A 55,578-nucleotide genomic window follows, 5' to 3' on the forward strand; every position below is an offset into this window, starting at 1 on the left:
AAGGGCGACGGCACCATCACGCGCGAGATGGCCGATGCCGCGCTGGCCATGCTCGACGTCGACCGCGTCGGCTTCGACCTGATGGACCGCAAATTGCTGGAAGCGGTGCTGCACAAGTTCGGCGGGGGCCCGGTGGGCGTGGACAACCTGGCCGCGGCCATCGGCGAGGAGCGCGACACCATCGAGGACGTGCTCGAGCCCTACCTGATCCAGCAGGGCTACCTGCAGCGCACGCCACGCGGGCGCGTGGCCACGGCGGCAGCCTACCGGCATTTCGGGCTGGCGTCGCCGCAGCCTGGCGGCGGCGAGTTGTTCGACGGGCAGTAAGGCGCGGCGACGGGGCGTCGGCATCAGCCAATTAAACGTTTTAATCTCGCGCCCCAAATTTTTTCGAAGTGGATTGCTGGCCCATGGCCCATTGTCCACAATGGCTTCATCGGCACCTGCCGGTGCCCGCCGATGACCGTCCAGTAGGCAGCCCAAGGTTGCCCCGCGGTTGCGGCGCCATTGTGAACCGGTTTCCGAACCTGCAAGGAATGCCATGAGCCGTCGCCTGCGCCGCTCCGCCTCGTCCCTTCTCGCCGCCACCCTGGCCAGTGCCGCATTGGCGCTGCTGGCTGCCGGGAACGCCAACGCCCAGCGTGCGCAGGGTCCCGTCGGCGTCGCCGAAGAAGCCGTGATCAGCGGCAAGATCATTGATATCGATCCCAACTCCAAGGCGGTGCTGGTGCAAGGCCCGCGCGGCAATGTGGTCGAACTGGTCGCGGGCGACGAAGCGAAGAACTTCGGCCAGGTGCGCAAGGGCGACATCGTCACCGTGACCCGGGGCGCGGCCCTGGTGGCATCGCTGGAGCCGCTCGACAGCAAGACCACGGCCATGGCCGAGCAGGTTGACCGCACCACGCGCGCCGCCGAAGGCGGCAAGCCCGGCATCGCGCGCGAGATCACCACCACGGTCACCGCCGAGATCACCAAGGTCGATCCGGCCAAGCGCCTGGTCACGTTCCGTGGACCGCGCGAGACGCTGCGCACCGTCAAGGTCGAGGATCCCGCCATCGACCTGAACCAGATCAAGCGCGGACAGATGGCCAAGCTCGTCTATCGTGAAGTGGTGGCCATCACGGTCAAGGCACCGGCGGCGGCCGCAGCCAACTAAACACCGTGCCGGGCGCGGTACTTTTCCCCACCAGGAGGTTACCTATGAATCGTCGCCACTTTGTTACCCGGGTTGCCGGCTCGGGCCTGCTCGTTGCCACCGCAATGGCGGCAGGCTGCACCACCACCGGCACCAGCGCCTCGAAAGACCCGGTCGCCAAGAAGCAGGAAATCGATGCCGGGGTGGACGGGGCGTTGAACCGGCTGTTCGCGGCCAACGCCGGCGCACGCGACCTGGCGCAGCGTGCGCAGGGGGTCCTGGTGTTCCCGCGTGTCATCTCGGCCGGCCTGGTGGTAGGCGGCGAATACGGCGAGGGTGCGCTGCGATCGAAGGGTGCGACGGTCGGCTACTACAGCACCACGCAGGCCTCGGTCGGGCTGACCGCCGGCGGGCAGTCCAAGGCCGTCATCATCATGTTCATGACCCCGGAGGCCTACAACAAGTTTGTTGCCAGCAAGGGCTGGACCGCCGGCGCCGATGCCAACGTGGCGGTGGCCAAGGTCGGGGCGGACGGCAGGCTCGACACGCTGACCAGCCAGCAGCCGGTGATTGCCTTCGTGCAGACCAATGCCGGCCTGATGTTCGACGTCTCGGTGAACGGCTCCAAGATCAGCAAGCTGGAGATCTGACGCGGCCACCCGGCTGCGCCGCTGCATCCGAAATTCCCGGCTTCGGCCGGGAATCTTCATTTCAGGCGGCCGCAGCAACGCTTGGACCGGTCCGCGGCAGGCACGACGGAATCCGCGGCCCGCTGGCATAATCGCGCCCAAAATACCGCGCCAGCGCGTCCGACCGGGAGCCCCCATGTCCGCCGTCCCCGCCAGCACGACCCAACCGGGCCGCGTCTACCGCTACTATGACTTCGTCATGGTGGCGTTCGTCACCGTGCTGCTGTGTTCGAACCTGATCGGCGCGGCCAAGGCGGCGCAGGTGACGCTGCCCGTGATCGGCACGGTGACCTTCGGCGCCGGCGTGCTGTTCTTTCCGATTTCGTACATCTTTGGCGACGTGCTGACCGAGGTCTACGGCTATGGCCGTGACCGGCGCGTGGTCTGGGCCGGCTTTGCCGCGCTGGCGTTCGCCACCTTCATGAGCCTGGTGGTGCTAAACATGCCGGTCGCGCCATTCATGGCGGACTATCAGAAGAGCTTGCAGGATGTGTTTGGCAACACCTGGCGTATCGCGCTTGGGTCGCTGATCGCATTCTGCTGCGGCAGTTTCACCAACAGCTATGTGCTGGCCAAGATGAAGCTGTGGACAGGGGGGCGGTGGCTGTGGACGCGCACGATCGGCTCGACCCTGGCGGGCGAACTGGTGGATTCGTCGCTGTTTTACGTGATCGCCTTCTATGGCATCTGGCCGCTGGAAAAGGTAGTCCAGGTCGCCGTGGCGCAGTATGTGCTGAAGACCGGCTGGGAAGTCGTGATGACGCCGGTGACGTACAAGGTGGTTGGGTTCCTGAAGCGGGCGGAGAACGAGGACTACTTCGACCGGCATACCGACTTCACGCCGTTCCGCGTGAGGGTCTGAAGCCCTCTCCCGCCGGGCGGGAGAAGGAACATCCAAAGCTTCAAGGCACTCGCCGGTCCACCTCGTCCAGCGCCAGGTTTTCCAGGTGGCTCACGTCCCCCCACGCCGCCAGCGTCAGGTGCGAGCTGTCACTGCGCAGCCGGTTGACACTGGCATTGAGCAACTCATGCTGGCGCGGCGCTTCCAGCGTCATGCCGGTGGCCTCGCGGTACAGGCAGTCGAGCACGCCGCCGTGCGCGACCAGCGCGATGCGCTCGCCGGGATGGCGGCGCGACAGCGCCAGCACGGCGTCGACGGTGCGCTCGTGGAAACCGAGCAGCGATTCGCCCTGCGGCGGCGCGTAGTCCGGCACGCGCGCCTGCCAGCGGGCAAAGTCTTCGGGCAGGTCCTCGGCCACTTCGGCGTAGGTCTTGCCCTGCAGGGTGCCGTAGCTGCGTTCGCGCAGGCGCGCGTCGGGGCGGATCTGCAGCCCGAGCGCTTCGGCGAGCGGCGCAGCGGTTTCCATGGCCCGCGACAGGTCGCTGGAATACACCGCATCGATCGGCTCGCCGGCCAGCGCGGCAGCCAGCGCGCGCGCCTGGGCGCGGCCGGTCTCGTTCAGCGGAATATCGAGCTGGCCTTGCAGCCGGCGCTCCCGGTTCCAGGCCGTTTCGCCATGGCGGATTACGATCAGGTGGGTAAAGGCCAGCGATTGCAGCCCGGAGCTTAGCGACATGCCGATTCCTTCGGTTTCCTTGAAGCCGCTTACTGCGCCAGCTTGGGATTGAGCGTGTAGGTGCCGGTCAGGCTGGCCTGCGCCAGCACGTGGCCCTGGATCGCATCGCGCACCTGCGCGCCTGTGAAGGTGCCATCCAGCGGCACGCGGTCGATGTCCAGCGCATACAGCGTGAACACGTAGTGGTGCAGCAGCGTGTCGTTCCACGGCGGGCACGGGCCGTCATAGCCGAAATAGTCGCCCTTCATGTCGGCATCGCCGGCGAACCAGCCGGTGTAGTCGTTGATGCCGTGGCGCAGGCCACCCGCGGTGGCGGTGCCGCCGGTGGCCTCGGGACCCGGCTTGCCGCGCGCGATCACGCCATCGCTGTGCGAGGCGGCCGCGATCGAGCTCAGGCCCGGCGGAATGTCGACCAGCACCCAGTGGAAAAAGTCCACGCGCGGCAGCGAGGCCGGCACTTCGCGGCCTTCCTGGTTGACGTCGTCGCCCTTGCTGGGCACGTCGCGGTCATGGCAGATAAGTACGAACGAGCGCGTCTCGACCGGCGCGTCTTCCCAGTGCAGGTCGGGATTGCGGTTGGCCGACAAGGCCACGTGGCTGGCGGCATCGGGCACGCAGAAAGCAAACTCGCCAGGGATCGGCGCGTTGTCGTTGAAGGACTTGCTCCAGAGTTTCATTTGTCTCTCCTGTCTTGATGACGCGCCGGGGCGCGGCAGCTTGGGATCTGTCTTGCGATCTGCGGTCTGGCGCTCGGCATCAGGCCGGCGGCACCCGCAGCCAGAACGTGACCGGCCCGTCGTTGACCAGGCTGACCTGCATCATCGCGCCGAACTCGCCGGTCTGCACCTGCGGATGCGCCGCGCGCGCCTTCGCCACGAAATGTTCGTACAACCGCTTGCCTTCTTCCGGCGAGGCCGCCGGCGTGAAGCTGGGCCGCGTGCCGCTGTTGGTGTCGGCCGCGAGTGTGAACTGCGACACCACCAGCAGGCCGCCGGCATTGCCGTTGCCGTCCATGTCCTGCACCGGCAGGTTCATCTTGCCGGCGGCATCCGAAAACACCCGGTACGACAGCATCTTGGCAAGCAGGCGCTCGGCCTGCGCCTCGGTGTCGCCGCGCTCGGCGCAGACCAGTGCCAGCAGGCCGGCGCCGATCTCGCCGGTGGTGCGGCCCTCGACGGTCACGCGGGCCTGCGCGACACGCTGGATCAGCGCAATCATGCCCGCCGCCTCAGGACAGCGTCACGCGCGCGAAGCGGCGCTTGCCGACCTGCACGACGTAGGTGCCGGCGGCGACCCTGGTGGCCTTATCGCTGACCGTGGCACCGTCGATCTTGACACCGCCCTGCTCGATATTGCGGTTGGCCTCGGACGTGGACGGTACCAGGTTGGCCTGCTTGAGCAGCTGCGCGATGCCCAGCGGGGCACCTTCCAGGCTGACCGCGGGGATATCGTCGGGCACGCCGCCGCGGGCGCGGTGGTTGAAGTCTTCCAGCGCCTTCTCGGCATCGGCCTGGCTGTGGAAGCGCGCCACGATCTCCTGCGCCAACAGCACCTTGCAGTCGCGCGGGTTGCGGCCCGCGGCGATTTCCTGCTTCATCAGGTCGATCTCGGCAAGCGGGCGGAACGACAGCAACGTGTAGTACTGCCACATCAGGTCGTCCGAGATGCTCATCAGCTTGCCGAACATGTCGTTGGGCGCCTCGGTCACGCCGACGTAGTTGCCCTTGGACTTGGACATCTTCTCGACGCCGTCCAGGCCCACCAGCAGCGGCATGGTCAGGATGCACTGCGGCTCCTGGCCATATTCCTTCTGCAGCTCGCGGCCGACCAGCAGGTTGAACTTCTGGTCGGTGCCGCCGAGCTCCAGGTCGGACTTGAGCGCGACCGAGTCATAGCCCTGCATCAGCGGGTAGAGGAACTCATGCACCGAGATCGGAATCCCGGAGCGGAACCGCTTGGTGAAGTCGTCGCGCTCCATCATCCGGGCCACGGTGTACTTGGCGGCCAGCTGGATCATGCCGCGCGCGCCCAGCGGGTCGCACCACTCGCTGTTGTAGCGGATCTCGGTGCGGGCCGGGTCCAGCACCAGGCTGGCCTGGCGGTAGTAGGTCTGCGCGTTGGCCTCGATCTGCTCGCGCGTCAGCGGCGGGCGCGTGCTGTTGCGGCCCGACGGATCGCCGATGGTCGAGGTGAAATCGCCGATCAGGAAGATCACCTGGTGGCCGAGATCCTGCAGCTGGCGCAGCTTGTTCAGCACCACGGTGTGGCCGATATGGATGTCTGGCGCGGTCGGGTCCAGGCCCAGCTTGATGCGCAGCGGCACGCCGGTGGCCTCGCTGCGCGCCAGCTTCTGCGCCCACTCGGATTCGATCAGAAGTTCGTCGCAGCCGCGCTTGGAGACCTCCAGGGCGTGCATCACCGACGGCGTCAAGGGGTATTTGGCCGCGGGGCCCGTGGAAACTTCAGTCATGACGTAAGTCTTTGAAATACATGAAATTTTAGGAAAGATTCCGACAGCCGCGAGCAGCGGTTTTTGGTATAATCCCGCCTTTCCCGGCGCCAGCAGGAGCCTATCCTGTGCGCCAATCGTCACCTGTCGCAGCCTTCGATACGAATCGATGCCGCGATCCGATGCAGGTGACCCGATAAAGTGAACAGCACGCGCCGCACCTCGGGGGAGGAAGGCAGACGAGACACATCGTTGCAGCAGCGGTGCTCAGACCAAGGTTGAATTTTACGTGATGTGGTCAAGACTCCGCGAAGTTTTCGCGCGCGAGCTGGTGGTTCTTGTTGACCCAACCAACCCCCAGCATGCGCGCCGGCGCAAGCAACTCACTGCCTCGGTGGGTGCAATCTTTACGCTCGGCATGGCCGCGGCGATGGGCGTGGCACCGCGCAGCGCCTTCGACGATCCTCTCGCCCCGCGCACCGAGCAGCCCCTGCGCATGCCCGACGTGCGCGAGCAGCTCGACCTGCTGACCGACAGCCAGGCCGTGTACGTGCGCGAAGAGCGCATGCAGCGCGGCGACACCATCGGCAGCCTGCTGCGCCGTCTCGGCGTGGACGATCCCGATGCGCAAGCCTTTATCGTCAAGAACCCCACCGCGCGCGGGCTGTTCAGCCTGAACCCCGGCCAGGCGGTGCAAGCGGAGATCGACGAAAGCAACATGCTGGTGTCGCTGCAGGCCAACCTCGGCGGCGACGCCGCGGCCTCGCGGGAGCTGGTGATCGAGCGCGTGCGCGCGGCCACCGGCAACGGCACCGCCGCCTACAAGGCCAAGGTCCAGCGCGTCGACAACGACGTGCACTACGAGATGGCGTCGGGCGCGATTTCCGGCGCCGGCTTCTTCAAGGCCATGGACGCGGCCAACGTGCCCGACGAGGTCGTGCAGCAGATGCTGTCGATCTTCTCCGGCGTGATCGACTTCCACCACGATATCGCCAGCGGCGACCGCTTCCGCATCATCTATGAAGCCGGCTTCCGCGACGGCACCTTCGTGCGCAACGGCCGCGTGATCGCGATCGAACTGATCAACCGTAACCAGCTGCACCAGGCGCTGTGGTTCTCGCCCGAAGATGGCAAGGATGGCGCCGGCGCCTATTACACGTTCGACGGGCGCAGCATGAAGCGGCCGTTCCTGCGTTCGCCGGTGGAGTTCTCGCGCGTGTCGTCGGGCTTCGGCGGCCGCGAGCATCCGCTGCACCACGACTGGGCCCAGCACAAGGGCGTGGACTTCGCCGCCCCGACCGGCACCAAGGTGCTGGCCACCGGCGATGGCGTGGTCGAATTCGTCGGCCAGCAGAACGGCTACGGCAACATCGTCATCCTGAGCCATGCCAACGGCTACTCGACCTACTACGCGCACCTGTCCGGCTTTGCCGGCATGCGCCAGGGCCAGCCGGTGCGGCAAGGCCAGCTGATCGGCTATGTCGGCTCGACCGGCTGGGCTACCGGGCCGCACCTGCACTATGAGTTCCGCTTCAACGACGTGCCGCAGAACCCGCTGACCATCACGCTGATGGAATCCCCGCCGCTGAGCGGCAAGTCGCGCCAGGAATTCCAGACCTACACCAGCGGGCTGCTCAGCCGCATCAATGCGCTGCGTGCCTACAACGTGCTGACCGCTTCCAACTGACGCGCCGACCGTGACCCCGCCCGAGCCAGGCAGCGAACGCTATATCGGCATCATGTCCGGCACCAGCATGGACGGTGCCGATGCGGTGCTGGTCGATTTCAGCGGCGCGCGGCCGGAAGTACTGGCCGCCGCCAGCGAACCTTTCCCCGAGGCGCTGCGCGCCGCATACGGCGCCCTGCAGCAGCCGGGCGAGAACGAGATCCACCGCGAGGCACTGGCGGCCAATGCGCTGGCCGAGGTCTACGCCGCCTGCGTGGCCACGCTGCTGCGCGAGGCCGGCGTGCCGGCCTCCGCGGTCGCCGCCATCGGCGCGCATGGCCAGACCATCCGGCACCGGCCCGGCCTGTACGACGGCATCGGCTACACGCGCCAGAGCCAGCATCCGGCCCGGTTGGCCGAACTCACCGGCATCGATGTGGTGGCGGACTTCCGCAGCCGCGACGTCGCCGCCGGCGGCCAGGGCGCACCGCTGGTGCCGGCGCTGCATCATGCGCTGTTCGGCAGCGACGTCGAGACTCGTGTCGCCTGCAATATCGGCGGCATTTCCAATATCAGCATCCTGCCTGCCACCGGCGCCGTCAGCGGTTTCGACTGCGGCCCGGGCAATGCGCTGCTCGACTACTGGATCCATCGCCACCGCGAGCTGCCGTTCGACAGCAATGGCGACTGGGCGGCCAGCGGGCGCGTCGACGATGCGCTGCTGGCGCGGTGCCTGGCGGATCCTTACTTCAGCGCGCCGCCGCCCAAGAGCACCGGCCGCGACCTGTTCCATCCCGGCTGGCTCGATATCCAGCTGCAGGCTTTCGGGCACCTCGCGCCTGATGACGTGCAGGCGACGCTGGCGGCGCTGACCGCCGAAGCCATCGCGCGCGACATCCGTACCCATGCGCGTGACGCAAGGCGCCTCGTGGTCTGCGGCGGCGGCGCCCGTAACGCCTTCGTGATGACGCGGCTGGCGCAGGCGCTGCCTGGCGTGGCCATCGAAACCTCGGAACACTACGGCGTGCCGGTCTCTCAGGTGGAAGCCATCGCCTTTGCCTGGCTGGCGCGCCAGTGCACGCTGCGCCTGCCTGGCAACGTGCCAACCGTGACCGGCGCTGCCGGCCAGCGCGTGCTGGGCGCGATCTATCCGCGCTGAACCGCTTCCGCGCCGGCGCCGCCCTCCTCCACATACGTCATGAATGCCTGCGCCAGCGGCGACGGCCGCATGGCCGGCGAGCGCGCCAGCACCACGCGCTGCGGCGTCACCGGCTCGCGTAGCGGCAGGCAGGCGATCGACATGCCGTCGTAGCTGTGGTCCCCCGCCGGCCGGGTGCAAGACAGCGCCACGCCGTAGCCGTGCGCGACCAGTCCGCGCTGCATCTCGAAGGTCTGCGTGTACTGGTGCAGTGCCGGGTGCAAACCATCCGCCCAGAACAGCGACAGGAAGTACTCGCGAGTCTGCGGGATGTCCTCCAGGATCAGACGCTCGCGGGCAAGGTCGGCCAGGCTCACATCTGCGCTGTGCGCCAGCGCGTGTCCAGCGGGCAGCAGCGCGTAGGGGGGCAGTTGCGCAAGTGTGCAGCGCTCGGTGCGGGCATCCAGCCCGAGGTCGTAGGTCAGCGCCAGTTCCGCCTTGCCGGCCTGCAGCGCGCGGTGCACGGTGGCGAGGTCAGCCTCGAACAGCGTCACCGAGACCCGGGGGTGCCGCTCGCGGAAGCCGGCCAGCAGGCGCGGCACGAAATACGGCCCCAGGTCCTGGAAACACGTCAGCGACAACTGGCCGCTCAGGCCGCGCTCGCCCGCTTCGTCGGTAGTCAGGCCCGCCGCCAGCGCCAATATGTCGCGCGCACGGCCAAGCAGGCGCTGGCCGGCCGGCGTCAGCGCCAGGCCGCGGCTGACCTGGCGCCGGAACAGCGGCTCTCCCAGCGTGTCTTCCAGCTGTGCGATCGCGGTCGATACAGACGGCTGCGACACATGGCGGGCGCGCGCCGCCGCGCTGATGCTGCCGTGCTCGGCGGCGGCGACGAAGTACTCGAGCTGGCGGAAAGAGAAAGGGATCATATTTTCCTATATCACACCATAGGAAATATATGCTTTTCCTATCCATGACGGATGCCGATACTGCGAGCATCGTCAAACGGAGCCCCCGCCATGGAAATTACCCAGGAACAGATCGATACCTACCAGCGCGACGGCGTGCTGGTGCTGCGCGGCGCGTTCGCGGAGTGGATCGAGACCCTGCGCGAAGGCTTCGCGCAGAACCTGGCCGAGCCTGGCCCTTTCGCCATCGAGAACGTACGGCCCGGCGAAGGCGGGCGCTTTTTCGAGGACTACTGCAATTGGCAGCGCATCGCGCCGTTCGATGCTTTTATCCGCCAGTCCGCGGCGGGGTCCATCGCCGGCCGCATCATGCAATCGCAGGCCGTGCAGGTGTTCCACGAACACATCCTGGTGAAGGAGCCTGGCACGGCCAAGCCCACGCCGTGGCACCAGGACCTGCCCTACTACTGCGTCGACGGCACCCAGACCGCGAGCTACTGGATCCCGCTGGATCCCGTCACGCAGGCCAATACGCTGCGCGTGGTGGCCGGCTCGCATCGCTGGCCGCGGCTGGTACGGCCCAGGCGCTGGGCCAGCAACGAAAGCTTCTATGGCGGCCAGGGCAACGATGACAGTGCATTCATGGACATGCCGGATGTCGAGGACGGCAGCCACACGCTGCTTGCGCCCGAACTGGAACCGGGCGATGCGGTGGTATTCGACTTCCGCACCGTGCACGGCGCCGCGGGCAATACCGGCACCGGCCGCCGGCGCGCGTTCTCGGCGCGTTTCCTTGGGGACGACGTGCGCTTCATGCAACGGCCGGGACGTACCTCGCCCCCGTTTCCCGGCATCGGCCAGCAGACCGGCGAGCGCTTGCGCGAGGACTGGTTTCCGGTGGTCTGGCGCGCCGGCCAGTAGTCACGATCCCGAAACAAAAAAACGCACCCGAAGGTGCGTTTTTTTGGGGGCGGAACCGCTCAGACCGAGAACGACGAGCCGCAACCGCAGGTGGTCGAGGCATTCGGGTTCTTGATCACAAACTGGGCGCCGTTGATGTCTTCCTTGTAGTCGATCTCGGCGCCGACCAGGTACTGGTAGCTCATCGAGTCGATCAGCAGGGTGACGCCGTTCTTGACCATGGTGGTGTCGTCTTCGTTGACTTCCTCGTCGAAGGTAAAGCCGTACTGGAAGCCCGAGCAGCCGCCGCCCTGCACGAACACGCGCAGTTTCAGCTCGGCATTGCCCTCTTCCTCGATCAACTGCTTGACCTTGTCGGCGGCGCTGTCGGTAAAGACGAACGGTGCCGGCACGTCCTCGGTAACGGGTGCCTCTGCGACTGCGTTCATGGGGTGTTCTCCTGTTTAGATACGCCTGTATTCTAAGCGCTACTGGAAGATCGTGCCGAACCCCTTTGTTTTCAAGGGTTTCCGGACGTGCGGCAGGCCGCTCAGGCGGCCTTTTCGGTGGGACTGGCTGCGTCTGGCGGAGTTTCGTCGTCCGCAGCATCTGTTTCAGCCGTCTTTTCCGTCACTTCCGTTACGGCACCGCCATCGATCACGTTGGGCAACGCCTTGACTTCACCGGCCGCGCCCTGTGCCAGCGGCACCAGCCTCCCTTCGACCAGTGCTCCCTGGTGCATCTCCAGCGCCGCATAACGCACGTCTCCCAGCACGCGGGCCTGCGGCTGCAACTCCAGCAGGTCGGTCGCTTGCACCGGCCCCTTCACCGTGCCATTCAGCACCAGGTGGCCGACGCTGATCTCGCCTTCGACCATACCCTTCTCGCTGACCACCAGCATGCTTGCCTTGCCCGGCGCCGCGGTGACGTTGCCGCGCACACGCCCATCCAGCCGCAGGCCTCCGGCAAACACCAGGTCGCCGTCGATGGCGGTGTCTGCGCCGATCAGCGTATCGATCGAAAGGCCCTTCTTCTTCGAAAACAACATCGCTCACTCCTCTCTCGTTCGTACCGGGCCGCCGGGCCCGGGGCGCGTCGCCATGACAGACGGCTTGCCGATAGCGACAGGGCGTGATTGTATCCGCGTGCAGCGCATACCCCACAAAAGTCTGGCTCCACCCGCTATTTCGGCAGCCGGATGTGAATCCGCAGGGAACAGGCGAAAAAAAACCGCACGGCCAGCGTGCGGTTTTTCTGGATTTCGCGGCATCCGGCAGGGACCAGGACCGCGAAAACGCATCAGCGCTTCGAGAACTGCTTGCGACGACGCGCCTTGTGGAAGCCGACCTTCTTACGTTCGACTTCACGTGCATCGCGCGTGACGTAGCCAGCCTTCGACAGGGCCGACTTCAGGGTTGCGTCGTAGTCGATCAGGGCGCGGGTGATGCCGTGGCGCACTGCGCCGGCCTGGCCCGTTTCGCCACCACCGGTCACGTTGACCTTGATGTCGAACGTTTCGCCGTGGGCGGTCAGTTCCAGGGGCTGGCGCACGATCATCAGCGAGGTTTCGCGAGCGAAATACTCTTTGATGGGCTTGCCGTTGACGACGATGTCGCCCTTGCCCGACTTGATGAAGACACGAGCCACAGCGCTCTTGCGGCGGCCAGTACCGTAATTCCAGTTACCGATCATGGATTGGCCTCCTTAGATTTCCAGCGCCTTGGGCTGCTGCGCTTCATGCGGATGCTCGGCTTCGGCGTAAACCTTCAGCTTCTTGATCATCGCGTAGCCCAGCGGACCCTTCGGCAGCATGCCCTTCACAGCCTTTTCCAGGGCACGGCCCGGGAAACGCTGCTGCATCTTGCCGAACGTCGTTTCGTAGATACCGCCCGGGTAACCCGAATGGCGATAGTACTTCTTGTCCGTTTCCTTGGTACCCGTGACACGCAGCTTGGCTGCATTGACGATGATGATGTAATCACCCGTGTCGACGTGCGGAGTGAATTCCGGCTTGTGCTTGCCGCGCAGACGGCGTGCCACTTCGCTGGCGACACGGCCGAGGACTTTGTCCGTCGCGTCAATCACGTACCAGTCGCGCTTTACCTCATGAGGCTTGGCGGAAAAGGTCTTCATGATTTTTCCTGACTATTAGTTCGTGCCCGAAATCCGACTCGCGAAGGCTTGTGCTCGCCCCTGCAAGTCTTGTGGCCCGTCCTTGGGACTGGCCGGATGCTGCTTCTCTTTCCCGCGGGCATGACGGAAAAGCCCACGATTATAATGGCGGGTCCCGGGCTGGCACAAGCAAAGACTGGGGTTTTCGTCAAGATCGTTGCCGCAAATCGACTACCCGAGCAGCGTGGGCCACTTCGATAGCAGGGGCGAAAAAAAACCCAAGCTGGTTTAGCTTGGGTTTGAATCCACCAAAGGAGGAGGGTGGAGGAGACACTTGGAGATCGACGGTGGGACCTGCGGGCGGTGCGGAGGGCTTGGCCGGGAGGCTTCGCTTTCGCACTCTGGCGCGCTGTCAGCGCCGTCGTTCAATGATTGAAATTATACATGGGGTTTTCCCGGATGCAAGGGAAATTTGTAGTGCGAAATGCGATTTCGTATTGTGGCAAGAAAAAGCCTCTCCGCACACCCATAAAATCTTCTTAATATTCAAACACTTAAACCAAAAGTGCCAGTGTCGTCGAGTTGTCACATTAGAGGAAACCCTCAGATTTCCTAAGGATATCGGCAGCCGGCGGCCGAACTTGACGATGCCATATACTCAGAAATGCAAGATTCGGGGTCACGCGCTTGTGATCGCAATACCACAACAGAAACGACAGGAACGAACAAAATGGAATGCAAAGTAACTTGGATGGGCGTGGACGGCATGAGCTTCGTGGCCCAGACCGGCAGCGGCCATATCGTCGCGATGGACGGCGCTCCCGAGGGCGGTGGCCATAACCTTGCGCCGCGGCCGATGGAAATGGTGCTGGTCGGCACCGGCGGCTGCACGGCCTATGACGTGGTGCTGATCCTCAAGCGCGGCCGCCAGGAGGTAACCGGCTGCAGCGTGCAGCTTCAAGCCGACCGTGCCAGCGAGGACCCCAAGGTCTTCACCCGCATCAACTTCCATTTTGTGGTGACCGGCAAGAATCTCAACCCCGCCACGGTCGAGCGCGCCATCAAGCTGTCGCACGAGAAGTACTGCTCGGCGTCGATCATGCTGGCCAAGACGGCCGAGATCACGCACACGATGGAAATCGTCGAAGGCTGATGGAAGTTGGCCGGCCCGGTGTGCCGCGAAGGCGCCGGGTCATGCCGAAGACTGAAGCAAAGCAGGCCGATAAGCCGGATTCTGTGCGCACCGCCCGCCTTGCGGCCAGCGGCGCGTGACAACCATTCCTCTAGGCCGGCTGTTACCAGCCGGCTCCAGCTCCCTACCCGCAGGCTCAGCGGGCCGCTTCATCGCCTGCCTATTTGGGATTGCTCCAGGTGGAGGTTACCGCGTTTCACCCTTCCCGCCGGGCGAACCCGGCGGCAAGACTCGTCTCTGTGGCCCTATTCCGCACGTTGCCGTGGATGGCTGTTAGCCAACACCCTGCCCTGTGGAGTCCGGACTTTCCTCCCCCTGCACCTTGCGGTACAGGCAGCGGTTGCCTGGCCTGCTTTGCGGGCCGCAGTCTAACACCGATTCAATCGGGTTGCCGGCGTAAATCCCGCATGCGCCCGGGCCGGAACACCGTGGTGTCGGCATAGAAGTCAGGCGAGGCGTTGTCGTCACACCACCCCGGGATCCCCATGACAGGCAACGGAGCGAAGCAGCGGCCGCCGCGCAGCGTGCCGGCTGCGGCAGCGTCTTGCAGCGACAACGCCACCGCCTTGTCCAGCGCGCCATCCGCCACCAGCGGCAGCGTCCAGGCATGCGCGGTCACGGCTTTGTACGGCCGCACCAGCTTTTCCAGCAGTGCATGGCCGAACGGCACGACCCTGCAGGCGGCGGCCCACGCGTGCCGTTGGTCGACAAAGAGCTGCTGCCAGGCAAACCCTCGCAGCGCTTCGGCATGTTCGTCGTCTTCGCTCAGGAACAGCACCGCGTTCTCGTCGAACAGCGTGGCCGCGTCGCGTACGCCGCCGCGCGCGGTCCGTACACCTTCGCGCGCGATCACCGTGGCCTGGATCTGATTGAGCACGCGCTTGGCCTGGGGGAAATACAGCCAGACCAGGGCATTGAAGAAATCGTGGAGATTGTCGCGCGTCGGGACCTCGCCGGTGGCGTCGATATGCGCTTCGTAGGCGCTGCCCTCGGGCAAGGCCAGTTGCGGGACAAAGCGCAGCGGCAGGCCGCGCGCGTTCTGCAGGCCCATTGCGCCAGACTCTGCATCGAGCAGTGCCCGCAGGTCGGCCCCGCCCTGCACTGCCGCGGCCAGCGCCGCGCCGCGCGGGGCAAAGGGTTGGAACCATGGCCGGGACCAGTCGATCCCGGCCAGCGCGGCGGCGAAGGATTCGCCCGCCGCAGTTGCTCCGGCTGGCAATGCCGCAGCGGTCAGCGCGCTTTCCAGCGCAGTGTTTCACCACCGCGCAGCGGCACCAGCGTGGTGTCGCCGTACGGCAGTTCTGCCGGCAACTGCCAGTCTTCGCGCTCCAGCGTCAGCGTGCCGGTGTTGCGCGGCAGGCCGTAGAAGGCCGGGCCGTTGAAGCTGGCGAAGGCTTCCAGCTTGTCCAGCGCGCCGGCGGCGTCGAAGGCCTCGGCATACAGCTCCATCGCATGCAGCGCGGTGTAGCAGCCGGCGCAGCCGCAGGCGTGCTCCTTCAGGCCGCGCGCGTGCGGCGCGCTGTCGGTGCCGAGGAAGAAGCGCGGGTTGCCGGAGGTGGCGGCCGCGACCAGCGCCTCGCGATGGGTTTCGCGCTTGAGCACCGGCAGGCAGTAATAGTGCGGGCGGATGCCGCCGGTGAAGATCGCGTTGCGGTTGTACAGCAGGTGGTGGGCAGTAATGGTGGCGCCGACCGGGCCGCTGGCTTCCAGCACGTACTGGGCGGCGTCCTTGGTGGTGATGTGCTCGAACACTACTTTCAGTTCGGGCATGTCGCGGCGCAGCGGCGTCATCACCTGGTCGATGAACACGGCCTCGCGGTCGAAGATATCGATGGCCGGGTCGGTGACTTCGCCGTGCACCAGCAGCGGCAGGCCTTCGCGCTGCATCGCTTCCAGCGCGGCGTAGCAGCGGCGGATGTCGGTCACGCCGGCGTCGCTGTTGGTGGTGGCGCCCGCCGGGTACAGCTTGACGCCGTGCACGAAGCCGCTGGCCTTGGCCGCGACGATTTCCTCGGGGCTGGTGTTGTCGGTCAGGTACAGCGTCATCAGCGGCTCGAACTGCATGCCGGCCGGCAGCGCCGCCAGGATGCGGGCGCGGTAGGCCTGCGCCTGTTCCACCGTGGTCACGGGGGGCTTCAGGTTCGGCATGATGATCGCGCGCGCGAACTGGCGGGCGGTGTCGGGCAGTACGGCGGCGAGCGCCGCGCCATCGCGCAGGTGCAGGTGCCAGTCGTCCGGGCGGGTGATGGTGAGCTTCTGGGTCATGGCTTGCGTGGGCCCGCCGCGGGGGACGGCGGCGGGCACTTTTTCAGGATCAGAGAATCAGGATGGCGCGGTAATCGTTCACGTTGGTGCGCGTGGGTCCGGTGACAACCAGGTCGCCGATGGCATCGAACAGGCCCCAGGCGTCGTGCAGGTCGAGCTGGCGCTGGCCCGGCAGGCCGGCGGCTTCGGCACGAGCCAGCGTGGTCGGGTCGGCCAGCGCGCCGGCGTTGTCTTCCGAGCCATCGATGCCGTCGGTGTCGGCCGCGATCGCGTGCACGCCGGGCATGCCTGCCAGTTCGACCGCCAGCGACAGCAGAAACTCCGAGCAGCGCCCGCCGCGCGCCTTGCCCGCGCCGCCGCCGGCCGGCAAAGTGACCGTGCACTCACCTCCGGAAATCAGCGCCACGGGCGTGGCGAACGGCGCATTGTACGCGCGAATCTCGCGCACCAGCGCGGCATAGACCCGCGCCACTTCGCTCGCCTCACCCGTCACCGTGTCGCCCAGTACTACCGGCGTGATGCCCCGTTGGCGGAACAGCGCGGCAGCGGCTTCGAGGCTGCCGTGGGCGGTGGCGATCATGGCGTTGTCGACACGATCGAACAAGGGATCGCCAGGCTTGGGCGTCTCCGCCACTTCGCCACGCGCGCCGCGCTCCAGGTGCGACTGCACGCTGGCCGGCACCCGCGCGCCGTAGCGGCGCAGGATCTCCAGCGCGTCGTTGAAGGTGCTGGGATCGGCCACGGTCGGGCCCGAGGCGATCGCACTGGGATCGTCGCCCGCCACGTCCGAGACGATCAGCGTGGTCACCGGCGCCTGGCTGGCCTGCGCCAGCCGACCGCCCTGGATGCGCGAGATGTGCTTGCGCACGATGTTCATGTCGGTGATCGGCGCGCCACAGCGCAGCAATTCCCTGGTGGTCGCCTTCAGGTCGGCCATCGGGATACCCTCGGCCGGCAGCGACAGCAGGCTCGAGCCGCCGCCCGAGACCAGCACCAGCAGCCGGTCTTGCGGAGTCAGCGACTGCACCGCGGCCAGGATCTCCGCCGCGGCCTGCTCGCCCGACTCGTCCGGCACCGGGTGGCCGGCCTCGATCACGCGGATATGGCCGGTCGGCATGCCGTGCGCGTAGCGCGTGACCACCAGCCCTTCCAGCGTGGCCTTGCCGGCATAGGCGCGCTCGACCGCCGCGGCCATCGACGCCGCTGCCTTGCCCGCGCCCACCACCAGCGTGCGGCCACCGGCGTGCGGCGGCGGCAGGTGCTGCGCGACGATCTGCAGCGGATCGGCCGCCGCCACGGCGGCGTGGAAGGTCTCGAGCAGCAGTGCGCGGGCGTCCCCCGCGCACGCGGCGCTCACAGCGCCTCCGCGATGGCGCGGCCCAGGTCGGCCGTACCGGCCTTGCCGCCGATATCGCGCGTCAGCGGCGCGTGCTCCGGCCCGGCGGCCAGCACCTTCTCGATCGCGCCCAGCACGGCGGCGCCGGCCTCGTCATGGCCCAGGTGTTCGAGCATCATGGCGCCGCACCAGATCTGGCCGATCGGGTTGGCCACGCCGCGCCCGGCGATGTCCGGGGCCGAGCCGTGCACCGGCTCGAACAGGCTGGGGAAAGTGCGGTCCGGGTTGATATTGCCCGACGGTGCAATGCCGATGGTGCCGGTGCAGGCCGGCCCAAGGTCGGACAGGATGTCGCCGAACAGGTTGCTGGCGACCACCACGTCGAACCAGTCCGGATGCTGGACGAAATGGGCGGTCAGGATGTCGATGTGGTACTTGTCGACCTTCAGGCCGGGGTAGTTCGCAGCCATTGCCTCGACTCGCTCATCCCAGTACGGCATCGTGATCGAGATGCCGTTGGACTTGGTCGCCGATGTCAGGTGCTTTTTAGGCCGCTTCCGGGCCAGCTCGAAGGCGAACTTCAGGATGCGGTCGACGCCGGTGCGGCTCATCACCGTTTCCTGCACCACGATCTCGCGCTCGGTGCCGGGGAACATGCGGCCACCGATGCTGGAGTACTCGCCCTCGGTATTCTCGCGCACCACATAGAAATCGATGTCGCCAGGATTGCGGCCCGCGAGCGGGCTCCTGATGCCGGGCATCAGCCGCACCGGGCGCAGGTTGACGTACTGGTCGAACGAGCGGCGGAACTGCAGCAGCGAACCCCACAGCGAGACGTGGTCGGGCACCGCATCGGGCCAGCCGACCGCGCCGAAATAGATGGCGTCGTACTTGACCAGCGTGTCGAACCAGTCGTCAGGCAGCATCTTGCCGTGGCGGGCGTAGTAGTCGCAGCTGGAAAAATCGAAGTGATCCCACTGGAAGTCGATGCCGAAGCGGCGCGCCGCGGCGTCCATCACGCGTATGCCCTCGGGCATGACTTCCGTGCCGATTCCGTCTCCGGGAATCACGGCGATCTTGTATTGGCTCATCGTTCTCGGGATTGCTGGCAGGTATGGTGGCGCCATGGCTGGCGTCATTGGCACCGTACTGGAGCGCCCGCGGGTTGCTTGGCAGCGGCCCGGGCGCGCGGGATAATGTCTGCATTCTATTGCAAAGCGGCAGCCCGCTGCCGACCGGTGCCCCGATATGTGCCAGTTGCTAGGCATGAACTGCGCCACGCCGACCGACGTGACGTTCTCCTTCACCGGCTTCGCCGCCCGCGGCGGCGTGACCGACCACCACGCCGACGGCTTCGGTGTTGCCTTCTTTGAAGACAAGGCCTGCCGCCTGTTCATCGACAACCAGTCCGCCGGCACCTCGCCGGTGGCCGACCTGATCAAGCGCTACCCGATCAAGTCCAAGAACGTCATCTCGCATATCCGCAAGGCGACGCAGGGCACGGTGCTGCTGGAGAACTGCCACCCGTTCATGCGCGAGCTATGGGGCCGGCACTGGATCTTTGCCCACAACGGCGACCTGCTGAACTTTTCCCCGTTCCTGTCGGGCGTGTACCAGCCGGTGGGCGATACGGACAGCGAACTGGCCTTCTGCACGCTGATGCAGGGCCTGCGCAAGCGCTTCCCGGGCTCGCAACCGCCGCTGAATGAACTGGGCCATGCGCTGGCCGACATCACACGCGATATCACGCTGCATGGCGTGTTCAATTTCCTGCTGAGCAACGGCCAGGCCCTGTTTGCCCACTGCTCTACCCGCCTGTACTACATCGTGCGGGAGTGGCCGTTCTCGACCGCGCACCTGATCGATGCGGACCTGTCGATCGACTTTGCCCAGGTGACCACGCCCGACGACCGCGTTGCCGTGATCGCCACCGCCCCGCTGACCGACAACGAGAACTGGACCCAGTTCGCCCCGGGCGAGCTGATCATGTTCGAGCACGGGCGTCCGGTGATGACACTGACCGTGCCGATCCCGCCCGAAGTCCAGGCCAAGAACGCCGCCAATACAGCCTGTACCTGAGCGGCCTGCACCTGAGCCATCCGGCACACAAATGAAAAAGGGACGCCAAGGCGTCTAATGCCGTTCAGTTAAGGTCCTTTCTGAGGAACCGGACGGTGTAGCGCTTAGGCAGGGCTTTGACTTCACGGGGGCACTTACGCCCCCGTCGCTTTTGGACGATCGCCAACTGAAGTTTGGCGCGCATGCGCTGCAGGTGGGCCGGCAGCTTGCCTGGGGCCATGCCGGCTGCCCAGATCAACTCGCCCTGTATCAGGCGCAAGGCCAGCACAAAGCTCAAGTCGGTGGGCTCGGCGCGGGCCTCGAGCGCAGCCTTGGCCATCTCCAGACGCACCAGGTTGTACGCAATCAGTGCCCCCCAGATTTCCTGATGCACGCCCTCAGGCTGGCGGCTGCGCAAGGTCAGTTCGGCCCCGAGCATCGTCTGCTTCAGTTCAGTTAACAGCTCGACACCTTGTTTACAACCCCTGCAAAGAAAAATGCCGTTCAGACTTAACTGAACGGCATTACGCCAAGGCGTCCCTTTTTCATATGGCTGACAGTCCGCTCAGTGATGCAGGATCTTCGACAGGAACTGCCGCGCACGCTCCGAACGGGCTTCGATATTGCCGAAGAACTCCTCCTTGTCGGCGTCTTCGACGATCTTGCCCTGGTCCATGAAGATCACGCGGTTGGCCACCTTGCGCGCGAAACCCATTTCGTGGGTCACGCACATCATGGTCATGCCTTCCTGCGCCAGCTGCACCATCACGTCCAGCACTTCGTTGACCATCTCGGGGTCCAGCGCCGAGGTAGGTTCGTCGAACAGCATGCAGATCGGATCCATCGACAGCGCGCGCGCGATCGCCACGCGCTGCTGCTGGCCGCCCGACAGCTGGCCGGGGTACTTCTCAGCCTGGCTCTTCAGGCCCACGCGCTCGAGGTACTTCAGGCCCTTGGCCATCGCCTCGTCCTTCGAACGGCCAAGCACCTTCATCTGCGCGATGGTCAGGTTCTCGGTGATCGACAGGTGCGGGAACAGCTCGAAGTTCTGGAACACCATGCCCACGCGCGAACGCAGCTTGGGCAGGTTGGTCTTGGGATTGCCCACCGAGGTACCGTCGACCAGGATGTCGCCCTTCTGGAATGGCTCCAGCGCGTTGACGGTCTTGATCAGCGTGGACTTGCCCGAGCCCGACGGGCCGCACACCACCACCACTTCACCCTTGGCAACCTTGGTGGTGCAGTCGGTCAGCACCTGGAAGGAGCCGTACCACTTGGAAACATTGTTGATTTCGATCATACAGCCACCTTTTTCTGGTAACGCTTGACCAGCAGCGAAGCGGAGAAACAAATGATGAAGTACACCAGGCCGGCAAACAGCAGCAGCTCGACGATACGCCCGTCGCGCTCGCCGATGCCGTAGGCCTGGCCGAAGAAGTCAGCCAGCGCGCTCACGTACACCAGCGACGTATCCTGGAACAGGATGATGCCCTGGGTCAGCAGCAGCGGCACCATGTTGCGGAACGCCTGCGGCAGGATCACAAGCCGCATCGACTGCCCGTAGGTCATGCCCAGCGCCTGCGCCGCGAACATCTGCCCGCGCGACACGCTCTGGATCCCCGCGCGGATGATCTCTGAGTAGTATGCCGCCTCGAACAGCGCGAACGCCACCAGCGCCGAGGTCATGCGCAGGTCGGTCGCTGGCGACAGGTTGAAGATGCCCTGCAGCACCTGCGGGATGATCAGGAAGAACCACAACAGCACCATCACCAGCGGGATGGAGCGGAAGATGGTCACATACCCCTGTGCGAACCAGTTCAGCAGCCGGAATGACGACAGCCGCATCATCGCCAGGATGGTGCCCCAGATGATGCCCACTACCACCGCGGTGACGGTGATCTTGAGCGAGACCATCATGCCCTCGCCCAGCACGTGCAGCGTGCTCGGGTTGATCGAGGTGAAATCGAAGGAATAAGCCATGGCGCCCCCTTACTTGCCGCCGATGAAGCCGGGCACGCGCGTGCGGGCCTCGACCCAGCGCATCAGCAGCATCACCGTGACGTTGATCAGCGCGTACATCAGCGTGACCGCGATGAACGATTCATACGGGCGCGCGGTGTAGTCCACCAGCTGGCGCCCCTGCGCGGCCAGTTCCAGCAGGCCGATGGTCGATGCCACCGCCGAGTTCTTGAAGATATTCAGGAATTCGGAGGTCAGCGGCGGCACGATCACGCGGAACGCCATCGGCAGCAGCACGTGGCGGTACGTCTGCGGCAGCGTGAAGCCCATCGCCAGGCCCGCGTTCTTCTGCCCGCGCGCCAGCGAGTTGATGCCCGAGCGCACCTGCTCGCACACCCGCGCGGCGGTGAAGGTGCCCAGGCACAGCATCGCGGCCAGGAACTGCTGCGCGAAGGGGTTCATCTGCTTGATCGCCTCGCCGCCGGGCAGCAGCTCGGGCATAACGAAATACCAGATGAACAGCTGCACCAGCAGCGGGATGTTGCGGAAGATCTCGACGTAGGTGGCGGCAAAACCCGACAGCCACTTGTTGGGCGCGGTGCGCAGCACGCCAAGCACCGAGCCGATGGCCAGGGCAATGACCCAGGACGAAAGCCCCAGCGCGAGCGTGACCTTGAGACCCGAGATCATCCAGTCCAGGTAGGTCTCGTTCTGGGCGGCCTGTTCGAGGAAAACTCCCCAATGCCAGTTGTAGTTCATGTTGCGTCCTCAAAAAGAAACGGAAGGACATGCCTTCCGTTTCGCACTGCTGTCCCGATCAGATCAGTCCAGCGCCTTGTCGTTCGGCGCCTTGATCAGGGCCTTCATGTCGTCGGACAGCGGGAAGTCCAGGTTCAGGCCCTTGGGCGGAACCGGTTGCATGAACCACTTGGTGTACAGCGTGTTGACCGAACCGTCCTTCATCATGCCGGAGATCACGGTGTCGGACAGCTTCTTGAACTGCGGGTCGTCCTTGCGGATCATGCAGCCATACGACTCGCGCGACTGCGCCTTGCCCACCACGATCCAGTCGGCCGGGTTCTTGGCCTTGGCGCGCTCGCCATACAGCAGCGCGTCGTCCATCATGAATGCCACCGCGCGGCCCGATTCCAGCGTCAGGAACGACTGGCCGTGGTCCTTGGTGCTGATGATGTTCAGGCCCAGCTTCTGGTCGTCGTTCATCTTGCGCAGCAGGCGCTCCGACGTGGTGCCGGCGGTGGTGACGACGTTCTTGCCCTTCAGGTCGGCCCAGTCCTTGATGCCGGCATCCTTCTTCACCATGATGCGCGTGCCGATGATGAAGATGGAGTTGGTGAAGGCGACCTGCTTCTGGCGTTCCAGGTTATTGGTGGTCGAACCGCACTCCATGTCGATGGTGCCGTTCTGCAGCAGCGGGATGCGGTTCTGCGAGGTGATCGGGATTTCCTTGACCTGCAGGTTCGGCAGCTTCAGCTGGTCCTTGATGGCTTCCACGATCTTCATATTGATATCGTAGGAATAGCCGACCTGGCGCACGCCGCCCAGGTTGTAATTAAACGGAATCGACGACTCGCGCACGCCAAGCGTAATCACGCCGGTATCTTTGATCTTCTTCAGCGTGCCCGTCAGTTGTTCGGCTGCCTGGGCCGTTCCGCACATCACGCCGGCGGCAATCATCAGGGAAGCCAACTTGGCAAAATTCATAACATCTCCTTGACCATAGAAGAGAAAGCGGGATTCTAGAGACCAAACCCCCTCTGGTGAAACAGTATTGCGCAGCATCCGCCGCAATACAACTGGGTTTTCTCCTAGAACCCTTATTCAGGGCAATCGGTGCGCACGTCGTCTGGATACGACAACGCGGTCTCCGGCGCTTGCCGGAGACCGCGTCTGGCGGTCATGAACCTTGGGAACCGGATCGGTTGCTGCATCGCACCATGCCAGTGCCACGCGCCTCGTTCCGGTTCACCGGTGCCCTGCGATCAGGGATACAGGCCGCGCATTTCGCGCGCCTGCAGGATCCGCGAGCAGGCCACGATGAACGCCGCCGTGCGCAACGTTACCTTGTTGTCCTGCGCCACCTGCCAGATTGCGCGGAACGCCTCTTGCATGATTCGTACCAGGCGCTGGTTGATTTCCTCTTCGGTCCAGAAGAACGAGGAGAAATCCTGCACCCATTCGAAGTAGGAAACGGTCACCCCGCCGGCGTTGGCGATCACGTCCGGCGCCACCAGGATATTGCGCTCGCGCAGGATATCGTCGGCTTCCGGGGTGGTCGGGCCGTTGGCGCCCTCGATCACCAGGCGCGCCTTGATCAGCGGCGCGTTCCTGGCGGTGATCTGGCCTTCCAGCGCGGCCGGGATCAGGATGTCGCAGTCGACTTCCCAGAACTGCTCGGTACGCAGGACTTCGCCGCGGAAGCCCTCGATGGTGCCGCTGTGCGCCGCGTACTCCATCATCGCCGGCACGTCCAGGCCGGCCGGGTCGAACAGCGTGGTGCGGTGGTCCTGCACCGCCACCACCTTGGCGCCGGCCTCATGGAACAGCTTGGCGGCCACGGCGCCCACGTTGCCGAAGCCCTGCACGGCGACGCTCGCGCCCTTGATTTCCAGGCCGATATTGCGCGCGGCCTCCGAGCCCACCACGAACACACCGCGGCCGGTCGCCTCGTGGCGGCCCAGCGAGCCGCCCAGCGAGATCGGCTTGCCGGTCACCACGCCGGTGGAGGTGCTGCCCGAGTTCATCGAGTAGGTGTCCATCATCCATGCCATCACCTGGGCGTTGGTGTTGACGTCCGGCGCCGGGATGTCCTTGCTCGGCCCGATGATGATGTTGATTTCGCTGGTGTAGCGGCGCGTCAGGCGCTCCAGCTCGGCGTGCGACAGCGTGCGCGGGTCGACGCGGATGCCACCCTTGGCACCGCCGTAGGGCACGTTCACCGCGGCGTTCTTCACCGACATCCATGCCGACAGCGCCATCACTTCCGACAGCGTCACGTCCTGGTGGAAACGCACGCCGCCCTTGCCCGGGCCGCGCGACAGGTTGTGCTGTACGCGATAGCCCTCGAAGTGGGCGATGGTGCCATTGTCCAGTTCGATGGGAACGTCGACGACCAGCGCGCGCTTGGGGCGCTTCAGGGTTTCGACCCAGCGTGCCAGCGAGCCCAGGTAGGGCGTGACACGGTCGACTTGCTGCAGGTAGATGCCCCAGGGGCCGAGGTTGTCGGCGTTGAGGTAGGACGGGAGTGCGTGCTTTTGGCCAGCAATGTTGGTCGGCGCTGCGGAAGACATCGGTTGGTTCCGGGGTGGAGGATGGCCGCAAGCTTAGGCTTGGCGGCCCGCCGGAATCCAATGCCGTTTGCTCATCCGGTTATGCAAGACTCGCATAACCTTTGAGGATGACTTATCAACGTTGTGTTCCGGTGCGTGTCAGCCTTCCGACAAGGTCGACCACACCTGGTCCACCAGCTGCCGCTTGCGCCGTGCCCCCGCACCGCGCCGCTCGCCGCCGTTCTCCCCCGGTTTCTCGCGATACAAGCGTATCTCCATGTCGATCGACAACGGCAAGCCGCGCGCCGACTCCGCCCGCACCAGCTTGCCCTGCGCCACCTCCTCGCGCACCGCGCTCTCCGGCAGGAACGCCATGCCGTGGCCGGACAGCGCCATGACCTTGAGCGCCTCGGCCATGTCGGTCTCGTAGCATTTGTCGAGCTTGAGCGCTTCGGCGGTATCCGACAGCAGCAGGTCGACCATGCGCCCGAGGAAGGCATTGGGGGTGTAGCTCAGGAACGGCACCGGTTTCTTGTCGGTCCCGGGCAGCCGGAACTGCGGCTTGCCGGCGGCATCCGGCACGCTGTACGGCGACAGCCGCTCGGTACCGAGCACCAGCATGTCGTACCGCGCCGGATCGAGCTGGATGGCCTGGCGCGCATGGTGGTAGACCATCACCAGGTCGCAGCCGCCCTCGACCAGCATCAGCACCGCATCATGGACGTTGAGCGCGCGCAGCCGGCACGGCAGCGTGCCGATCTTGCGTTCCAGCGCCTTGAGCCATTCCGGGAAGAACGTAAGCGACAGCGTATGCGGCACCGCGAACTCCAGCACCTGCGCGTTGGCCGAGCGCTGCCCGCGCATCAGCGCGCGCGTTTCGCTGACCTGCGCCAGCATGGCCAGCGCCTGCTCGTAGAACACCTTGCCGGCAGACGTCAGGCTGGTGGGGTAGCTGGAGCGGTCGATCAGTTCGGTCCCGACCCATGCCTCCAGCGACTGGATGCGCCGGGAGAAAGCGGGCTGCGTCACGTGGCGCAGCTCGGCCGAGCGCGAGAAGCTGTGCGTCTCGGCCAGGCTGACGAAGTCTTCAAGCCATTTGATTTCCATGACGCAGGATTATCCACCAGCGGCACGGGCGCCGTCACGTGGCTTCGCCGGCCTGCCGGCGCTACGCTTGCGTCGTTACGCGTCCTGCGTGGCGTCGCCCACGTCCACCGCAAGGGCGTCCGCGCTGCGCTCCGCCTCGCCACCCTTTGCCGCCGCGCGGGCCTGGATGTCCCACATCTCCGCATAGCGGCCGCGCGCGCGCATCAGTTCGGCATGCGTGCCGCGCTCGACCACGCGGCCGTGGTCCATCACCAGGATCTGGTCGGCATGCACCACGGTGGAAAGGCGGTGCGCGATCAGCAGCGTGGTGCGGTTCTGCGCCAGCCGCATCAGCTCGGCCTGGATCGCCTGCTCGGTGCGTGAATCGAGCGCGGAGGTGGCTTCATCGAAGACCAGTACCGGCGGATTCTTCAGCAGCGTGCGCGCGATCGCCACGCGCTGCTTCTCGCCGCCGGACAGCTTCAGGCCGCGCTCGCCCACCGGCGTGTCGTAGCCCTGCGGCAGCTCGCGGATAAATGTGTCGATCTGCGCCGCCTGCGCCGCGGCGATGACTTCCTCGCGCGTCGCGTCCGGGCGCCCGTAGGCGATGTTGTAATAGATGCTGTCGTTGAACAGCACCGTGTCCTGCGGCACGATGCCGATGGCGCGGCGCAGGCTGTCCTGCGTGATCGCGCGGATGTCCTGGCCGTCAATCTCGATCGCGCCGCTGTTGGCGTCATAGAAGCGGAACAGCAGCCGCGCCAGCGTCGACTTGCCCGAGCCGCTGTGGCCGACCACCGCGGTGGTGGTGCCTGCCGCGATATTGAAATCGACGCCGTCCAGGATCGTGCGGTCCGGCTCGTAGCCGAAGCGCACGTCGCGGAACCGCACCTGCGCGCCGTTGACCGTGAGCGGTTGCGCGCCGGGCGAATCCGCCACTTCCTGGTGCGTGCCCAGCAGCACGAACATCCGGTCCATGTCGGTGGTGGCCTGCTTGATCTCGCGGTAGATCACGCCGAGGAAGTTCAGCGGGATATAGAGCTGGATCATCAGCGTGTTGACCAGCACCAGGTCGCCCAGCGTCAGCTTGCCGTCGACCACGCCCACGGTGGCGCGCCACAGGATCAGGATCAGCCCAGCGGCGATGATGACCTGCTGGCCGAAGTTCAGGAACGACAGCGAATTCTGCGAGCGGATCGCCGCGGCGCGGTAATTGAGCAGGTTCTCGTCGTAGCGCCGGGCTTCGTATTCCTCATTGCCGAAGTACTTGACGGTCTCGAAGTTCAGCAGCGAATCGATCGCCTTCTGGTTGGCGCGCGAATCCAGCTCGTTCATCTTGCGGCGGAAGTGCGTGCGCCATTCCGTCACGACGATGGTGAAGACGATATAGCTGACCAGCGCGCAGCCGGTGATCGCCGCAAACCAGATGTCGTAGTGCAGGATGAAGAAGCCAATCACCAGCCCCATCTCCACCAGCGTGGGCAGGATGCTGTACAGCGAGTACGAGATCAGCGACTGGATGCCGCGCGTGCCGCGCTCGATGTCGCGGCTCATGCCGCCGGTCTGCCGGTCCAGGTGGAAGCGCAGCGACAGCGCATGCAGGTGGCGAAACACCTGCAGCGCGATCTCGCGCACGGCGCTCTGCGTGACCTTGGAAAAGAGGATCTCCCGCAACTCGGTGAACAGCGTCGCCGACAGCCGCAACATGCCGTAGGCGACGATCAGCCCGACCGGCACCACCAGCAGCGCGCGCGGGTCGCCCGCGGTGATATTCATGCTGTCGATCAGGCGCTTCATCAGCACCGGCACGCCCAGGTTGGCCACCTTGGCCGCCACCAGGCACGCGAGCGCCAGCATCACGCGCCACTTGTAGTGCCAGACATAGGGCAGCAGGTTGCGGACAGTCTGCCAGTCGCTGCGGGGGGCGCGCTGGCCGGGGAAGAGCTTGACCGAGGCAGGGTCGGGGGCCTGCTCGGCGGTCGTGGAATAGCGGCGCATACGTTAGAATCCGGGCCAATGCGCGATTGTCGCAGGAATCGCATTGCGCGGCAGGCGAAGGGTTTTTCGCCGCGGCCCGCGCCCCCCTTCAGAAGTCCACCCGCATACCGTCATGAACGCTCCCCATACCGTCCCCGCCCTGCCCGCCGGCAAGAACCCCGCGCTGCGCGTGGTGCCGATGCCTGCCGACGCCAACGTGCACGGCGACGTATTCGGCGGCTGGATCATGGCGCAGGTGGATATTGCGGGGTCGATCCCGGCGGTCGAACGCGCGCAAGGCCGTGTCGCGACCGTGGCGGTCAATTCCTTCCTGTTCAAGCACCCGGTGTTCGTCGGCGACCTGGTGAGTTTCTACGCCGATATCGTCAAGACCGGGCGTACCTCGATCACCGTTGCGGTGGAGGTCTATGCGCAGCGGATGCGGCATAGCAATGAGATCGTCAAGGTGACGGAGGCGACGTTGACGTATGTGGCGACGGATGAGTCGCGGCAGCCGCGGGTGTTGCCGACGGCTTGAAGGCAACGACCGTCGCGGGTTTTCTCCCCTCTCCCGCAAGCGGGAGGGGAGAAAGAATGGGGTAGAGGAAAGTCCCTCGGCCCCTCACTCGAACTTCGTAAAATCCGGCTTCCGCTTCTCAAAGAACGCGCTGAACGCCTCCTTCGCCTCCGGCGCCACCAGCATGCGCCGGAACACCTCGCCCTCGTCGGCCATCTGTTTTTCCACTTCGGCCACCGCGCCCGACTTCATCAAACGCTTGGTCTCGCGCAGCGACGAAGCCGGCAGCGCCGCCAGCTTGCGCGCCTGCTGCAGCGCGAAGTCGTGCAGTTCCGCCACGGGCAGCACGCGCGTCACCAGGCCGATGTCCAGCGCTTCCTGCGCGCTGAAGGCCTCGCCCAGCATCAGCTTCTCCGCGGCGCGCTGGTAGCCGACCAGGCGCGGCAGCAGCAGGCTCGAGGCCGCCTCGGGGCACAGTCCCAGCTGCACGAACGGCAGCGACAGCCTGGCTGTCTCCGACGCATAGACGAAGTCGCAATGCAGCAGCATGGTGGTGCCCACGCCGACCGCCGCGCCGCTGACCGCCGCAACGACAGGCTTGCTGGCATGGCTGATCTGGTACAGGAACTGGAACACCGGCGCCTGTTCCGCGCCCTCGCCTGCAGTCGGCGGGCGTTGCATGAAATCTTCCAGGTCATTGCCGGCGGTAAAGATCTCGGGCTTGCCGCGCAGCAGGATCACGCGCACATTGCGATCGGTCTCGGCCGCGCGCAGTGCGTCGGCCAGCGCCTGGTACATCGCCGCGGTGATGGCGTTTTTCTTGTCGATGCGGTCGAACTCGAGCGTCAGGATGCCCTGCTCGATGCGGGTAAGGATGCTCATGATCTCCTCGTTTTTTGGTGGCTGTGGCAATCAGACGCGCTCGAAGATCCCTGCGGCGCCCATGCCCGTGCCGACGCACATGGTTACCATGCCGTACTTCAGGTTATGGCGGCGCAGCGCATGCACCACCGTGGCGGAGCGGATCGCACCGGTGGCACCCAGCGGGTGGCCCAGCGCGATCGCGCCGCCCATGCGGTTGACCCTGGCGGGATCGAGATCCAGGTCGCGCATCACGGCCAGCGATTGCGCGGCGAACGCTTCGTTCAGCTCGATCCAGTCGATCTGGTCCTGCGTCAGGCCCGCCGCCTTCAGCGCGGCCGGGATCGCTTCCTTCGGGCCGATGCCCATGATCTCGGGCGGAACGCCGCGCACCGCGAACGAGACGAAGCGCGCCAGCGGCACCAGGTTGAACTGCTTGAGGATCTTCTCCGAAACCAGGATCAGCGCGCCGGCGCCGTCCGAGGTCTGCGAGCTGTTGCCGGCGGTGACGCTGCCCTTGTTGGCAAACACGGGGCGCAGCTTGCCGAGGCCTTCCAGCGTGGTGTCAGGACGCGGACCTTCGTCGAGCGAGATGGTCCGCGTCTTCACGCTGACCTGGCCGCTGGCGAGGTCGGGGAAGCGCTCGACGATCTCGATCGGCGTGATCTCGTCCTTGAACTCGCCGGCCTGCTGCGCCGCGATGGCCTTCTGGTGCGAAGCGAGCGAGAACGCATCCTGGTCCTCGCGGCTGACCTTCCACTGCTGCGCCACCTTCTCGGCGGTCAGGCCCATGCCATAGGCAATGCCCACGTTCTCGTCGCGCGTAAAGATGTCCGGCGACATCGACGGCGAGTTGCCCATCATCGGCACCATGCTCATCGACTCGATGCCGGCGGCGATCATCGCGTCGGACTCGCCCACGCGGATGCGGTCGGCCGCCATCGCCACGGCGCTCACACCCGAGGCGCAGAAGCGGTTCACGGTGATGCCGCCCACGGTATTGGGCAGGCCCGACAGCAGCGCGCCGATGCGGGCCACGTTCAGGCCCTGCTGCGCTTCGGGGATCGCGCAGCCGACGATGGCGTCCTCGATCAGCTTCGGGTCCAGGTCCGGCACCTGAGCCACCGCGGCCTTCAGGATGGTGGCCAGCAGGTCGTCCGGGCGCGTGTTCTTGAACGCGCCCTTGGGCGCCTTGCCGATCGGCGAGCGGGTGGCCGCAACGATATATGCGTCTTGCAGTTGTTTCATGATGTCCGTTCCTCGCTTGCCTGATTAGTTGCGCACCGGCTTGCCGGTCTGCAGCATGCCCATGATGCGCTCCTGCGTCTTGCCGGTTCCCAGCAGGTCGATGAAGGCCTTGCGCTCCAGCGTCAGCAGCCAGTCTTCGCTGACCGGCGAGCCGGCCTCGACGTCGCCGCCGCACACCACGTCGGCGATGCGGGAGGCGATCAGGAAGTCATGCGCGGAGATAAAGCCGCCGTCGCGCATATTGACCAGCGATGCCTTGATGGTGGCGATGCCCGAGCGGCCAGCCACCGGCACCAGCGCCGGCAGCGGCGCGCGGTATCCGGCATCGGCCAGCGCGCGCACTTCATTCTGCGCCACGTGCAGCAGCTCGTGCACGTTGAAGACGATCCTGTCTGACGGCTGCAGGTAGCCCATCTGGCGCGCTTCCAGCGCCGATGCGGATACCTTGGCCATCGCCGCGCTCTGGAAGCGGCTGGTCAGGAATTGCAGGTAGTTGGTGCTGCCCGCTGCCTGGGCGGCGCGTGCTGCGGCCAGCGAAGCTTCCTTCAGGCCACCGCCGGCGGGCACCAGGCCCACGCCGACTTCGACCAGGCCGATGTACGTTTCCAGCGCAGCCACGCGTGCCGCCGAATGCAGCATCAGCTCGCAACCGCCGCCCAGCGCGATGCCGGACGCCGCCGACACCACCGGCACCGACGCGTACTTCACGCGCATCATGCCGTCCTGGAACTTCTTCACGAACGGCTCGATGCCCTTGGCGCCGCCCATCATGAAGGCCGGCATCGCCGCCTCCAGGTTGGCGCCCGCCGAGAACGGGCCGCCCGGCGCGCCGAGTTGCAGCGAAGTCGGCTGCCACACCACCAGGCCCTTGTACTGCGCTTCGGCGAGGTCGATGGCGCGGGTCAGGCCGTCGATCACGTCCGGGCCGATGGTGTTCATCTTGCTCTTGAACGAGACCACCAGCACGTCGTCCTGGCCTTCGCTGACCCAGATGCGCACGGCGTCGTTCTCCTCGACGGTGCGGCCCGCCTTGCGCGGATCGGCGGCGGCATCGCCCTTCAGCGCGGCACGGAACGCCTGGCGCTGGTACACCGGCAGCGTGCTGCGCGCGACGAACGACTGCGTCGCCGGCGACCACGAACCTTCGGCGGCATGCACGCCCTGGCGCTCGGCGACGGGGCCTTCAAAGACCCATGCCGGCAGCGGCGCGGCCGACAGCGCCTTGCCGCTTTCCACGTCTTCCTTCACCCACTCGGCCACCTGCTTCCAGCCGGCCGACTGCCAGTCCTCGAACGGCCCGGAGTTCCAGCCGAAGCCCCAGCGGATCGCCAGGTCGATATCGGCGGCCGAGCCGGCGATCTGCTCCAGGTACACGGCGATGTAGTGGAACACGTCGCGGAACACCGCCCACAGGAACTGCGCCTGCGGGTTGGTCGACTCGCGCAGCAGCCTGATGCGCTCGGCCGGTTCCTTCTTCAGCATGCGCACCACGATCTCGTCGGCCTTCTTGCCCGACTCGACATACTGGCCGGTCTTGGCGTCCAGCACCTTGATGGCCTTGCCTTCCTTCTTGTAGAAGCCGGCGCCGGTCTTCTGGCCCAGCGCGCCAGCATCGACCAGGCCCTTGAGCACGGCCGGCGTCTTGTACACCGGCGCGAACGGGTCGTCGTGCAAATTGTCCTGCATGGTCTTGATCACGTGCGCCATGGTGTCCAGGCCGACCACGTCCGCGGTACGGAAGGTGGCGGACTTGGCGCGGCCCAGCTTGGAGCCGGTCAGGTCGTCGACCACGTCGAACGGAATGCCGAATTTCTCGGCCTCGGCGAACACCGCCAGGATCGAAAAGATGCCGACGCGGTTGGCGATGAAGTTGGGCGTGTCCTTGGCGCGCACCACGCCCTTGCCGAGCGTGGTGGTCAGGAAGGCTTCCAGCTTGTCGAGGATCTCAGGCTGCGTGGTCGCGGTCGGGATCAGCTCGACCAGGTGCATGTAGCGCGGCGGGTTGAAGAAGTGGACGCCGCAGAAGCGCGACTTCAGGTTGTCCGCATTTTCCCCGCCTAACCCGTCGGACAGCGCGGTGATCGACAGGCCCGAGGTGTTGGTGGCGAAAATCGCATGCGAGGCCAGGTGCGGCGCGACCTTCTTGTACAGGTCATGCTTCCAGTCCATGCGCTCTGCGATCGCCTCGATCACCAGGTCGCACTCCTTGAGCAGCGCGATGTCGTCTTCGTAGTTGGCCGCCTGGATCAGGCCGGCTTCGTCCTTGATGCCCAGCGGCGCGGGCGACAGCTTCTTCAGGTTCTCGATGGCACGCAGGGCGATGCCGTTCTTCGTGACCGGGGAAGCGGACGGGGCCCCTCCCCCGTCCTTGTCCTTCGCGGGAAGGTCGAACAGCACCACGGGCACGCGCGCGTTGATCAGGTGGGCGGCGATCTGCGCCCCCATGACGCCGGCACCCAGCACGGCGACTTTCTTGACGATGAAATTGGACATGCTCGCTCCTGGATTAGTGAGCGTTGAGGTGAGAGTTTTTGCGGGCTCTTGCGTTGGCGGTCGGCGTTCTCTCCTCTCCCGCGAGCGGGAGAGGGGAGCAGACCGGCGGCATGGAAAGCCGCCTCAACGAATCAGAACAAATCCGCGTCCAGCGCCATCAGCGAAGCCGAACCCGCGCGCGCCTTGCGGATCTCGCCGGCGGTTTCAGGCAGCAGCTTGGCAAAGTAGAAGCGCGCCGTAGCCAGCTTGGCGGTGTAGAATCTGTCGCCGCTGGCTTCCTTCTCCAGCGCGATCTTGGCCATCCGCGCCCAGAAGTACGAGAACACCAGGTGGCCCACCACGCGCAGGTATGGCACCGCGGCAGCGCCTACCTCGTCGGCGTTGCCCATCGCCTTCATGCCGATTTCCATGGTCAGCTTCTGCACCTTGTCGCCCAGGTCGGCCAGCGGGTTGACGAACTCCTGCATGGCTTCGTTGGTGCCCTCTGCTTCCACGAACTCTTGCACGATCTTGCCGAAGGCCTTCATCTTGGCGCCCATGTCGCCCAGGATCTTGCGGCCCAGCAGGTCCAGCGACTGGATCGTGTTGGTGCCTTCGTAGATCATGTTGATGCGGGCGTCGCGCACGTATTGCTCCATGCCCCATTCGGAGATGTAGCCGTGGCCACCGAACACCTGCATGCCTTCGTTGGTCGAGGTGAAGGCGTTGTCGGTCAGGAAGGCCTTGATCACCGGCGTCAGCAGCGCGACCAGGTCGCCGGCCTGCTTGCGCACGGCTTCGTCCGGGTGCGACAGTTCGCGGTCGATCTGCAGCGCGGTCCAGTAGCTGAAGGCGCGACCGCCTTCGGCGTAGGCGCGCTGGGTCAGCAGCATGCGGCGCACGTCGGGGTGCACGATGATCGGGTCGGCGGCCTTTTCCGGCGCCTTCGGGCCGGTCAGCGCGCGCATCTGCAGGCGGTCCTTGGCGTAGGCGACCGAGTTCTGGTACGCCACCTCGGTCAGGCCCAGGCCCTGCGCGCCCACGCCCAGGCGCGCGGCGTTCATCATCACGAACATGGCGTTCAGGCCCTTGTTGGCCTCGCCCACCAGCCAGCCGCGCGCGCCGTCCAGGTTCATCACGCAGGTGGCGTTGCCGTGGATGCCCATCTTGTGCTCGATCGAGCCGCACTGGATGCCGTTGCGCTCGCCCGGGTTGCCGCTGGCATCGGGGATGAACTTGGGCACCACGAACAGCGAGATGCCCTTGGTGCCGCCGGGCGCGTCCGGCAGGCGGGCCAGCACCAGGTGGATGATGTTTTCGGCCAGGTCGTGCTCGCCGGCGGAGATGAAGATCTTGGTGCCGGTGATCAGATAGGAGCCGTCGGCCTGCGGCTCGGCCCTGGTGCGCAGGATGCCCAGGTCGGTGCCGCAATGCGGCTCGGTCAGGCACATGGTGCCGGTCCAGACGCCGGACACCAGCTTGGGCAGGTAGGCCTGCTGCAACTCCGGCGTGCCGTGCGCATGCAGCGCCTCATAGGCGCCGTGCGACAGGCCCGGGTACATGGTCCACGCCTGGTTGGCCGAGTTCAGCATCTCGTAGACCACGTTGTTGACCACGATCGGCAGGCCCTGGCCACCGAAGGCCGGGTCGCACGCCAGCGCCGGCCAGCCGGCCTCGACGTACTGCTGGTAGGCCTCCTTGAAGCCGGTGGGGGCCTTGACCACGCCGTCGCCGACATAGGTGCAGCCCTCGCGGTCGCCCACCTGGTTGAGCGGGAACACCACGTCCGAGCAGAACTTGCCGGCTTCCTCGATGACCTGGTTGATGGTGTCCGCGTCGATGTCCGCGTGCGGCGGCATCGCCTTGAGTTCGGCTTCGGCGCCGAGCAGTTCATGGAGCACGAACTGCATGTCGCGCAACGGTGCGGTGTACTGGCCCATCAGAGACTCCTTGGAGTTATACGATGCCGCCACGCCGCCCGCCTCGCTTGTCGCGATCCGGTCCGACCCGACGGCCTCAGGTACGGTAAGACTGAATCAGTTTGTTGAGCGCGACCATGGCAAGCTCGGCACTGTCAGGCAGGCGCAGGAAACGGGCGTCATGATGCAAGCCTAGTTCAAGGCTATACATCTCGAACAGCATCAGGCGCGGATCGCAATCCGCGCGCAAATGGCCCTCTTCCTTGGCCTGGTCGATGGCGCGATTCAGCGCTGCCCGCCAGATGGTGACGCTCTTGACCAGCTCGTCACGCACCAGGCTGCCGGTACGGTCGTCGTACTCCACGGCGCCGCTGATGTAGATACACCCAGTCGTCACTTCCTGGATGCGCTTCTCCATCCAGCGCCGCACCATCGACCACAGCCGGGGCAGTCCGCGCGGCTCCTGCAGCGAAGGGTAGAACACCTCCTGCTCGAACCTGCGGTGATACTCCCGCACCACCTCCACCTGCAGGTCTTCGCGCGAACCGAAGTGCGCGAAGACGCCGCTCTTGCTCATCTGCATCCGTTCCGCGAGCAGGCCGATGGTCAGACCCTCAAGCCCGTCGCGGGACGACAGTTCCAGTGCGGCATCCAGAATTGCCACGCGCGTCATTTCACCCTTGCGCATGGGCGCGGGGGAGGCGGCGGCGGATTCGAGACGGGCTGACTGGTGTCGCATGTTATTTCTCCGTTCTGCAAAGGCCCTGCTGCGGCCTGTGCGTATGACCCTGACGTTGCATTTTGTTTGCGGAAGCTGGCGAATTTGCCGCTGCATACCGCGAATGCACGCAGTCTAAGCCAAAAAAGAACGGTCGTTCAGATTATTCTGGCGCAGCAGTCGACCTTCAAGCTTTTAATTAGACCCGTGTTTCTAAATGGGCCGCAATGCAGCATGCCCGTCACGCAAGGCGACGCAACGGCTCGCAAGCCGTGCGTTGCCGCATGGCAGCAAACGGACAGTGGCAACCGTTTCAGTAGCGCCCCGTGACGCCGGCGATGATCACGCCGAGCCGCAGCAGCATGTACGCGGTCCAGTTCGCCAGCCGGTGCAGCGGCGAGCGCCGTGCATGGGCTTCCGGCATGACGCGCACGCTGCGGTGCGCAATGGCGCTTTCCAGCGCCGTGCGCAGTTCCGCGGCAAAGGCAGCATCATAAACGGCCACGTTGGCTTCGCGCGCCAGCAGCAGGCTGAACGGGTCCATATTGCTCGAACCCACGGTGGCCCACGCTTCGTCGACCACGCCGACCTTGGCGTGCAGGAAGCTCTCTGCGTACTCGTAGATCTCCACGCCGGCTTCCAGCAGGGAGGCATAGAGCGCGTGCGTGGCGTAGTGCTGCAGCCGGTATTCGACCATGCCCTGCAGCAGCAGCCGCACGCGCACGCCGCGCGCGCGGCAGGCCAGCAGCGCGCGGCGCATCTTGTGGCCGGGCAGGAAGTAGGCGTTGGCCAGGATCACATCATGGCGCGCGGCGCCGAGCGCGCGCAGGTATTCGCGCTCGATGGTGCGGCGGTTGCGCAGGTTGTCGCGCAGCAGCAGCGCGGCCCGCACGCCGCCGGTGGGCTCGGCACGGGGTGGCAGGTCGGTCAGCAGCGGGTAGTCGGCCACCGCTGCGGCGCGGCCGCTGCCGTACGTGTCGCGCAGCGCCAGGCGCCACCAGAGCCGTTCGGCGGTCAGCGCGATGCGGTCCACCAGCGGGCCGCTGACCTGCACCGCGAAGTCGTAGCGCGGTCCCAGGTTGGTGCCTTCGAACGGGCCGTGGTTGAGGTCGTCGATGATGTTGATGCCTCCGACGAAGGCCACCTGCCCGTCGATCACCGCCAGCTTGCGGTGCAGCCGGCGCAGGTGGCGCCGGGCCAGCCGGAAGCCGTGCAGCTTGCGGTAGACGCGCAGCTGTACGCCGCCACCGCTCAGGCGCTCGGCCATGGCGGCGGGCATGTCGCCGGCGCCGAAGCCGTCGACGGTGACGCGAACCGAGACGCCGCGCGCGGCGGCACGTACCAGCGCTTCGCTGACGGCGCGGCCAATGTCGTCGTCGGCATAGATGTAGGTTTCCAGCACTACCTGGAAAGCGGCCTGGTCGATCGCTTCGATCAGCGCGGGAAAGAAGTCCTGGCCGCCGTGCAGCAGGCGCACGGTGTTGCCGCTGGTCGGCTTGCCGCGGCGCCATGTCCAGCGCAGCATGCGATGGCGTTGCCCGTCGGCAGTGTTTTCGGCAGTGCCAGCGGCGGTCACATGCGGCCGCTCGGAGTGGGATATCCGTGACATGCCGAGATTATCGGACAGAATGCTGTCCGGAAGGCGCCCCGTGCACATGTGGGCGGATCTCTGCTATCGTCGTTGCCATCATCGACGCGCCCCCCACGGATCCTGATCGTGAAGGTATTCGGCATCACCGGCTCGTCCGGCAGCGGCAAGACCACGCTGCTCGACCAGCTGATCCCCCGCTTTGTCGCCGCCGGCGTGCGCGTGGCCGGCGTCAAGCACACCCACCACGGCTTCGATCCCGACACGCCGGGCAAGGACTCCTGGCGCATGCGCGAGGCCGGCTGCGCCAACGTGGTGCTGGTCGGCGCGCGCCACCTGACGTTGATGCGACACTATCCCGAGGCAGTGCCTTCGCCGGAGCTGGACGACGCGCTGGCGGTGCTGCCGGCCGACATCGACCTGGTGCTGGTGGAGGGCTACAAGCGCAGCGATTTTCCAAAGCTGGAGGTGTTCCGGCCCGGGCTGGGGCGTGCGCCGCTGTGGGACGAAGTACCGGGGGTGGTGGCGGTGGCTAGTGAAGATGTCGCGGGCACCGCGGCGATGACGTCGTTGCCGGTGCTGGATTTGAACGATCCGGATGCGGTGTTCGCCTTTATCCGCGACTATTCGAGCCGCTAGCTGTTCCCCGACGCGGCCTGCGCGACTGCCTCAGGCAGCCTTGTCCCGCTGCTCGGCCGCCGCTTCCACAGCCTCCTTGTGCGCACGACCCAGTTCCGCCACCAGCGGCACATGGTCCGACCGCTGCGCCCAGTCCCGCCCGGTCAGCGCGTGCGCGCGCTCGATCTCGAAGCCGCGCACGTAGATCCGGTCCAGCTGCCACCACGGCATATGGCTCGGGAACGTATGCAGCCGCGCGCCGCGCGCGTGCGACGCCTCCACCGCATGCAGCGTATTGCAGATCTGCGCATCGAGCCGGTGGTTCCAGTCGTTGAAGTCGCCGGCGATCACCAGCGGCACCCCCTCGGGCACCACGTTGCGCACGCGCTCGACCAGCGCCTCGGCCTGGCGGGCGCGGCTGCGGGCGAACAGGCCGAAATGCACGCAGATCAGGTGGGTCTCGATGCCGTTGATGTCCGCCACCGCATGCAGCAGTCCGCGCTGTTCGAAGCGGTGGTCGGAAATGTCGAGGTTTTCGGACATCAGGATCGGATGGCGCGACAGGATCGCGTTGCCGTGATGGCCGTAGTCATAAACCGCGTTGCGCCCGTAGACCGAATGCGGATACGCATCGGTCGCCAGGTAGTTGAGCTGGGTATGGTCGGGATCGAACAGCGCCGCCGCCACCAGGCGGTCGTTGCGGTCCTGCACTTCCTGCAGGAAGACGATGTCCGCATCCATCGCATGCAGGCCGGCCCGCACGTTCTGGATGCGCGGGCGCCGCGACAGGCCGGTCACCCCCTTGTGGATGTTGTAGGTGACCACGCGCAGTTTCATGGCTGCGCTCCGCATAGCGCCTGCTGCCCGGCGGCACCGGCCGCGCGCCAGGCCAGCTGGCGGATGGCTTCGGCATTGCTGCTGGAGAAGCATTGGGCGGCGGCCTGCTCCCACGGCAGCCACTTGTATTGCAGGTGCTCGCGTGGCGCCAGCATCACCGGCAACGCTTCATGCACGCGCAGGCCGAACCAGTGCTCGGTATTGCGCGTGACGCCTTCGGCGTAGCGGTGCCGCCACTGCGGGTAGATCTCGTACTGGATCGAATGGCCCCAGTCGGCCAGCAGGTGCTCGCCGGTAATGATGCCGGTTTCCTCCGCCACCTCGCGTGCGGCGGTCAATGCCAGGGGTTCGTCCAGGGTATCGAGGCTGCCGGTCACGGACTGCCAGAACCCCGGGCGATCGGCGCGTTCCAGCAGCAAGACTTGAAGATCTGGCGTGTAGATCACGACCAGCACGGATTCCGGAATCTTGTAGGGCATGGGACTGGGCGAAAGGACAAACCCAAGGATAGCGCAGCCGCGCGCGCTTGCCACGCGAAAGCGCGGTCCCCGGGACCGATGGCCCCTGTCTCAGGCTGCGTTGCGCGCGGAGGCGTGGGGCGCCAGGTACGGCTCGGTGCCCTGCCCGGTGCCTTGATGCTGCCAGGTATCGAACACCTGCGGCGAGTCGCCATGGCCCCAGGCGGCACGCAGCTGGTCCATCAGCGGCGCCAGCGACTCGCGGTAGCGCCGCGAGGCAGAGCGGGCGCGCTCGGCCAGCACGTCGGCGCTCAGCCGCGCCTGGGCCTGCAGGTGTACGCGCTCCTGTGCGATGTCCTTCTCACGCTGGCCAAGGGCGTTGTACTTCTGGATCAGGAAGCGCTGGTAGTCGCCGCCATCGACGCCCTGGGCAGCCTGCGCATTGACCTGCTCGAAGCGCAGCACGATGCTGCCGGTTTCCTGCTCGATATGGGCGGCCTCGGCGTCAAGCGCCTGCAGCGCTTCCTGGTGGCGCTGGGCATCGCGGCGCAGCGCCTGCACCTGCGCGGCCTCGTCCTCGAACACGCGCTGGGCCGCCAGGTAGGCCTGCACCGACGGCTGCGGCGCCACAACCAGCAGCGGGTCAGCGCCGCCGGCACGCTGGCCGTCGAGCAGCGCGTCGTCCGCCAGGCGCAGGTTGCCCAGCTCATCGAGCCAGCGCCCGCGTGTCATGACCGCGCCGACGGTGTCCAGCGCCAGCCGGCGCAGCGCTTCGGCACGCTGCATCTCGACCGGTTCGGCCAGCGGCTGCGGCGACGCCGCCTGCACGGCATGAGCGATATCCGGCACGCAGGCGGCCACCGTGGTAGCCACCGATTCGGACATGGCCACCGCCGCGCGGCGCTGGGCGCGGCGCAGCTCGAAGCGGGCCAGCAGCATCATTACCAGCCCGGCCACCAGCCAGGTCACGATGGTTTCCTGGTGAGCCAGCAGGAACTGGCGGATCAGTTCGGTATCCAGATTCATGTTCACGAATTTCCTCCCGAGCGCCGGGAACCTTCATCGCGGAGGCCCCTCGGCAAATTACGTGTCAAAGAAAGGAGACACGGCCGTCGCGGGCTTCGTTCCTAGCGGTAACAAATCGAAACCAAAGCGCTGCAGGCGGCACCGCGGGCGCGGTATTGCGCAGAAAGCAAAAAAGCCGCGCATCGGCGCGGCTTTCTTTACCCGGGAGGCACAGCAACTCAGGCGTTCGGCTTCGGTTCCGCAGCGCGCAGGCGGATGTGCAGCTCGCGCAGCTGCTTCTCGTCGACCGAGCTCGGGGCCTGGGTCAGCAGGTCCTGGGCGCGCTGGGTCTTGGGGAAGGCGATCACGTCGCGGATCGAGTCGGCGCCGGCCATCATGGTCACGATACGGTCCAGGCCGAAGGCCAGGCCGCCGTGCGGGGGCGCGCCGTACTGCAGCGCGTCCAGCAGGTAGCCGAACTTGGCGCGGGCTTCCTCGTCGTTGATGTTGAGCGCGCGGAACACCTTGCTCTGGATGTCCGAGCGGAAGATACGGACCGAGCCGCCGCCCATTTCCCAGCCGTTCAGCACCATGTCGTAGGCCTTGGCCAGGCACTTGCCCGGGTCGGTCTCCAGGTATTCCAGGTGCTCGTCCTTGGGGCTGGTGAACGGGTGGTGCATGGCGACCCAGCGGGCGTCTTCCTCGTCGTACTCGAACATCGGGAAGTCCACCACCCACAGCGGCTTCCAGGCGTCCTCGAACAGGCCATTGGCCTTGCCGAAGTCGGAGTGGCCGATCTTCAGGCGCAGCGCGCCGATCGAGTCGTTGACCACCTTGGCCTTGTCGGCGCCGAAGAAGATGATGTCGCCGTCCTGGGCGCCGGTGCGCTTCAGGATCTCGGCAATGGCAGCGTCGTGCAGGTTCTTGACGATCGGCGACTGCAGGCCGTCGCGGCCCTTGGCCACTTCGTTGACCTTGATCCAGGCCAGGCCCTTGGCGCCGTAGATGCCGACAAACTGGGTGTAGGCGTCGATCTCGCCACGCGAGATGGCGCCGCCGCCCGGCACGCGCAGGCCGACCACGCGGCCGTTGTCGCTGTTGGCCGGGCCCGAGAACACCTTGAAATCGACGTCCTTCATCACTTCCGTCAGCTCGGTGAATTCCAGCTTGACGCGCAGGTCAGGCTTGTCCGAGCCGAAGCGGGCCATGGCTTCGCGGAACTCCATCACCGGGAACTTGGCGTCCAGGTCGACATCGATGGCGTTCTTGAACACCGTGCGCATCATGTCCTCGAACAGGTCGCGGATCTCCTGCTCGGTCAGGAACGAGGTCTCGCAGTCGATCTGCGTAAATTCAGGCTGGCGATCCGCGCGCAGGTCTTCGTCGCGGAAGCACTTGGTGATCTGGTAGTAGCGGTCGAAGCCCGAGACCATCAGCATCTGCTTGAAGATCTGCGGCGACTGCGGCAGCGCGAAGAAGTGGCCCGGGTTCACGCGCGACGGCACCAGGTAGTCGCGCGCGCCTTCGGGCGTGCTCTTGCCCAGCATCGGGGTCTCGATGTCGATGAAGCCCTGGGCGTCCAGGAACTTGCGCACTTCCATCGCCACCTTGTAGCGCAGGCGCAGGTTGTACTGCATCTGCGGGCGGCGCAGGTCCAGCACGCGGTGCGTCAGGCGGGTGGTTTCCGACAGGTTGTCGTCGTCGAGCTGGAACGGGGGCGTGACCGACGGGTTCAGCACGGTCAGCTCGTGGCACAGCACTTCGATCTTGCCCGAGGTCAGGTTGGCGTTCTCGGTGCCGGCCGGGCGCGGACGCACCTTGCCGGTGACGCGAATGCAGAACTCGTTGCGGATCTCTTCCGCGGCCTTGAACATCTCGGGGCGGTCCGGGTCACACACCACCTGCACCAGGCCTTCGCGGTCGCGCAGGTCGATGAAGATCACGCCGCCATGGTCGCGGCGGCGCTGGACCCAGCCGGTCAGGGCCACTTCCTGGCCCGAGAATTGTTCGGTCACCAGACCGCAGTAGTGAGTACGCATGGAGGACATAAGGAGAGATTCCCGGTAAAACGCTGCCGCCCGAAGCAGATCGGGCGGCTCGTATCTGTTTGAATGCTTAAGGATCGGTCGTCTCGACCGCTTCCCCGCTGCTGGCGCGGCTGGCCGGCGGCCGCTGCGGCGGCGGCGCGCTATCGCTCTTGCGGGGCAGCTCGGCCGGCGCCACCACGCCCATCGAGACGATGTACTTGAGCGCGGCATCGACGGTCATGTCGAGTTCGATGGTGTCGGCCTTGGGCATCATCAGGAAGAAGCCCGAAGTCGGATTCGGCGTGGTCGGCACGTAGACGCTGACGTACTCGCCCTGCAGGTGGTTCTGCACGTCGCCGCCGGGGCGGCCGGTCAGGAAGGCGATGGTCCACGAGCCCTCGCGCGGATACTGCACCAGCAGCGCCTTGCGGAAAGCATTGCCCGACGACGACAGCAGCGTGTCCGACACCTGCTTGACGCTGGTGTAGATCGGGCCGACCACGGGGATATGGCCCAGCAGCGCTTCCCACCAGCGCACCAGGCGCTGACCGATGAAGTTATGCGCCAGCAGGCCGACCAGCAGGATGAACAGCAGCGTCAGGATGGCGCCGAGGCCGGTGACGCGCTTGCCGAACATGAGCCGGTCCGGGCGCCAGGCCTCGGGCAGCAGTGCCAGGCTCTGGTCCATCGTGCCGATGATCAGGCTGAGCACCCACAGCGTGATGCCCAGCGGCACCAGCACCAGCAGACCGGTTAGGAACCAGGTCTTGAGGGCGGAAGTCTTCTTGGCGACCACGTGGCGATCCGGATCAGTGGCAGGCGCAGGCGCTGCCGCAACCGCCGGCGGCAGGCGCGGCGGCGGCGGTGGTGCTGGCCGAAGACGATTCGGCGGCGGCCGGGGCGCTGGCCGCTGCCGCGCCGGCAGCCGCACCGCCCGCGGCCGGCGCGCTGGTGCCGCCGCTGCCGCCGCGGAAGTCGGTCACGTACCAGCCCGAGCCCTTGAGCTGGAAGCCGGCCGCGGTCAGCTGCTTCTTGAACGAACCGGCGGCGCCGCACGACGGGCAGTCCGTCAGCGGGGCGTCGCTCATTTTTTGCAGCACATCGCGCCCGTGGCCGCAGGCGTCGCAACGGTAGGCATAGATCGGCATGGTGTCTTTTGGCGAGAAAACTACGGAAATCGGTACAAAGGCGGGCATCGCCGCCGGTGCCGGAGAGCGCGGAAACCCGCGCGCGCCGCCCCGCATGGCGATGCAAAGCCTTGAATTATAAACCGTTCTGTGGCTGGCTGATGACCGGAAATGGAGGGCTATCGGGGCCCTGCCTTGGGAGTGGCGAGGCGCCAGGTCAGGCGATATGCACTTCCTTGACCGGCGCGTGATCCGCGATCCACTGCGGCAGCAGCGAGCCGACCACCATGCCGCTGATCGAGAACATCAGGCCTACCATTTGCGGCGGGACCACCGCATCGGCGAAGGCGACCTCGCAGGTGAGCCACGAGGTCAGGCCCAGCAGGATCGCGGCCAGGCCGCCCTGGCGGGTGGCGTGCTTCCAGAACATGCCGAAGGCCAGCGGCACGAAGGACGACACCAGCGTGACCTTGTAGGCATTTTCGACCATATGGAAGATCGACAGGTGCGAGTTCAGCGCGAACAGCGTCACCAGCGTGGTGAACACCAGCACCACGCTCTGCATCACGCGCAGGAACTGCTTGTCGTCGAGATGGCGAAAGTACGGGCGCAGGATGTTCTCGGCAAAGGTCACCGACGGCGCCAGCAGCGTCGCCGAGGCGCAGCTCTTGATCGCCGACAGCAGCGCGCCGAAGAACATCACCTGGGCGAACATCGGGGCATGCTGCAGGATCAGTTGCGGCAGGATCAGCTGCGAATCGGTGTCGATGTACTTGGCCACCATGCCCGGATCGATCAGCGTGGCCGAATACGCCAGGAACATCGGGATAAAGGCGAAGCAGAAATACAGCACGCCGCCCAGCACCGAGGCGCGCCCGGCGATCTGCTCGGTGCGCGACGAAGTCACCCGCTGGAACACGTCCTGCTGCGGGATCGAGCCCAGCATCATGGTGAACAGCGCCGCGGCAAAGCCGATGATCTGCACGAAATCCAGCGCCGGCAGGAACTCGAACTTGCCCGCCGCGGCCGCGTGCGACACCACCGCCGTGACGCCGCCGGCCTGGCCGCTGACTTCGTAGCCGATATACACCATGCCGATCACGATGATGATCATCTGGATAAAGTCGGTGATCGCCACCGACCACATGCCGCCGAACAGCGTATAGACCAGCACGCTGGCAGCGCCGATCATCATGCCGGCCTCCTGCGACAGCGCGCCGTCCGAGACCGTATAGAACACCAGCCCCAGCGCCTTGATCTGCGCCGCGACCCAGCCCAGGTACGAGACCACGATGCACAGCGTGGTCAGCACCTCGGCCAGCCGGCCGTAGCGGTTGTGGTAGTAGTCGCCGATGGTCAGCAGGTTCATCCGGTACAGCGGCCGGGCGAAGAACAGGCCCACCAGGATCAGGCACAGCGACGAGCCGAACGGGTCGGACACCACCCCCGACAGCCCCTCCTTAAGGAACACGGCCGGGATGCCCAGCACGGTCTCGGAGCCGAACCAGGTGGCGAAGACGGTGGCGGTGACGATGTGGAACGGCAGGCTGCGCCCGGCGACGGCGAAATCGGTGGTGTTGCGTACGCGCAGCGCCGCCCACAGGCCGATGCCGACCGAGATTACCCAGTAGATGATGACGAACCAGATCAGCATGCCGCTGCCTATGCAGAAAGTGCCCTTGTGGCGAAAAACCGAATGCCGGGGCGGCTTGCGTGATACGTCAGGTGCGCCTGCCCGGAGTCCAATTCATCGGTCGGGGCCGCGTGAGGAGCTTCTTGGCGAGTTCCCGGAGCGGGAGCGCGCGGCAGGGCCTGCGGTCGTAGCCGAATCAAAACGCGGATTATAGCGACGCAGACCGGCGCGGGACAAAAAAATTCCCGGGTGGGGCAAATGCGCCACGCGGGTGCATCCGGAGCGCCACAACGGCTGGGAGCGAACGCTCAGCCGCCCAGCCGCCGCCACACCTGCCAGCGCTCCTGCCCCTGGAACACGGGCAGCGGCGCGGCCGAGGGCCGGTCTTCCAGGCGCTCGAAAGCGGTTCCCAGCAGAGCCGCCAGCTCGGCCTCGGGCATCGCGAAGGGCGGTCCGCCGCGGTTCTCGCCCACGTAGAAGTAGCCAGCCAGCAAGCCGCCCGGCGGCAGCAACTCGGCCACGCGGACGGCATAGGCGCCCCGCATCGCCGGCGGCAGCGCGCACAGGAAGGCACGCTCGTAGACCAGCTGGCATGGCGGCTGGGGCGTGAAGGCGAAGAAATCAGCCTGCTGCACCACCGCCCCGGCCGGACCCAGCGCGCGTTTGGCCGAGACCACCGCCTGCGCCGAAAAATCGATTGCCGTCACCGGCCAGCCCTGCTCGAACAGCCACGCTGCCTCCCAGCCGTTGCCGCAGCCCGGCACCAGCGTCGGGCACGGCGCGCGGCCGGCGATGAACTGGCGGAACTCCTCCGGCACGCCGCCTGCGTCCCAGGGCGTGAAGTGCTGCGCGAAGCGCTCGTCCCAGAATGACGGGTCGGCGGCGTTGCGCGTGCTGAACGCCGGGGCGGGCTTGGGCACGTCGGCCATGGGGACTGTCTCCTCGTTTGCCTGCTTACTCTTACTTATATAGCGGGTCGCTTGTCAGTAGCCGCCCCACGCCAGCACGTGCGTCAGCACGATGCCGGCGACAAAGCCGCCGACCAGCAGCAGCGCCGTGCCCAGCAGCCGGTTGGTGCGGCGCTGCTCGGCCACCAGCTGCGCCAGCAGCTTGTCCTGCTCGCCGTTGCCGGCCAGCGCGCGCCGCTCCAGGAACTGGTGCGCCAGCCGCGGGAAGTCCGGCAGCATCTTGGCCCACTGCGGGGCTTCCACCTTGACCCGCTCCCAGGCGCCCTTCCAGCCTACCTGCTCGTACATCCAGCGCTCCAGGAACGGCTTGGCGGTCTTCCACAGGTCCAGGTCCGGATCGAGCTGGCGGCCCAGTCCTTCGATATTGAGCAGCGTCTTCTGCAGCAGCACCAGCTGCGGCTGGATCTCGACATTGAAGCGGCGCGAGGTCTGGAACAGGCGCATCAGCACCATGCCCAGCGAGATTTCCTTCAGCGGCTTGTCGAAGTACGGCTCGCAGCAGGCGCGCACCGCGCTTTCCAGCTCTTCCACGCGGGTCTCGGGCGGGACCCAGCCGGATTCCACGTGCAGCAGCGCCACGCGGTGGTAGTCGCGGCGGAAAAAGGCGATGAAGTTCTGCGCCAGGTAGTTCTTGTCGAACTCAGACAGCGCGCCGACGATGCCGAAGTCCAGCGCGATGTAGCGGCCGAAGGACTCCGGCTGCACCGACACCAGGATGTTGCCCGGGTGCATGTCGGCATGGAAGAAGCCGTCGCGGAACACCTGGGTGAAGAAGATCTCGACGCCCTCCTCGGCCAGCTGGTGCATGTCGACGCCGGCCGCCTTGAGCGATTCGGTGCGCGAGATCGGGATGCCATGCATGCGCTCCATCACGAACACCGAGCTGCTGCACCAGTCCCAGAACACCTCGGGCACCAGCAGCAGGTTGGTGTCGGCAAAGTTGCGGCGCAGCTGGCTGGCGTTGGCCGCCTCGATCATCAGGTCGAGTTCGTCGTGCAGGTATTTGTCGAACTCGGCCACCACCTCGCGCGGCTTCAGGCGCTTGCCGTCGGCCCAGAAGCGCTCCAGCCAGGTGGCCATGTCGCGCATCAGCGCCAGGTCGCTGTCGATCACCGGCAGCATGCCCGGGCGCAGCACCTTCACCGCGACCTCGCGGCCGTGGTTGGGGCCGCCCTTGAGCGTGGCGAAGTGGACTTGCGCGATCGACGCGCTGGCCACCGGCTGGTGCTCGAAGGTGTCGAACAGCTGGGCGATCGGCCGACCCAGCGAGCGCTCGATGATCCTGACCGCCACCGCCGAGTCGAACGGCGGCACCTGGTCCTGCAGCTTGGCCAGCTCGTCGGCAATATCGGGCGGCATCAGGTCGCGGCGCGTCGACAGGACCTGGCCGAATTTGACGAAGATCGGTCCCAGCGCCGTCAGCGCGCGCCGCAGGCGCTCGCCACGCGGCATTTCGAGCTTGCGGCCGATGGTGATGACGCGCACCAGGAAACGGATCTTGCGGTTGCTGAAGCCGGACAGCACCAGCTCGTCCAGGCCGTAGTAAAGGATGACGAAGAGGATCTTGCCAAGGCGCAGGAGGCGGGTCATTCGGGAGTCTTCTCGGGGCCGGGGCGGGCAGTCAGGTTAGCGGTTGGCATGGGGTGGATGCGGCCGGGGCCGGACTCAGCGGTGCGGCGACGGCAGTTGGCCGGGTGCGGCGGGGTTGGCGCGCTCGAGCTTTTCCAGCCGCTTCTCCAGCCGGGCCAGGCTGTCGCGCAGCTGGCCCACGTCGGCGCCGAAGGCATCCAGCGCGGCGTGGCGCACCAGCGTCGGCTGCTCGTCCAGCAGGTAATCCGTAACGTTGTCGACCAGTGCACGGCCGATGCGCGTAGCCTGTTCGTGGACCTGGCGCGCGCCGCCGACCACGCGCTGCGCCACGCTGTCGCTGAGCGGCCCGCCCAGGATGCCGCGCAGCGCGAGGGACAGGTCTTCCTCGGCATCCCAGCGCAGGTTGCGGGCCAGCGCCGACACGGTATTGGCCAGTTCGGCATCGCCTTCGATGCGCACATGGCGCATGGCCGCGGCCTGGCCGCCCTCGGCGACATCGGCGGCAACCAGCGGCCACTGCTGCACCGGCACGCGCAGCGTCACCGCGGGGGCCTCGGCTTCCGGCGCCAGCTCGGTGCCACCGTGCTCGGTCACCTTCAGCGACAGCACGAAGGCGGCTGCATCGAAGCGGATCACGCGCCCGGCAAACGGCGCGAGCTGGTTGCGGGCCCACGGCTCCTGCTCGAGCAGGTGGTTCAGTGCCGAGACTGCTGGAGTGGCCAGGGCGGAAGGCAGAGTGTTCATGGCAGCGCGGGTTGGCTGGCTGGAAGACATGCGGGCATCCGGCGAGGTTGCACGCCAGGCGCCCAAATACAAAAAGGCCCACGCTTTCACGTGGGCCTCCATTCTAAGCTACTCCCCCGGGCGCATCACTCGCCACGGAGGCGCGGCATCACGACTCCTGCTGGATGCCGGCCAGCAGCCAGCCGCCGGTGCCGGTCGCCGGCTTGGCCAGGTTCCAGACCTCGGCGAACGGCTGCGCCGCCTCGCCCGCCTTCTCGCGGATCATGCCGGAGAAGCGCACGCTGGCGATATGCTGCGACGGCGTCGACTCGATGCCGAGCAGCTGGCCTTCCAGCGTGACCACGTCGGTCTTGTTGACCTCGGCGCCGCGCTCGGACAGGTCCATCTTGATCTCGGCGAACATTTCCGGCGTGGTGAATTCGCGGATGTCGTCGAGATTGCCGGCGTCCCAGGCCGCCTGCAGGCGCACGAAGTGGACCTTGGCGTTGCGCAGGAAGTTGTCGGTATCGAAGTCGGCCGGCACGCCCCACGGCTGCGGGGCCACGGCATCAGCTGCCACCGGCGCGGCCGCCGCGCCCGGCATCACCGGGTTGCTGGCCGGCGTGTTCAGCGGCTGGCGCAGCATCGGCTCGGCGCTGCGGCCCAAACCGCCGGCATTGCCGGCACCCGCCGCACCTGCATAAGCCGGCTGCTGGCTGCGCTGGCTGCCACCGCGGAACTTGCGGATCAGCCAGATCACCGCGAAGGCGACGATCGCGATCAGGATCAGGTTGGACAGGAAGCTCAGTGCCGCGCCGCCCAGGCCGAAGTGCGACAGCAGCCAGCCGATACCCAGGCCGGCGGCAATGCCGCCGAGGATGCCGCCCCAGTTACGCTTGGGCGCCGCGGCCGCTGCCGCGCCGGCCGCCCCGGCCGTGGCCGGTGCTGCCTGCTGTGCAGGTTGCTGCGCTTGCTGCGTGGGCGAGGTGGGTTGCGTCTGCTGACGTTGCGTCACCGATTCAGACTGCTTGCCAATGCTGCGCGAGCCGCCCATGCGCTTGGCCTCGGCGTCGAACGCCATCCCGACGGCTAGCGCCGTGACCAGCGACCCCACCAGGAATTTTCCACGAATTGACGACATATGCTGTTATCCCCTGTCAGATTCACCCATTTTAGGGCGAGCATGGCGATTTCAAGTGTTCTTAATACTTCCGCCCGACGTGGAGCGCCACCACTCCGGCCGTCAGATTGAAGTATTCGACATTCTCCAGGCCCGCATGTTCCATTAAGCGTACAAGTGAAACCTGGTCTGGATGCATTCTGATCGATTCCGCGAGATAGCGATAGCTGGGAGCATCCCCTGCCACGCGCTCGCCCAGCCAGGGCAGTACCTTGAAAGAATAGACGTCGTACGCCTTTTCCAGGGGTTTCCACACCTTGGAGAACTCCAGCACCATGACCTTGCCGCCGGGCTTGACCACGCGGCGCATCTCGGCCAGCGCGGCCTCCTTGTGCGTCATGTTGCGCAGGCCGAAGGCCACCGTGACGAGGTCGAAGTAGTTGTCGGGGAACGGGATCTTCTCGGCGTCGCACAGCGCCACCGGCGTGACGATGCCCTTGTTCAGCAGCCGGTCGCGGCCGACGCGCAGCATCGACTCGTTGATGTCGGTCAGCCAGACCTGGCCGGTCGGGCCGGCCTGCCTGGCGAACGCCTTGGCCAGGTCGCCGGTGCCGCCGGCGATGTCCAGGACCTTGTGGCCGGGGCGCACATTGGCCTGGGCGATGGTGAACATCTTCCAAAGCCGGTGCATGCCGCCCGACATCAGGTCGTTCATCACGTCATACTTGCTCGCCACCGAATGGAACACGCCGGCGACCTTGCCGGCCTTTTCCGTTTCGTCGACTTTCTCAAACCCGAAGTGGGTTTCACTCATTTCTCAGACTCCAGGGTGGTCGGGGGCGGCTCAATGGTGGTGGCCGCAACCGTGGCCGCCGGCAGCGCCGGCACCAGGCATGGGGGTATCGCGATCGACGCCGGCGGTTTCCAGGCGCTTCAGGTAGTCCTGCCACAGCGCGTCCTGCTGGTCGCCCAGCCGGTACAGCAGTTCCCACGAATAGATGCCGGTGTCGTGGCCGTCGGTGAAGCGGATCAGGATGGCGTAGTTGCCCACCGGCTCGACGGCATTGACGCCGACGTCGCGCTTGCCGGTCTGCAGGATTTCCTGCCCGGGACCATGGCCCTGCACTTCGGCCGATGGCGAATACACGCGCAGCAGTTCGAACGGCAGCCGGAAGCTGCGGCCGTTGTCGAAGCCGACTTCCAGCACGCGCGATTGCGTGTGGACGGTCAGTGCGGTGGGATGGGGGGTGTCTTTGTCCAGGCCAGCCATGATGATCGCGGCCCGGTTCACGGGCGCTCTGTAGGGGGGGGAATCCGGCGCGGCGGCATGAGCGAGCGGCGCCCCAGGCGCCGCCTCGCGCCGCATCACGCTTCGCTTACAACCCGATAGCTTACCCCAGGCTCGCCGGCTTGCGCAGCCCGCGCCGCCTCCTCGTCCTGCGGCACATAGCGCAGGCGCCGGCCATGGAAGGCCGCGACCGTGCTGCGGTGCGCAATGCTGACGATGGCGGCATCCGGCAACGACTCCACCATCAGCCGGTACATCACGCCTTCGGTATCTTCATCGAGCGCGCTGGTGGCTTCGTCCAGGAACAGGTAGTCGGGCTTCTGCAGCAGCGCGCGCGCGAACGCCAGCCGCTGCTGCTCGCCCGGCGACAGCCGCAGCGACCAGTTGTCGAACACGTCGAGCTGGTCGGCCAGCGCCGCCAGCCGCGCCTGGCGCAGCGCCGCCTGCAGGGCTTCCGAGCTGTGCTCGGTACCGGCATCCGGGTAGGCCAGCGCATCGGCAAGGGTGCCGATCGGCAGGTAGCTGCGCTGCGGCAGGAACAGCATGCGCTTGCCCTCGGGCATGGTCACGGTGCCGCTGCCATAGGGCCAGATGCCGGCGAGCGCGCGGAACAGCACGCTCTTGCCGCAGCCGGACGGGCCGCTGACCAGCCAGCGCTCGCCCGGCGCGACCGACAGCGAGAACGGCGCCACCAGCGGACGCTGGCCGACGGCGCTGCCGCGCGCGGCGCGCACCGGCAGCGCCAGCGCGAGGCCGTCGATCACGATGCCCTCCTGCGGCTTGCCGGCATGCTCGACCTCGATGTCACGCGTGCCGCCGGGGGCCATGTCCTGGCGCTCGGCCACGCGGATCGCTTCCTGGAAATCGATCAGGCGGTTGGCTGCGGCCTTCCAGCCCACCAGCGTGGCATAGCTGTCGACGAACCACGACAGCGCCCCCTGCACCTGCCCGAACGCGGAACTGGTCTGCATCAGTCCGCCCAGCGTCATCTTGCCGGCGAAGTAGCGCGGCGCCGCCACCAGGATCGGGAAGATGATGGCGAACTGCGCATAGCCGGAACTGACAAAGGTCAGCCGCCGCGTATAGCGCATCAGCTGGTTCCAGTTGGCGCGGATGCGGTCGAAGCGCGCGCGCAGGCCGGCCTGCTCGGTCGGCTCGCCGCGGTACAGCGCCACCGGCTCGCTGTTCTCGCGCAGGCGCACCAGCGTAAAACGGAAGTCCGCTTCGTACTGTTCCTGCTGGAAGTTGAGCCCGATCAGCGGGCGGCCCACCACGTGCGCCACCAGCGAGCCGATCACCGCATAGCCGGCCGCGAACCAGACCATGTAGCCGGGAATGGTCCACTCCTGGCCGCCCAGCGCAAAGCTGATCGGCCCCGACACCGTCCACAGGATGCCGACGAACGACAGCAAGGTCACCACCGAGTTGAGCAGCCCCAGCGACAGCGACAGCGCGCCGTCGGTGAACAGGCGCAGGTCGTCGGCAATCCGCTGGTCGGGGTTGTCCGTGGCGCGGGTCTGTTCGATGCGGTAGTAGGCCTGGTGCCCGAGCCAGTGGCCCATGAAGCGGCCGGTCATCCAGGTACGCCAGCGCATCTGCAGCATCATGGTGTAGTACTGGCGCGAGATCGCCGCCACGATGAAGAACGCCGCGATCCACGAGAAGCGCAGCAGCAGCACCTTGAACGAGGCGTAGTCGCGCTGCTCCAGCGCGTTGTAGAACACGCGGTTCCATTCGTTGAGCAGCACGTTGATATAGACGATGCCCAGGTTGAGCACGACCACCAGCGCGAGCAGGCCGAGGCCGGCGACGCGGTCGTCGGATTTCCAGTAGGGCTTGATCAGCGCCCAGGTCGCGGCCATGCGCAGCCGGCTCTGGATCTTGAGGGCCTTGGCCGGGACGGCCGGGCCCGGTACGGTGACGGAAGTGGGGGTCGAGGACATAGCGGCAGCTTTCTGGCCCGCCAGCGGGTTGCATGGCCGGGCATGTTGTTCTCGTGCCGCGGCGCGCGGGCGCGACCGCGGCGGCAACAGCATTCAGACGGTTGCTGGCCGGCGCGGGTTCCGCGCCCGCCTTCAGGCGTCGTCGGCTTCGATCAGCGAAAGTGCCGTACGCAGCGCCGGCAGCCGGCTGGCCAGCTCCTGCACGCGCACGCTGTCCGCCGCGCGCTGCGGCGCCGCCCAGATCGCCTCGGGGAAATGCGTGTCCCAGCGGTAGCGCGGGACGATGTGCCAGTGCAGGTGCGGCACCATATTGCCGAACGCCGCCAGGTTGACCTTGTCGGGCGCCATCACCTCGCGCACCACCCGCTCCACGCGCGCCACCAGCCGCATCAGCCAGGCCTGGTCGGCCTCGTCCAGGTCGGTCAGCTCGGCCACGTGGTCGTTCCAGACGATGCGGCAGAATCCGGGAAAGCGGTCATGCTCGACCAGGATCAGGCGGGCGCGGTCGCCCATCCAGACCAGTTCGCCGCCGTCGGTTTCGCAGAGGGGGCAGTTGGGGCTCTTGATCATGCGGCGCATTACCTTTCGTGCTGCGTGTTTTCTCCCCTCTCCCGCTCGCGGGAGAGGGGAGAAAACCGGTGGCAAAGTCAACGTCGTCAGGCCTTACACCAGCACCCGCTCAATCCCACCCGCATTGGCCTTGGCCACGTACTCAGGCATCCAGTTCTCGCCCAGCAGGTGCTTGGCCATCTCGATCACGATGTAATCCGCCTGCACCGACGCATCTTCCTTGTAGCGCGACAGGCCCTGCAGGCACGACGGGCAGCTGGTCAGGATCTTGACGTCGCCGGTAAAGCCGTCGGCACGCAGCTTGTCGGCGCCCTTGGTCATTTCCTCTTCCTTGCGGAAGCGGACCTGCGTCGAAATGTCAGGACGCGTCACCGCCAGCGTGCCCGACTCGCCGCAGCAGCGCTCGTTCTTCTCGATCTTGCCCAGCCCCGCGTTGCCGCCCATCAGGTCGTTGACCAGCTTGGTCGGGTCCATGGTCTTGATCGGGGTGTGGCAGGGATCGTGGTACATGTAGCGCGTACCGGTCACGCCCTCCAGCTTGACGCCCTTCTCCAGCAGGTACTCGTGGATGTCGATGATGCGGCAGCCGGGGAAGATCTTCTCGAATTCATACCCGGCGAGCTGGTCGTAGCAGGTGCCGCAGCTGACCACCACGGTCTTGATGTCGAGGTAGTTCAGCGTGTTGGCCACGCGGTGGAACAGCACGCGGTTGTCGGTGACGATCTTCTCGGCCTTGTCGTACTGGCCGGTGCCGCGCTGCGGATAGCCGCAGCACAGGTAGCCCGGCGGCAGCACGGTCTGCACGCCGACGTGCCACAGCATCGCCTGCGTCGCCAGGCCGACCTGCGAGAACAGCCGCTCCGAGCCGCAGCCCGGGAAGTAGAACACCGCTTCCGATTCCGGCGTGGTCGCCTTCGGGTCGCGGATGATCGGCACGATCTCGTTGTCTTCGATGTCGAGCAGCGCGCGCGCGGTCTTCTTGGGCAGGTTGCCCGGCATCTTCTTGTTGATGAAGTGGATCACCTGCTCGCGCACCGGCGGCTTGCCCACGGTGGCGGGCGGATGCGCGGTCTGCTTCTTCGCCAGCTTCTTCAGCACCTCGTTGCCCAGGCGCTGCGCCTTGTAGCCCCAGTCGATCATGACCTTGCGGGTCAGGTTGATGGTCTCGGGGTTGGTGGCGTTGAGGAAGAACATGGACGCCGCGGTGCCGGGGTTGAACTTCTTCTGCCCCATCTTGCGCAGCAGGTTGCGCATGTTCATCGAGACGTCGCCGAAGTCGATCTTGACCGGGCACGGCGTCACGCACTTGTGGCACACCGTGCAGTGGTCGGCCACGTCGGAGAACTCGTCCCAGTGCTTGACCGAGATGCCGCGGCGGGTCTGCTCTTCATACAGGAAGGCCTCGACCAGCAGCGAGGTCGCCAGGATCTTGTTGCGCGGGCTGTACAGCAGGTTGGCGCGCGGCACATGCGTGGCGCACACCGGCTTGCACTTGCCGCAGCGCAGGCAGTCCTTGACGCTTTCGGCAATGGCGCCGATGTCGCTCTGCTGCATGATCAGCGACTCATGCCCCATCAGGCCGAACGACGGCGTATAGGCATTGCGCAGGTCGGCGCCCGGCAGCAGCTTGCCCTTGTTGAAGCGGCCCTGCGGGTCGACCTTCTGCTTGTAGGCGCGGAAGTCGCCGATCTCTTCCTCGGTCAGGAACTCCAGCTTGGTGATGCCGATGCCGTGCTCGCCCGAGATCACGCCGTCCAGCGAACGCGCCAGGTCCATGATGCGGGCCACCGCGCGGTGCGCGTCCTGCAGCATGTCGTAGTCGTCGGAGTTGACCGGGATGTTGGTGTGCACGTTGCCGTCGCCGGCATGCATGTGCAGCGCCACGAAGACGCGGCCGCGCAGCACCTGCTTGTGGATCTTCTGGGCTTCGTCCAGGATCGGCTTGAATTCGCCGCCGTTGAAGATCTTGCGCAGCTCGGCGCGGATCTCGTTTTTCCACGACACGCGGATGGTGCGGTCCTGCAGCAGGTGGAACACGCTGGCGTCCGGCTGCTGGTGCAGCCGTGCCTCGAATTCCTGCCCCAGCAGGCCCAGCCCGTGCCCGATCAGCGAGGCCCTGGCCTGCGCCAGCGGCGTGTCGAGGTGATCTTGCAGATAGCGCCAGCGCGCGCGGATCTCGCGCAGCAGCGTCAGCGCGTGCTGCACGCGGTCTTCCAGCAGCTCGGCGCTGGGGATCTCGTTGGCGTCGTCGCTGCGGCCCAGCGGCAGGTTGCCACGCGCGAAGAACGCTTCCAGCGCGTCGACCAGCTGCAGCTTGCTCTTGATCGACAGCTCGATATTGATGCGCTCGATGCCGTCGGTGTACTCGCCCATGCGGTTGAGGGGGATCACCACGTCTTCGTTGATCTTGAAGGCGTTGGTGTGCCTGGCGATCGCGGCGGTGCGCGAGCGGTCGAGCCAGAACTTCTTGCGCGCCTCGGGGCTGACGGCGATAAAGCCTTCGCCGCTCTTGCCGTTGGCCATGCGGATCACTTCCGAGGTGGCGCGCGCCACGGCGTCTTCATCGTCGCCGACGATGTCGCCGATCAGCACCATCTTCGGGAAGGCGTTGCGCTTG

At 66.2% G+C, this 55,578-nt stretch carries 53 protein-coding genes, 1 other RNA gene and 1 pseudogene (2 of these 55 running past the window's edge); 11 read left to right on the plus strand and 44 right to left on the minus strand.

Annotated features, from left to right (window positions below; all coding sequences use genetic code 11):
* The 4 genes from ruvB to ACAD63_RS19725 form a co-directional block, all read left to right on the plus strand.
* Positions 1-327, plus strand: the end of a protein-coding gene (gene ruvB / locus ACAD63_RS19710) for a Holliday junction branch migration DNA helicase RuvB (RefSeq protein ID WP_133093735.1). 729 nt of this gene lie to the left of the window's left edge; only the last 327 of its 1,056 coding nucleotides appear in the window; its start codon lies off the left edge, out of view; the stop codon is at positions 325-327.
* Positions 328-541: 214 nt separating this feature from the next.
* A complete protein-coding gene (locus ACAD63_RS19715; protein ID WP_240745920.1) occupies positions 542-1,156 on the plus strand; it encodes a hypothetical protein in 615 nt (204 codons plus the stop codon).
* A 44-nt stretch (positions 1,157-1,200) separates the two neighbouring features.
* A complete protein-coding gene (locus ACAD63_RS19720) occupies positions 1,201-1,785 on the plus strand; it encodes a BPSL1445 family SYLF domain-containing lipoprotein (protein WP_133093734.1) in 585 nt (194 codons plus the stop codon).
* Between the two features lie 175 nt (positions 1,786-1,960).
* Complete coding sequence (locus ACAD63_RS19725; protein WP_133093733.1) at positions 1,961-2,686, plus strand: queuosine precursor transporter; 726 nt, start codon at positions 1,961-1,963, stop codon at positions 2,684-2,686.
* Positions 2,687-2,726: 40 nt separating this feature from the next.
* On the opposite strand, the gene ACAD63_RS19730 is transcribed toward ACAD63_RS19725, so the two are convergent.
* From ACAD63_RS19730 to tyrS, 4 genes are all read right to left on the minus strand, one after another.
* Positions 2,727-3,401 (minus strand): histidine phosphatase family protein, encoded by a 675-nt coding sequence (locus ACAD63_RS19730; protein WP_133093732.1) that lies wholly within the window; start codon positions 3,399-3,401, stop codon positions 2,727-2,729.
* 29 nt (positions 3,402-3,430) lie between these two features.
* Positions 3,431-4,078, minus strand: coding sequence for a YbhB/YbcL family Raf kinase inhibitor-like protein (locus tag ACAD63_RS19735; RefSeq protein WP_135704462.1), 648 nt, complete (start codon positions 4,076-4,078; stop codon positions 3,431-3,433).
* Positions 4,079-4,157: 79 nt separating this feature from the next.
* Positions 4,158-4,619: a D-aminoacyl-tRNA deacylase gene (dtd, locus tag ACAD63_RS19740; RefSeq protein ID WP_434033189.1), complete on the minus strand. Its 462-nt coding sequence runs from the start codon at positions 4,617-4,619 to the stop codon at positions 4,158-4,160.
* A 10-nt stretch (positions 4,620-4,629) separates the two neighbouring features.
* Positions 4,630-5,871, minus strand: a complete 1,242-nt coding sequence (gene tyrS, locus ACAD63_RS19745; RefSeq protein ID WP_133093729.1) for a tyrosine--tRNA ligase — start codon at positions 5,869-5,871, stop codon at positions 4,630-4,632.
* 271 nt (positions 5,872-6,142) lie between these two features.
* Here tyrS and ACAD63_RS19750 point away from each other — a divergent pair, with 271 nt between their 5' ends.
* Positions 6,143-7,537, plus strand: coding sequence for a M23 family metallopeptidase (locus ACAD63_RS19750; protein ID WP_133093728.1), 1,395 nt, complete (start codon positions 6,143-6,145; stop codon positions 7,535-7,537).
* A gap of 52 nt (positions 7,538-7,589) precedes the next feature.
* Positions 7,590-8,675, plus strand: a complete 1,086-nt coding sequence (locus tag ACAD63_RS19755; protein WP_434034026.1) for an anhydro-N-acetylmuramic acid kinase — start codon at positions 7,590-7,592, stop codon at positions 8,673-8,675.
* Here the strand turns inward: ACAD63_RS19755 and ACAD63_RS19760 are convergent.
* Positions 8,663-9,580, minus strand: coding sequence for a LysR family transcriptional regulator (locus tag ACAD63_RS19760; protein ID WP_434033190.1), 918 nt, complete (start codon positions 9,578-9,580; stop codon positions 8,663-8,665). The two genes, ACAD63_RS19755 and ACAD63_RS19760, sit on opposite strands and share 13 nt — an antisense overlap.
* A gap of 90 nt (positions 9,581-9,670) precedes the next feature.
* Here ACAD63_RS19760 and ACAD63_RS19765 point away from each other — a divergent pair, with 90 nt between their 5' ends.
* Positions 9,671-10,480: a phytanoyl-CoA dioxygenase family protein gene (locus ACAD63_RS19765; RefSeq protein WP_133093725.1), complete on the plus strand. Its 810-nt coding sequence runs from the start codon at positions 9,671-9,673 to the stop codon at positions 10,478-10,480.
* 59 nt (positions 10,481-10,539) lie between these two features.
* On the opposite strand, the gene erpA is transcribed toward ACAD63_RS19765, so the two are convergent.
* From erpA to rplM, 4 genes are all read right to left on the minus strand, one after another.
* A complete protein-coding gene (gene erpA / locus ACAD63_RS19770) occupies positions 10,540-10,908 on the minus strand; it encodes an iron-sulfur cluster insertion protein ErpA (protein WP_010813904.1) in 369 nt (122 codons plus the stop codon).
* Positions 10,909-11,009: 101 nt separating this feature from the next.
* Positions 11,010-11,507, minus strand: a complete 498-nt coding sequence (locus tag ACAD63_RS19775; RefSeq protein WP_133093724.1) for a bactofilin family protein — start codon at positions 11,505-11,507, stop codon at positions 11,010-11,012.
* A 251-nt stretch (positions 11,508-11,758) separates the two neighbouring features.
* Complete coding sequence (gene rpsI, locus ACAD63_RS19780; RefSeq protein WP_018312775.1) at positions 11,759-12,151, minus strand: 30S ribosomal protein S9; 393 nt, start codon at positions 12,149-12,151, stop codon at positions 11,759-11,761.
* Positions 12,152-12,163: 12 nt separating this feature from the next.
* Positions 12,164-12,592 (minus strand): 50S ribosomal protein L13, encoded by a 429-nt coding sequence (gene rplM, locus ACAD63_RS19785; RefSeq protein ID WP_010813907.1) that lies wholly within the window; start codon positions 12,590-12,592, stop codon positions 12,164-12,166.
* Positions 12,593-13,301: 709 nt separating this feature from the next.
* Between rplM and ACAD63_RS19790 the strand changes: the two genes are divergently transcribed.
* Positions 13,302-13,724 (plus strand): OsmC family protein, encoded by a 423-nt coding sequence (locus ACAD63_RS19790; RefSeq protein WP_133093723.1) that lies wholly within the window; start codon positions 13,302-13,304, stop codon positions 13,722-13,724.
* A 54-nt stretch (positions 13,725-13,778) separates the two neighbouring features.
* Here the strand turns inward: ACAD63_RS19790 and rnpB are convergent.
* The 5 genes from rnpB to ACAD63_RS19815 form a co-directional block, all read right to left on the minus strand.
* Positions 13,779-14,119: RNase P RNA component class A (gene rnpB / locus ACAD63_RS19795), an RNA gene on the minus strand.
* A gap of 23 nt (positions 14,120-14,142) precedes the next feature.
* Complete coding sequence (locus ACAD63_RS19800; RefSeq protein ID WP_135704452.1) at positions 14,143-14,982, minus strand: DUF3025 domain-containing protein; 840 nt, start codon at positions 14,980-14,982, stop codon at positions 14,143-14,145.
* An 11-nt stretch (positions 14,983-14,993) separates the two neighbouring features.
* Positions 14,994-16,028 carry a dihydroorotase gene (pyrC, locus tag ACAD63_RS19805; protein ID WP_135704451.1) on the minus strand — a complete coding sequence of 345 codons (1,035 nt, stop codon included), beginning with the start codon at positions 16,026-16,028 and terminating at the stop codon, positions 14,994-14,996.
* Between the two features lie 49 nt (positions 16,029-16,077).
* Entirely contained in the window at positions 16,078-17,385 is a 1,308-nt protein-coding gene (locus ACAD63_RS19810; RefSeq protein WP_135704449.1) for a glycerate kinase type-2 family protein, read from the minus strand.
* Positions 17,382-18,455, minus strand: a complete 1,074-nt coding sequence (locus tag ACAD63_RS19815) for a tartrate dehydrogenase (RefSeq protein WP_434033191.1) — start codon at positions 18,453-18,455, stop codon at positions 17,382-17,384. The genes ACAD63_RS19810 and ACAD63_RS19815 overlap by 4 nt, the downstream gene beginning before the upstream one ends.
* 157 nt (positions 18,456-18,612) lie before the next feature.
* Between ACAD63_RS19815 and ACAD63_RS19820 the strand changes: the two genes are divergently transcribed.
* Positions 18,613-19,443, plus strand: coding sequence for a class II glutamine amidotransferase (locus ACAD63_RS19820; protein ID WP_135704445.1), 831 nt, complete (start codon positions 18,613-18,615; stop codon positions 19,441-19,443).
* Between the two features lie 64 nt (positions 19,444-19,507).
* On the opposite strand, the pseudogene ACAD63_RS19825 reads toward ACAD63_RS19820, so the two are convergent.
* From ACAD63_RS19825 to ACAD63_RS19860, 8 genes and pseudogenes are all read right to left on the minus strand, one after another.
* Positions 19,508-19,876: pseudogene (locus ACAD63_RS19825) on the minus strand (IS4 family transposase); the annotation flags it as partial.
* Between the two features lie 111 nt (positions 19,877-19,987).
* Positions 19,988-20,722: an amino acid ABC transporter ATP-binding protein gene (locus ACAD63_RS19830; protein WP_029048544.1), complete on the minus strand. Its 735-nt coding sequence runs from the start codon at positions 20,720-20,722 to the stop codon at positions 19,988-19,990.
* Positions 20,719-21,402: a glutamate/aspartate ABC transporter permease GltK gene (gene gltK / locus ACAD63_RS19835; protein WP_133093718.1), complete on the minus strand. Its 684-nt coding sequence runs from the start codon at positions 21,400-21,402 to the stop codon at positions 20,719-20,721. Before gltK ends, ACAD63_RS19830 begins: the two co-directional genes overlap by 4 nt.
* Before the next feature lie 9 nt (positions 21,403-21,411).
* Positions 21,412-22,140 (minus strand): amino acid ABC transporter permease, encoded by a 729-nt coding sequence (locus ACAD63_RS19840; RefSeq protein WP_133093717.1) that lies wholly within the window; start codon positions 22,138-22,140, stop codon positions 21,412-21,414.
* Between the two features lie 63 nt (positions 22,141-22,203).
* Positions 22,204-23,103 (minus strand): glutamate/aspartate ABC transporter substrate-binding protein, encoded by a 900-nt coding sequence (locus tag ACAD63_RS19845; protein WP_133093716.1) that lies wholly within the window; start codon positions 23,101-23,103, stop codon positions 22,204-22,206.
* A 278-nt stretch (positions 23,104-23,381) separates the two neighbouring features.
* Entirely contained in the window at positions 23,382-24,689 is a 1,308-nt protein-coding gene (locus ACAD63_RS19850) for a Glu/Leu/Phe/Val family dehydrogenase (RefSeq protein ID WP_133093715.1), read from the minus strand.
* Positions 24,690-24,827: 138 nt separating this feature from the next.
* On the minus strand, positions 24,828-25,775 hold the full coding sequence (locus tag ACAD63_RS19855) for a LysR substrate-binding domain-containing protein (protein WP_133093714.1): 948 nt from the start codon (positions 25,773-25,775) through the stop codon (positions 24,828-24,830).
* Positions 25,776-25,850: 75 nt separating this feature from the next.
* Positions 25,851-27,752: an ABCB family ABC transporter ATP-binding protein/permease gene (locus tag ACAD63_RS19860; RefSeq protein ID WP_434033192.1), complete on the minus strand. Its 1,902-nt coding sequence runs from the start codon at positions 27,750-27,752 to the stop codon at positions 25,851-25,853.
* Between the two features lie 112 nt (positions 27,753-27,864).
* Here ACAD63_RS19860 and ACAD63_RS19865 point away from each other — a divergent pair, with 112 nt between their 5' ends.
* Positions 27,865-28,269: an acyl-CoA thioesterase gene (locus ACAD63_RS19865; RefSeq protein ID WP_025583457.1), complete on the plus strand. Its 405-nt coding sequence runs from the start codon at positions 27,865-27,867 to the stop codon at positions 28,267-28,269.
* A gap of 84 nt (positions 28,270-28,353) precedes the next feature.
* On the opposite strand, the gene ACAD63_RS19870 is transcribed toward ACAD63_RS19865, so the two are convergent.
* From ACAD63_RS19870 to clsB, 6 genes are all read right to left on the minus strand, one after another.
* Positions 28,354-29,130 (minus strand): enoyl-CoA hydratase, encoded by a 777-nt coding sequence (locus ACAD63_RS19870; protein WP_195430586.1) that lies wholly within the window; start codon positions 29,128-29,130, stop codon positions 28,354-28,356.
* 30 nt (positions 29,131-29,160) lie between these two features.
* Positions 29,161-30,360, minus strand: coding sequence for an acetyl-CoA C-acyltransferase (locus ACAD63_RS19875; protein WP_434034027.1), 1,200 nt, complete (start codon positions 30,358-30,360; stop codon positions 29,161-29,163).
* 21 nt (positions 30,361-30,381) lie between these two features.
* Positions 30,382-32,850: a 3-hydroxyacyl-CoA dehydrogenase/enoyl-CoA hydratase family protein gene (locus tag ACAD63_RS19880; protein WP_434033193.1), complete on the minus strand. Its 2,469-nt coding sequence runs from the start codon at positions 32,848-32,850 to the stop codon at positions 30,382-30,384.
* Positions 32,851-32,981: 131 nt separating this feature from the next.
* Entirely contained in the window at positions 32,982-34,769 is a 1,788-nt protein-coding gene (locus ACAD63_RS19885; protein WP_434033194.1) for an acyl-CoA dehydrogenase C-terminal domain-containing protein, read from the minus strand.
* A gap of 76 nt (positions 34,770-34,845) precedes the next feature.
* The gene (locus ACAD63_RS19890) at positions 34,846-35,436 is read right to left on the minus strand and encodes a TetR/AcrR family transcriptional regulator (RefSeq protein WP_063236773.1); all 591 of its coding nucleotides are present in this window, start codon (positions 35,434-35,436) and stop codon (positions 34,846-34,848) included.
* A 343-nt stretch (positions 35,437-35,779) separates the two neighbouring features.
* Positions 35,780-37,075 carry a cardiolipin synthase ClsB gene (clsB, locus tag ACAD63_RS19895; RefSeq protein ID WP_431189899.1) on the minus strand — a complete coding sequence of 432 codons (1,296 nt, stop codon included), beginning with the start codon at positions 37,073-37,075 and terminating at the stop codon, positions 35,780-35,782.
* 108 nt (positions 37,076-37,183) lie between these two features.
* On the opposite strand from clsB, the gene mobB reads away from it, so the two are divergent.
* Entirely contained in the window at positions 37,184-37,693 is a 510-nt protein-coding gene (gene mobB, locus ACAD63_RS19900) for a molybdopterin-guanine dinucleotide biosynthesis protein B (RefSeq protein ID WP_135704430.1), read from the plus strand.
* A 30-nt stretch (positions 37,694-37,723) separates the two neighbouring features.
* Here mobB and ACAD63_RS19905 read toward each other — a convergent pair whose 3' ends face one another.
* The 16 genes from ACAD63_RS19905 to ACAD63_RS19980 form a co-directional block, all read right to left on the minus strand.
* Complete coding sequence (locus ACAD63_RS19905) at positions 37,724-38,509, minus strand: endonuclease/exonuclease/phosphatase family protein (RefSeq protein WP_133093705.1); 786 nt, start codon at positions 38,507-38,509, stop codon at positions 37,724-37,726.
* Positions 38,506-38,988 (minus strand): dihydroneopterin triphosphate diphosphatase, encoded by a 483-nt coding sequence (nudB, locus tag ACAD63_RS19910; RefSeq protein WP_434033195.1) that lies wholly within the window; start codon positions 38,986-38,988, stop codon positions 38,506-38,508. Before nudB ends, ACAD63_RS19905 begins: the two co-directional genes overlap by 4 nt.
* A 90-nt stretch (positions 38,989-39,078) precedes the next feature.
* A complete protein-coding gene (locus ACAD63_RS19915; RefSeq protein ID WP_133093703.1) occupies positions 39,079-39,993 on the minus strand; it encodes a hypothetical protein in 915 nt (304 codons plus the stop codon).
* A 218-nt stretch (positions 39,994-40,211) separates the two neighbouring features.
* Positions 40,212-42,020, minus strand: a complete 1,809-nt coding sequence (aspS, locus tag ACAD63_RS19920; protein WP_133093702.1) for an aspartate--tRNA ligase — start codon at positions 42,018-42,020, stop codon at positions 40,212-40,214.
* Positions 42,021-42,087: 67 nt separating this feature from the next.
* Positions 42,088-42,795 carry a DUF502 domain-containing protein gene (locus tag ACAD63_RS19925; protein ID WP_133093701.1) on the minus strand — a complete coding sequence of 236 codons (708 nt, stop codon included), beginning with the start codon at positions 42,793-42,795 and terminating at the stop codon, positions 42,088-42,090.
* Positions 42,796-42,808: 13 nt separating this feature from the next.
* Positions 42,809-43,147, minus strand: a complete 339-nt coding sequence (locus ACAD63_RS19930; protein WP_135704428.1) for an FmdB family zinc ribbon protein — start codon at positions 43,145-43,147, stop codon at positions 42,809-42,811.
* A 196-nt stretch (positions 43,148-43,343) separates the two neighbouring features.
* Positions 43,344-44,780: a sodium:solute symporter family protein gene (locus ACAD63_RS19935; protein ID WP_135704426.1), complete on the minus strand. Its 1,437-nt coding sequence runs from the start codon at positions 44,778-44,780 to the stop codon at positions 43,344-43,346.
* 287 nt (positions 44,781-45,067) lie between these two features.
* Entirely contained in the window at positions 45,068-45,688 is a 621-nt protein-coding gene (locus ACAD63_RS19940) for a methyltransferase domain-containing protein (protein ID WP_135704424.1), read from the minus strand.
* Positions 45,689-45,742: 54 nt separating this feature from the next.
* Positions 45,743-47,317, minus strand: a complete 1,575-nt coding sequence (gene ubiB, locus ACAD63_RS19945; protein WP_434033196.1) for a ubiquinone biosynthesis regulatory protein kinase UbiB — start codon at positions 47,315-47,317, stop codon at positions 45,743-45,745.
* A gap of 75 nt (positions 47,318-47,392) precedes the next feature.
* Positions 47,393-48,061, minus strand: coding sequence for a ubiquinone biosynthesis accessory factor UbiJ (locus ACAD63_RS19950; protein ID WP_135704422.1), 669 nt, complete (start codon positions 48,059-48,061; stop codon positions 47,393-47,395).
* 148 nt (positions 48,062-48,209) lie between these two features.
* The gene (locus ACAD63_RS19955) at positions 48,210-49,181 is read right to left on the minus strand and encodes a Tim44 domain-containing protein (protein ID WP_133093696.1); all 972 of its coding nucleotides are present in this window, start codon (positions 49,179-49,181) and stop codon (positions 48,210-48,212) included.
* 61 nt (positions 49,182-49,242) lie between these two features.
* Positions 49,243-49,974 carry a bifunctional demethylmenaquinone methyltransferase/2-methoxy-6-polyprenyl-1,4-benzoquinol methylase UbiE gene (gene ubiE, locus ACAD63_RS19960; RefSeq protein WP_133093695.1) on the minus strand — a complete coding sequence of 244 codons (732 nt, stop codon included), beginning with the start codon at positions 49,972-49,974 and terminating at the stop codon, positions 49,243-49,245.
* 30 nt (positions 49,975-50,004) lie between these two features.
* On the minus strand, positions 50,005-50,430 hold the full coding sequence (locus ACAD63_RS19965; RefSeq protein WP_133094203.1) for a gamma-butyrobetaine hydroxylase-like domain-containing protein: 426 nt from the start codon (positions 50,428-50,430) through the stop codon (positions 50,005-50,007).
* A gap of 95 nt (positions 50,431-50,525) precedes the next feature.
* Complete coding sequence (locus ACAD63_RS19970) at positions 50,526-52,391, minus strand: ABC transporter ATP-binding protein/permease (RefSeq protein ID WP_195430573.1); 1,866 nt, start codon at positions 52,389-52,391, stop codon at positions 50,526-50,528.
* A 132-nt stretch (positions 52,392-52,523) separates the two neighbouring features.
* Positions 52,524-52,961, minus strand: a complete 438-nt coding sequence (locus tag ACAD63_RS19975; protein ID WP_135704420.1) for an HIT family protein — start codon at positions 52,959-52,961, stop codon at positions 52,524-52,526.
* A gap of 93 nt (positions 52,962-53,054) precedes the next feature.
* Positions 53,055-55,578, minus strand: partial view of a DUF3683 domain-containing protein gene (locus ACAD63_RS19980; protein ID WP_133093692.1) — the 3' portion only. Its footprint extends 1,451 nt past the window's final position; only the last 2,524 of its 3,975 coding nucleotides appear in the window; the start codon falls outside the window, past its right edge; its stop codon occupies positions 53,055-53,057.

Source organism: Cupriavidus sp. a3 (assembly GCF_051015765.1).
GTDB lineage: Bacteria > Pseudomonadota > Gammaproteobacteria > Burkholderiales > Burkholderiaceae > Cupriavidus > Cupriavidus oxalaticus_A.

What these genes read in the sequence shown, in the direction of transcription:
- ACAD63_RS19760 (WP_434033190.1), bottom strand. Translation starts at nt 9,580, where the DNA reads ATGATCCCTTTCTCTTTCCGCCAGCTCGAGTACTTCGTCGCCGCCGCC.
- ACAD63_RS19915 (WP_133093703.1), bottom strand. Translation starts at nt 39,993, where the DNA reads ATGAATCTGGATACCGAACTGATCCGCCAGTTCCTGCTGGCTCACCAG.
- ACAD63_RS19905 (WP_133093705.1), bottom strand. Translation starts at nt 38,509, where the DNA reads ATGAAACTGCGCGTGGTCACCTACAACATCCACAAGGGGGTGACCGGC.
- dtd (WP_434033189.1), bottom strand. Translation starts at nt 4,619, where the DNA reads ATGATTGCGCTGATCCAGCGTGTCGCGCAGGCCCGCGTGACCGTCGAG.
- ACAD63_RS19890 (WP_063236773.1), bottom strand. Translation starts at nt 35,436, where the DNA reads ATGCGCAAGGGTGAAATGACGCGCGTGGCAATTCTGGATGCCGCACTG.
- ACAD63_RS19720 (WP_133093734.1), top strand. Translation starts at nt 1,201, where the DNA reads ATGAATCGTCGCCACTTTGTTACCCGGGTTGCCGGCTCGGGCCTGCTC.
- ubiB (WP_434033196.1), bottom strand. Translation starts at nt 47,317, where the DNA reads ATGACCCGCCTCCTGCGCCTTGGCAAGATCCTCTTCGTCATCCTTTAC.
- ACAD63_RS19970 (WP_195430573.1), bottom strand. Translation starts at nt 52,391, where the DNA reads ATGTCCTCGACCCCCACTTCCGTCACCGTACCGGGCCCGGCCGTCCCG.
- ACAD63_RS19790 (WP_133093723.1), top strand. Translation starts at nt 13,302, where the DNA reads ATGGAATGCAAAGTAACTTGGATGGGCGTGGACGGCATGAGCTTCGTG.
- ACAD63_RS19815 (WP_434033191.1), bottom strand. Translation starts at nt 18,455, where the DNA reads ATGAGCCAATACAAGATCGCCGTGATTCCCGGAGACGGAATCGGCACG.
- ACAD63_RS19935 (WP_135704426.1), bottom strand. Translation starts at nt 44,780, where the DNA reads ATGCTGATCTGGTTCGTCATCATCTACTGGGTAATCTCGGTCGGCATC.
- ACAD63_RS19950 (WP_135704422.1), bottom strand. Translation starts at nt 48,061, where the DNA reads ATGAACACTCTGCCTTCCGCCCTGGCCACTCCAGCAGTCTCGGCACTG.
- nudB (WP_434033195.1), bottom strand. Translation starts at nt 38,988, where the DNA reads ATGCCCTACAAGATTCCGGAATCCGTGCTGGTCGTGATCTACACGCCA.
- ACAD63_RS19750 (WP_133093728.1), top strand. Translation starts at nt 6,143, where the DNA reads ATGTGGTCAAGACTCCGCGAAGTTTTCGCGCGCGAGCTGGTGGTTCTT.
- ACAD63_RS19865 (WP_025583457.1), top strand. Translation starts at nt 27,865, where the DNA reads ATGAACGCTCCCCATACCGTCCCCGCCCTGCCCGCCGGCAAGAACCCC.
- ACAD63_RS19730 (WP_133093732.1), bottom strand. Translation starts at nt 3,401, where the DNA reads ATGTCGCTAAGCTCCGGGCTGCAATCGCTGGCCTTTACCCACCTGATC.
- ubiE (WP_133093695.1), bottom strand. Translation starts at nt 49,974, where the DNA reads ATGAGTGAAACCCACTTCGGGTTTGAGAAAGTCGACGAAACGGAAAAG.
- gltK (WP_133093718.1), bottom strand. Translation starts at nt 21,402, where the DNA reads ATGGCTTATTCCTTCGATTTCACCTCGATCAACCCGAGCACGCTGCAC.
- ACAD63_RS19850 (WP_133093715.1), bottom strand. Translation starts at nt 24,689, where the DNA reads ATGTCTTCCGCAGCGCCGACCAACATTGCTGGCCAAAAGCACGCACTC.
- ACAD63_RS19775 (WP_133093724.1), bottom strand. Translation starts at nt 11,507, where the DNA reads ATGTTGTTTTCGAAGAAGAAGGGCCTTTCGATCGATACGCTGATCGGC.
- rplM (WP_010813907.1), bottom strand. Translation starts at nt 12,592, where the DNA reads ATGAAGACCTTTTCCGCCAAGCCTCATGAGGTAAAGCGCGACTGGTAC.
- ACAD63_RS19845 (WP_133093716.1), bottom strand. Translation starts at nt 23,103, where the DNA reads ATGAATTTTGCCAAGTTGGCTTCCCTGATGATTGCCGCCGGCGTGATG.
- ACAD63_RS19820 (WP_135704445.1), top strand. Translation starts at nt 18,613, where the DNA reads ATGTGCCAGTTGCTAGGCATGAACTGCGCCACGCCGACCGACGTGACG.
- aspS (WP_133093702.1), bottom strand. Translation starts at nt 42,020, where the DNA reads ATGTCCTCCATGCGTACTCACTACTGCGGTCTGGTGACCGAACAATTC.
- ACAD63_RS19975 (WP_135704420.1), bottom strand. Translation starts at nt 52,961, where the DNA reads ATGATCAAGAGCCCCAACTGCCCCCTCTGCGAAACCGACGGCGGCGAA.
- erpA (WP_010813904.1), bottom strand. Translation starts at nt 10,908, where the DNA reads ATGAACGCAGTCGCAGAGGCACCCGTTACCGAGGACGTGCCGGCACCG.
- ACAD63_RS19840 (WP_133093717.1), bottom strand. Translation starts at nt 22,140, where the DNA reads ATGAACTACAACTGGCATTGGGGAGTTTTCCTCGAACAGGCCGCCCAG.
- ACAD63_RS19715 (WP_240745920.1), top strand. Translation starts at nt 542, where the DNA reads ATGAGCCGTCGCCTGCGCCGCTCCGCCTCGTCCCTTCTCGCCGCCACC.
- ACAD63_RS19735 (WP_135704462.1), bottom strand. Translation starts at nt 4,078, where the DNA reads ATGAAACTCTGGAGCAAGTCCTTCAACGACAACGCGCCGATCCCTGGC.
- ACAD63_RS19870 (WP_195430586.1), bottom strand. Translation starts at nt 29,130, where the DNA reads ATGAGCATCCTTACCCGCATCGAGCAGGGCATCCTGACGCTCGAGTTC.
- rpsI (WP_018312775.1), bottom strand. Translation starts at nt 12,151, where the DNA reads ATGATCGGTAACTGGAATTACGGTACTGGCCGCCGCAAGAGCGCTGTG.
- tyrS (WP_133093729.1), bottom strand. Translation starts at nt 5,871, where the DNA reads ATGACTGAAGTTTCCACGGGCCCCGCGGCCAAATACCCCTTGACGCCG.
- ACAD63_RS19955 (WP_133093696.1), bottom strand. Translation starts at nt 49,181, where the DNA reads ATGTCGTCAATTCGTGGAAAATTCCTGGTGGGGTCGCTGGTCACGGCG.
- ACAD63_RS19725 (WP_133093733.1), top strand. Translation starts at nt 1,961, where the DNA reads ATGTCCGCCGTCCCCGCCAGCACGACCCAACCGGGCCGCGTCTACCGC.
- ACAD63_RS19930 (WP_135704428.1), bottom strand. Translation starts at nt 43,147, where the DNA reads ATGCCGATCTATGCCTACCGTTGCGACGCCTGCGGCCACGGGCGCGAT.
- clsB (WP_431189899.1), bottom strand. Translation starts at nt 37,075, where the DNA reads ATGTCACGGATATCCCACTCCGAGCGGCCGCATGTGACCGCCGCTGGC.
- ACAD63_RS19765 (WP_133093725.1), top strand. Translation starts at nt 9,671, where the DNA reads ATGGAAATTACCCAGGAACAGATCGATACCTACCAGCGCGACGGCGTG.
- ACAD63_RS19965 (WP_133094203.1), bottom strand. Translation starts at nt 50,430, where the DNA reads ATGGCTGGCCTGGACAAAGACACCCCCCATCCCACCGCACTGACCGTC.
- ACAD63_RS19880 (WP_434033193.1), bottom strand. Translation starts at nt 32,850, where the DNA reads ATGTCCAATTTCATCGTCAAGAAAGTCGCCGTGCTGGGTGCCGGCGTC.
- ACAD63_RS19855 (WP_133093714.1), bottom strand. Translation starts at nt 25,775, where the DNA reads ATGGAAATCAAATGGCTTGAAGACTTCGTCAGCCTGGCCGAGACGCAC.
- ACAD63_RS19830 (WP_029048544.1), bottom strand. Translation starts at nt 20,722, where the DNA reads ATGATCGAAATCAACAATGTTTCCAAGTGGTACGGCTCCTTCCAGGTG.
- ACAD63_RS19940 (WP_135704424.1), bottom strand. Translation starts at nt 45,688, where the DNA reads ATGGCCGACGTGCCCAAGCCCGCCCCGGCGTTCAGCACGCGCAACGCC.
- ACAD63_RS19885 (WP_434033194.1), bottom strand. Translation starts at nt 34,769, where the DNA reads ATGGGCCAGTACACCGCACCGTTGCGCGACATGCAGTTCGTGCTCCAT.
- ACAD63_RS19860 (WP_434033192.1), bottom strand. Translation starts at nt 27,752, where the DNA reads ATGCGCCGCTATTCCACGACCGCCGAGCAGGCCCCCGACCCTGCCTCG.
- pyrC (WP_135704451.1), bottom strand. Translation starts at nt 16,028, where the DNA reads ATGACCCAGAAGCTCACCATCACCCGCCCGGACGACTGGCACCTGCAC.
- ACAD63_RS19755 (WP_434034026.1), top strand. Translation starts at nt 7,590, where the DNA reads ATGTCCGGCACCAGCATGGACGGTGCCGATGCGGTGCTGGTCGATTTC.